Raw genomic sequence first — 57,493 nt, 5'->3', positions numbered from 1 at the left:
TGCCGCCGAATAGCAGCAACATTACCCGCAGGTGCGGCAGGTGCAACTCGCCCAGGCCTTCCATGGCGATGGTGATCAGAATCATCGCTGCGCCGAACAGTACGAAGCCCAGGCTGTCGAAACGGGTGCGCTCGGAACCGCGCAGGTCCGGGATGAATTTCCACACGGCGTAGCATCCCACCAGCCCCACCGGCAGGTTGATCAGGAAGATCCAGTGCCAGGTCAGGTACTGCACCATCCAGCCGCCCATGGTCGGACCGATCAAGGGGCCGAGCAGCCCGGGAATGGTGATGAAGCCCATGATCCGCACCAGTTCCGAACGCGGGTAGGCGCGCAGCACCACCAGCCGCCCGACCGGCAGCATCAACGCCCCGCCCAGGCCCTGGATCACCCGGGCGCCGATCAGCAGGCTCAGGCTGCTCGACAATGCGCAGAGCAACGAGCCGAGACTGAACAGCAGGATTGCACTGAAGAAGATCTTCCTGGTGCCAAAACGATCGGCGATCCAGCCCGAAGCGGGAATCAGCAAGGCGACCGTGAGCATGTAGGCAATGATCACCCCCTGCATGCGCAATGGGTCTTCGGCCAGGTCGCGGGCCATGGCCGGCAGGGCGGTGTTGAGGATCGTCCCGTCGAGGGACTGCATGAAGAAGGCAATGGCGACGACCCAGGGTATCCAGCGGGCGGTGACAGCGTCGAGAGGCGGGCGGTTGGGCATGGGACCTCTTGTCAGTGTGAGCTTTACTCCGTTCCTGTAGGAGCGAGCTTGCTCGCGATGAATGTGAAGGCGATGCATTTTTCCAGGCAGCACGCGTCATCGTTCACGACCATCGCGAGCAAGCTCGCTCCTACAGGGGCATGCGTTTTTACAGTGTCAACGTTAGTCGGCTGACCAACGCCCCCGGCAACAACGCCGAAGCCGTCGCCCGCTGGCTGTAGGTGCTCGCCGACAGCAACAACTCCCGCTCCTCGGTCAACGCTTCCAGCCGCGAACCGAGCAGGCTGAAGGCACTGTCATCAAAGCGCATGGTGTTGACCGGTGCCTGAATCTCGCCGTTCTCGACCCAGAAAGTGGCGAAGCGGGTCATGCCGGTCAGGCGCGCGGCCGGTTGATCCGAAAAGTTGAGGTACCACAGGTTGCTGATGTACAGCCCCGTACCCAACTGCTTGAGGATGTCCGCGTCAGGCAATGCCCCGGCTTTCATGTTCAGCGCACTCGGGGATTCACCGCCGCTGGCGCCGTTGGCGGTCAAACCGTATTCCGCGGCGCTGCGCGAACTGACCAGTTGTGCCCCGGCCTTGCCATTGACGATCAACCCCAGGTCACTGCGCGGATAACCTTCGTCGGAAAACGCCGGGCTCAGTGAACCGCTGACTTTTTCGTCCAGCGAGACCAGCGGGCTGAATGCGCTGTCGCCACCGTAGAGCCTTTGCAGCGGGCTGCTTTTGCTGGCAATCGACTGTGCCGAGAAACCACCCCAGCACAGCATGCCCATGATTTCTTCCAGCGCCGCCGGTGCCAGGTAAGCGCGGTACTGGCCGGGCGCCAAAGTGCGTAGCGGCCGTCCCAGAAACTCAAGTTGCTCGCGGGCTTGCTCGAAGCGTTTGGCAAAGCCCTCGCTGTTCCAGTCCTGCCCGGCATAGCTGGCCTTTACCGCCTGGCCGTTCTCGTGGAACAGGCTGAAGTCGAAATTGAAACTGTTGGCCTGATGCCAGCCGAAGGCGCCCGAAGAACTGGCAAAACCACGACTGATCGGTCCGGCAGCGTAGAAACCGACAAGATCCAGGCCTTCGGCGGCCTGGGTGATTTGCGCGACCACCTGTTCGGTGTCCGGCAGCGGTTGGGCCTGTACGTTGTTGCTCTGCCAGCCATTGTGGTTGAGCAGCAGATACGGGTCCGCAGGTAGCAGCGGCAAGGTGTCGCGCAGCTGTTGCAGACCTTCGTTCAAACGTTGCAGGTCAATCTGGGGATCGCCGGCCAGAGTGATTTGCAGATCGGCATGGCGGCCTTCGTTGATCAGTTTCAGGCCGATGCTCGCCTGCTGCACCTGACCGGCCTGACGCACCTTGGCGTGGTTGAAACGTATGAAGGCCGAGGATTCGGCGGCGTAGCTGAGGGTGAACTGTTCGGGCTCGTGAAGCGCTGCACGCAGGCTGTTGACCAGCGCTTTGAACGATGCGGACTGGCTGATTGACGGATGCATCAGGCGTCTCCTCCGAATACATCAACGTTACTGAACACGCAGGCCGGTGACGCGTGGCCGACGCGGATCACCTGGTTCGGCTCGCCCTTGCCGCAGTTCGGTGTGCCGAGGACCTTGAAGGTACTGGCATCACCGACGGCGCTGAGGCTTTTCCAGAACTGCGCGGAGATGCCCCTGTAATTGGGATTTTTTACCACGCCTTTGAGTTCGCCGTTTTCGATCAGTTGGCCCCATTCGCAGCCGAACTGGAATTTATTGCGGGCATCGTCGATCGACCAGGAACGGTTGGTCGACATCAGCACGCCGTGTTCGATACCGCCGATCAGCTGCTCGATGGACTGATCGCCCGGCTCGATGTTGAGGTTGGCCATGCGATCGATCGGCGGACGATTCCAGCCGCAGGCGCGGCTGTTGGCGACGCCGTCCATGCCGGCCCGGAATTGCGACAACGCACCGCCCAGCGGGCGCAGCAACAGGCCTTCGCGGATCAGGAACTGTTTGCTGGCGGGCGTGCCGTCGTCGTCATGGCCGTAGCTGGCGAGCTCCTCGGGAATGTCCGGGTCGAAGGTCACATTGAGCAGGCCGGAGCCGTATTGCAGTCGGCCGAAATCTTCGGCTTTGACGAAACTGGTGCCAGCGTAATTGCGCTCGTCACCCAGAATGCGGTCCAGCTCCAGCGGATGGCCGATGGATTCATGGATTTGCAGCATCATCTGGTCGGGCATCAGCAGCAGGTCGCGCTTGCCCTGCGGCGCGTTCGGCGCCAGCAGCAGTTGCAGCGCCTGATCAGCCACCTGGGCACCGGCACCGATCAGGCCACAGCGGCTGATGACGTCCGCCGCGCCTTGCTGGCCGAAGTTCTCGCGACCGAGGCTGCGGGTCTGGCTGTCGTTGCCGTCGTAGGCCGTGACATCCAGGCCAGGGTACACAAAGCGTTGGGCCTGGCGCAGTTCGGCACCGGCGCTATTGAGGTAAATCTGCTCGACGTGAGTGATGCCGAGGCTGACCTGCCAGTTCACCAGACGCTCGTCCCTGGGCACGGCGGCCGACTCGGCGCCGAGCAGTTGGTAGCAGTCGCTCAGGGACGGGAAGGGCTGGTCGAGGTTCGGCGAAAAATAATCGGCACGGTCGCTGGAAACAGCCTGTTCACGCAGGTCCAGCAAGGCGTGGGGCTTGAGTCGACGGGCCTGGAGTTCGGCGCGCTCGAGGGCGGCCTGCAGGCCTTGTTGCGACAGATCGTTGGTCGCCGCATAGGCCTCGACGCCGTTGACCCGCACGGTCAGCATCGCCCCTTCGTCACGGCTCAGGCTCGGCGGTTCGGCGATGTTCTTGCGCACCGACAGGTACTGCCCGGATTCGCGCACATAACGCAGGGAAAAGAATTCAGCACCCGTGCGCAAGGCAGCGAAGCGCTGCTTGAGCTGGGGGTAGAAATCGAACATTCGTGAACCTCCTGGTTATGGAGTGGCGATGGCGCGGTGCTGCGAGGGGAAGGGGTGAAACGATTGCGTGGCGCTAGATTAGGCCTGCGAGGGGGGAGGATCAAGTTTGGATCGGATTTGCGAGTGATTGCCGGAGGAGAGGTATTGCCTGGCCGGGCCCCTTCGCGAGTAAGCCCGCTCCCACACTGGATCTTCAGTACATCCAGATCAAATGTGGGAGCGGGCTTGCTCGCGAAGGCCGCACCGCAATTTAACGGTTGTTAAGCGATCTGGCTCACTTCCCGCACCGGCTTGCCCTTCACCGGTGCGCCACCGGCCACATAGTAAGTGGCTGTGCTGCGTGGCAATGGCTTGCGACCACGGATCTTGTCGGCGATTTTCTCGGCCATCATGATCGTGGGTGCGTTCAGGTTGCCGGTGGTGATGATCGGCATGATCGAGGCATCGACCACCCGCAGGCCTTGCATGCCATGCACGCGACCTTCGCCATCGACCACGGCCATGTCGTCGGTGCCCATCTTGCACGAGCAGGACGGGTGGAACGCGGTTTCGGCGTGTTCGCGGATGAACTTGTCCAGTTGCTCGTCGGTTTGCACCTCGATGCCCGGGCTGATCTCGCGACCACGGAAGGCGTCCAGCGCCGGCTGTTGCATGATTTCACGGGTCAGGCGGATGCCGTCGCGGAACTCCTGCCAGTCCTGCTCGGTGGCCATGTAGTTGAACAGGATGCTCGGGTGCTGGCGTGGGTCCTTGGACTTGGCCTGGATGCGCCCACGGCTTGGCGAACGCATGGAGCCCATGTGCGCCTGGAAGCCGTGCTCTTTCACACCGTTGCTGCCGTTGTAGTTAATCGCCACCGGCAGGAAGTGGTACTGAATGTTCGGCCATTCGAATTCCGGACGGGTGCGGATGAAGCCGCCGGCTTCGAACTGGTTGCTGGCGCCGATGCCGGTGCCGTTGAACAGCCACTCGGCACCGATGGCCGGCTGGTTGTGCAGGAGCAGCGACGGGTACAGCGAGACTGGCTGGGTGCAAGCGTATTGCAGGTACAGCTCAAGGTGATCCTGCAGGTTTTCACCGACGCCCGGCAGGTCGTGGACCACCGGAATGTCGAGTTTTTTCAGCAGCTCGGCCGGGCCGACGCCGGAGCGTTGCAGGATCTGCGGCGAAGCGATGGCGCCGGAGCACAGCAGCACTTCCTTGCGTGCTTTGACGTCAACGCGCTCTTCAGCGTCGCCGACCAGGTAACGCACGCCGACCGCACGCTTGCCTTCGAACAGGATCTTGTCGGTCAGGGCGTGGGTGACGATGGTCAGGGTCGAACGCTTCTTGGCCACGTCCAGGTAACCACGGGCGGTGGAGGCACGACGACCTTTCGGTGTCACGGTGCGGTCCATCGGGCCGAAGCCTTCCTGCTGGTAGCCGTTCAAGTCTTCGGTGCGCGGGTAACCGGCTTGCACGCCGGCTTCAACCATGGCGTGGAACAGCGGGTTGTTGCCGGCTTTCGGCGTGGTCACGCTGACCGGGCCTTCGCCACCGTGGTAGTCGTTCGGGCCGATGTCACGGGTTTCCGCCTTGCGGAAATAGGGCAGGCAGTCGAGGTACGACCAGTCTTCCAGGCCTGGCAGTTTCGCCCAGCCGTCGTAGTCCATGGCGTTGCCGCGGATGTAGCACATGCCGTTGATCAGCGAAGAACCGCCCAGGCCTTTGCCGCGACCGCACTCCATGCGACGCCCGTCCATGTGTGGCTCTGGATCGGTTTCGTAGGCCCAGTTGTAGCGACGGCCCTGCAGCGGGAACGCCAGGGCGGCCGGCATTTGTGTGCGGAAGTCGAAACGGTAGTCCGGGCCGCCGGCTTCGAGCAGCAGGACGGTGACGCCTGCGTCTTCGGTCAAACGGGTCGCCAGGGTGTTACCGGCCGAGCCGGCACCGATGATGATGTAGTCGAATTCTTGGGACATAGGCCCTCCGGGAGTTTCTAGCTGCAAGCTTCAAGCTGCAAGAGAGAGCAGCGAGCGGTGCTGAGATGGAGCGGCAAACCAATCTGCTTTTACTTGCAGCTTGAAGCTTGCCGCTTGTCGCTGGATCAGCTGATCAAAATACCGAAACGTACTCACCCAGTTCGACTTGCACGGACTTGATGCGCGTGAAGTTATTGAGCGAGCTGATCCCGTTCTCCCGGCCGACACCCGACTGCTTGTAGCCGCCAACCGGCATCTTCGCGTCGGACTCGCCCCAGGCGTTGATCCAGCAGATACCGGCTTCCAGTTGATGAATCACGCGGTGCGCGCGGTTCAGGTCACGGGTGACGATACCGGCGGCCAGGCCGAATTCGGTGTCGTTGGCGCGACGGATCACTTCTTCTTCGGTTTCGTAGGTGAGGATCGCCATCACCGGGCCAAAGATTTCTTCACGGACGATGGTCATGTCGTCGGTGCAGTCGGTGAACACGGTCGGGGCCACGAAGGCGCCTTTGGCGAATTCGCCGTCGGTCAGACGCTCGCCGCCGCACAGCAGGCGTGCACCTTCTTCCTTGCCCTTGGCGATGTAGCCCAGCACGCTTTCCATGTGGGCGAAGCTGACCAGAGGGCCGAAGTTGGTGTTTTCGTCTTCAGGGTTGCCGACGCGGATGCGCGCAACGCGCTCAACGATCTTGGCTTCGAAAGCGGCTTTCAGGTGGGCCGGTACGAACACGCGGGTGCCGTTGGTGCACACCTGACCGGAGCTGTAGAAGTTGGCCATCATCGCGGTGTCGGCAGCGCGATCGAGGTCGGCGTCGTCGCAGATGATCAGCGGGGACTTGCCGCCCAGTTCCATGGTCACGTCCTTGAGCGAAGAGCTCGAAGCGCTGGCCATGACTTTCTTGCCGGTGTCGGTACCGCCGGTGAACGAGACTTTCTCGATGCGCGGGTGCTCGGTCAGCCAGGTGCCGACTTCGCGGCCGCTGCCGGTCAGGACGTTGAACACGCCGTTTGGCACGCCGGCTTCGGTGTAGATCTCGGCCAGTTTCAGGGTGGTCAGCGAGGTGACTTCGCTTGGCTTGAAGATCATCGCGTTACCGGCCGCCAGGGCTGGCGCGGATTTCCACAGGGCGATCTGGATCGGGTAGTTCCACGCGCCGATACCGGCCACGACGCCCAGCGGCTCGCGACGGGTGTAGACGAACGACGTGGTGCGCAGCGGAATCTGCTCGCCTTCGATGGCCGGAACCAGGCCTGCGTAGTACTCCAGCACATCGGCGCCGGTGACGATGTCGACGTAGCGGGTTTCGGAGTACGACTTGCCGGTGTCCAGGGTTTCCAGGGCGGCCAGCTCGTCGTTGCGCTCACGCAGGATTTCCACGGCGCGACGCAGGATGCGCGAACGCTCCATGGCGGTCATGGCGGCCCAGATTTTCTGGCCCTTTTCGGCGCTGACGACGGCGCGCTCGACGTCATCGAAGGTGGCACGTTGTACTTTTGCGAGGACTTCACCGTTAGCCGGGTTGATGGCTTCGAAAGTGGCGTCGCTGCTGGCGTCAGAGTAAGCGCCATCGATGTAGAGTTTTTGCAATTCGAAACGGGCCATAAAGTCCTCGCAAGTGCATCAGTGATTGGCGCGGTCCGGTGGTTGAGCGTTCTGTGTGCTCTAACTCACCTGCTTGGCCAGTTGGAAATCCATGTATTCGTAAGCGATCTGGTGCGCCTGCCCGGTGTCGAAAGCATCTCCCGACAGCGCGCCGCGCAACCACAAACCGTCAATGAGGGCTGCCAGGCCACGGGCTGCACTGCGCGCATCGTCGAGCGGCAGTACACGGCGGAACTGGCAGCACAGGTTGGAATACAGACGGTGATCGTTGATCCGCTGCAACCTGTGCAAAGACGGGTGGTGCATGCTGGTGGCCCAGAAGGCCAGCCAGGTTTTCATTGCCGGGCCATTGACCTGGCTGGCGTCGAAGTTGCCTTCGATGATCACCTGCAGATGCGCCCGCGGGCTTGCATCTGTCAGCGCCTGACGGCGCGCGGTGACGTTCTCGCTGAGGACACTCATCAGGTACTGCGCCGTGGCAGCGATCAGGCCGTTCTTGTCCTGAAAGTAATGACTGATGATGCCATTCGAGACACCGGCCAAACGGGCGATCAGCGCAATGCTGGCGTCCCCCATTCCGACCTGATCGACCGCCAGCAATGTGGCTTCGATCAACTGCTGGCGACGGATGGGTTGCATACCGACCTTGGGCATCTTGCACATCTCCTTGGGCCTTCCGGCAGACGTCAAACGACTACCGGCTTGAGGGCCAGTCTATTTTGTTTTGATTGAACGTTCAATCAACAAAGAATAAGATCTGCGACAAATCGTCGCTGCCTACAGATTTTCCCAACATGTAGCGGCGGAAAAATGACTTCCGAAACTGCTCGAAACCTACGCGCTGTGGCGCTCCAGGGGTTTCGGGCTTTTTTCGGGGTGTCTTTATATCACCCGCCGGTCGGCTGCCCACTAACCGATTGGTCGGGTAACTCGTTTGCCTTGCGTTCTTCTCTCGCACTGCCCGGAGCATCTGTGCCATGAGTTCTGCCTCGCTAATAAAGACCCCACCGCAGAAGGTGTCGGTCAACGGTTGGGTGTTCTACACCTCTACCGCGTTGATTCTGTTGTTGACCGCCATTCTGATCATCGCCCCGCAAGAGGCCGGCAGAATGCTGGGTACGGCGCAAGCCTGGTTGTCCCGCAGCTTCGGCTGGTACTACATGGTGGTGATTGCCGCCTATCTGATTTTCGTCGTCGGCCTGGCGTTTTCGTCCTACGGCAAACTCAAGCTGGGCAGCAAGGACGACACCCCGGACTTCAGCTACGGCGCCTGGGCGGGGATGCTGTTTTCCTCGGGTATCGGCATCTCGTTGCTGTATTTCGGCGCGTCCGAACCGCTGGACCACTACTTCAACCCGCCGGAAGGCGTGGCCGGCAGTAACCTCGCGGCACGTCAGGCAGTACAACTGACGTTCCTGCATTGGGGCCTGCACGGCTGGGCGATTTACGCGCTGGTCGGCTTGGCGGTGGCGTACTTTGCCTACCGCCATAACCAGCCGCTGGCGTTGCGTTCGGCGCTGTATCCACTGGTGGGTGAGCGCTGGGTCAAGGGCGCGGCCGGTCACGCGGTGGATGGCTTCGGCATGTTCGTGACCCTGCTGGGGCTGGTGACCAACCTGGGGATCGGTTCGTTGCAAGTGTCGTCGGGCCTTGAAAACCTGTTCGGCATGGAGCACAGCAACACCAACCTGCTGATCGTGATCATCGTGATGAGCACCGTGGCGACCATCGCCGCGGTGTCGGGCGTGGAAAACGGCATCCGTCGTCTGTCCAACCTGAACATCGTGCTGTTCAGCGGCCTGCTGATTTTCGTCCTGCTGTTCGGCCCGACCCTGCACCTGCTCAACGGTTTCGTGCAGAACGTCGGCGACTACCTGAACGGTGTGGTGCTGAAGACCTTCGACCTCTATGTGTATGAAGGCGACGCCGAGAAGTCCGACCGCTGGTTGGGCCTGTGGACCCTGTTCTACTGGGCCTGGTGGATTTCCTGGGCGCCATTCGTGGGCATGTTCATCGCACGTATTTCCCGTGGTCGCACGGTGCGTGAACTGGTGGCCGGCGTACTGCTGATTCCGCTGGGCTTCACCCTGGCGTGGCTGTCGATCTTCGGTAACTCGGCCCTGGACCTGGTGATGAACCATGGGGCGGTGGAGCTTGGAAAAACGGCGCTGGAACAGCCATCCATGGCGATCTACCAGTTGCTTGAGCATTACCCGGCATCGAAGGTGGTGATCGGCGTATCGATTTTCGTTGGTTTCGTGCTGTTCCTGACCCCAGCGGATTCCGGCGCGGTGATGATGGCCAACCTGTCGTGTAAGGGCGGTACCGTCGATGAAGACGCGCCGCACTGGCTGCGGATCTTCTGGTCGGTGGTGATCACCCTGGTGACCATCGGCCTGCTGTTCGCCGGTAACTTCGAAGCCATGCAAACCATGGTGGTACTGGCTGGTCTGCCGTTCTCGGTGGTGCTGGTGTTCTTCATGTTCGGCTTGCACAAGGCCATGCGCCAGGACGTGCAGATCGAACAGGAGCAAGCGGAACTGGCGGCACGCGGTCGTCGTGGTTTCAGCGAGCGTTTGACCCAGCTGGACCTGCAGCCGAGCCAGTCGGTGGTGCAGCGCTTCATGGACAAGCAAGTGAGCCCGGCGCTGGAAGATGCGACGGCGCAAATGCGTGCTCAAGGTCTGCAGGTTCAGACGCTGCTGGGCAAGTCCAAGCGTTGCATGGGCGTGCGCGTCGAGATGGAAGAGGGCAACCCGTTTGTCTACGAAGTCAGCCTGGACGGTTACCTGGCCACGCCGACTGAATCGGCACAGTCCGATGAGGCGCGTCAGCGTTTCTATCGCGCCGAGGTTTACCTGCATAACGGTAGCCAGGACTACGACTTGATGGGATTCACTCAAGATCAGATCACCCGTGACGTGCTCGATCAGTTTGAAAGCCATCGGCAGCTGCTTGGCCGGGTTTACAGCTGAGTAGCGATAGGGCGCGGTGTTTCTGTCTGAAGCACCGCGTTGCGCCCTTCGCGAGCAAGCCCGCTCCCACATTCGACCGCATTCGGTCACCTGTGGGAGCGGGCTTGCTCGCGAAGGGGCCATCAGCGGCAAAGCTATATGACCTGATAACCCATAAACAAAAACGCCGCGATTCTCTCGCGGCGTTTTTGCATCTGTTGCCTTACCCCAGGTTCTTGCCGAGCAGTGCGTGATACAGCTCGCTGTCGCCCAGAATCCCCACCACCTTGTTGTTGTCATGCAGCACCAGCTTGTTGCCGGTCTGATAACGAATCTGCAGCGCATCGCGCATGCCGATGTTCGAGTCCACCAGGGTGGGTCGACGACCCAGGCCTTCAACGGCCTGACCCGGTATCCAGTTCTGCAAGTCCAGCGCAGACCCGTTCTGGCGAGCGCCCTTGATGGTGTTGCCTTCAGCCAGATCCAGCCACGAATCACCGCCTGGATCCAGGCACACCGAACCGTTGATGCGCTTGCAGTTGTCCAGGGTGCGCATCAGGCTGCGGCCGCACAGTACGTTCAGCGGGTTGGTGTGGGCCACGAAGGTCCGCACGTAGTCGTCCGCAGGGTTGAGGACGATTTCTTCCGGCTTGCTGTACTGGATGATCCGGCCGTCTTTCATGATCGCGATGCGGCTGCCCAATTTCAGGGCTTCGTCGAGGTCGTGGCTTACGAACACGATGGTCTTGCTCAGCTTGCGTTGCAGTTCCAGCAGTTCGTCCTGCAGACCCTGGCGGATCAGCGGGTCAAGTGCCGAGAACGGTTCGTCCATCAGCAGGATGTCGGCGTCCATCGCCAGGGCACGGGCCAGGCCCACGCGTTGCTGCATACCACCGGACAGCTCGTTGGGCTTCTTGTTGCGCCACTGGGTCAGGCCCACCAGCTCAAGCTTGTCGTCCACCAGTTTGCGTCGTTCCTTCTCGGGCCGACCCTGCATTTCCAGGCCGAAGCTGATGTTCTCGCGAACGGTCAGCCAAGGCATCAAGGCGAACTTCTGGAACACCATCGCGATGCGTTTGGTGCGCATCATTTTCAGTTCGGCCGGGCTACAGGAGGCGATGTCGATCTGCTTGCCTTCGTGCTCGACGAACAACTTGCCACGGCTGACGGTGTTCAGGCCGTTGATGCAGCGCAGCAGGCTGGACTTGCCGGAGCCGGACAAGCCCATCAGTACACAGATTTCACCTTTTTCGATGTCCAGGCTGGCTTTTTCAACACCGACGATCTGCCCGGTCTTTTTCAGGATCTCGTTGCGGGTCATGCCCTGATCCAGCAGCTTGAGCGCCTCGCGTGGATCTTTGGAGAAGATAACGTCAACGTTATCGAAGCGAATAATGCTCATGCGTCACCCCCTACCTTGGCGTCGGGTTGTTTGCAGATACGGTCGAGCATGATCGCCAGCAGTACGATCGCCAGGCCTGCTTCGAAGCCCAGGGCGATATCAGCAGTGTTCAGTGCGTTGACCACCGGTTTGCCCAAACCATCGGCGCCCACCAGTGCCGCGATCACCACCATCGAAAGAGACAGCATGATGCACTGGGTGATGCCTGCCGCGATGCTTGGCATGGCGTGGGGCAGTTCGATTCGCGAGAGCAGCTGACGCCGGGAGCAGCCAAAGGCCTTGCCGGCGTCCATCAATTCTTCCGGAACATCGCGGATACCCAGGTAGGTCAGGCGGATGGGCGCGGCAATCGCGAACACCACCGTCGAAATCAGGCCCGGGACCACACCCAGACCGAAGAGGGTCAGGGTAGGAATGAGGTACACGAAGGTCGGTACGGTCTGCATCAGATCGAGTACCGGACGCATTACAGTATAGAACATCGGCTTGTGCGCGGCGACGATGCCCAGGGGCACGCCAATGAGCACGCAGACCAGGGTGGCGAACAACACCTGGGCGAGGGTTTCCATGGTTTCCTGCCAGTACCCCAGATTGAGGATCAGCAGAAAGGAGGCAACGACAAACGCGGTCAGGCCCCATTTGCGTTGAATGAAGTGTGCCAGTAGAGCGATCAGGCCGATCAGCGCCAGCGGGTTGAACCAGGTCAGCGCAAATGTCACGCCGTGGATCATCGTTTCCAGTGTCACGGCGATTGCGTCGAAGGTGCTGGCGCCGTGTTGCGTCAACCATTCAACGAAGCCCGAGATGTACTGGCCTAGAGGTATTTTCTGATCAATCAGCATGGTAGTGAACGTCCGCATGCAAGGAAATAAACAGCCCGGACGGCGTGGGCCGTCCGGCATAAGCGATGCTCCCTAATTCAAGGCGTCAGTTTGGCTTTCACGGCCTCCAGGCCCGGTTTACCGTCAATGGTGGTTACGCCAGCGAGCCAGGTATCGAGCACCTGTGGATTCTTTTTCAGCCAGGCCTTGGCGGCCGCGTCAGGCTTCATCTTGTCGTCCAGGATGTTGCCCATCAGTTCGCTTTCCATGTCGACCGTGAACTCCAGGTTTTTCAGCAACTGACCGACGTTGCTGCATTCCTCGGCATAGCCCTTGCGGGTGTTGGTCGCCACGGTGGCGGCGCCAAAGTCGGGGCCGAAGAAATCGTCGCCGCCGGTCAGGTATTGAATCTTGAAGCGCTTGTTCATCGGGTGCGGCGCCCAGCCAAGGAAGACCACGGCGGTGTCGCGTTTCTGCGCGCGGTCGACCTGCGACAGCATGCCTGCTTCGCTGGACTCGACGACCTTGAAGCCCGCGTCCTTGAGGCCGAAGGCGTTCTTGTCGATCATCGACTGGATCAGGCGGTTGCCATCGTTGCCAGGCTCGATGCCGTAGATCTTGCCGTCGAGCTCTTTCTTGAATTTGGCGATGTCGGCGAAGTCATGCAGCCCCTTGTCGTACAGCGCTTGAGGGACGGCGAGGGTGTACTTGGCACCCTTGAGGTTGGTACGCACGGTTTCCACGGTGCCGGCATCGCGGTAGGCCTTGATGTCGTTTTCCATGGTCGGCATCCAGTTCCCCAGGAACACGTCCATGTTCTTGCCATCGGCCAGCGACTTGTAGGTCACGGGCACGGAAATCATGGTGGTCTTGGTCTTGTAGCCGAGGGCGTTGAGCACGACGCTGGTCGTCGCGGTTGTCGCGGTGATGTCGGTCCAGCCGACATCGGAGAAGTTTACGGTACTGCACTGCGCCGGTTCTGCGGCTTGCGCCAGAACCGGCAGACTAAGCATGGCGGCCAACAACAACGACGGGGAACCTTTCATGGATGGACTCCTTGGTGTTTTTTTTGGCAGTGTTCCGACTGGACCACCGCACTTATAGGTTGCGGTTGGATGGCGTTCTGGAGACAGCTCTACCACGGCGCCTTGCAATCGAGTCGATACGATCATGTACCAGTGAAAATCTGACGCCTACAGGGTGCGTCGTATCCAGTACAGGGATGGTCGCATCCAGTGTCGGTGACGTCGTTTACAGATTTTTTCAGCCCTTTTTTCCCCTCTGAACCGCAAAAAAACGGCGAAAACACGGCGTAAAAGACACGCGGCGCTGGTGGGCATGAGTGCGTCGGTTAGAGACGTCGAACAACTGGATAAAAGCTTGATGATGCGGCCATCTCGGCGGATTGCAGCTTGAGCGTAGCAGCTCCGTCACCCTGCGCTTTGGCGTGCGCAGTGGGCCCATTCAGGAGTTCGGCAGTCATGGCTATCAGTGTTTTCGACCTGTTCAAAATCGGCATCGGCCCTTCCAGTTCGCACACCGTGGGACCCATGCGGGCAGCGGCGTTGTTTGTGCAGGGCTTGCGCGAGCGGGGTCTGCTGGAACAGGTGCGGCGTGTCGAAGTCCAGCTGTTTGGCTCGTTATCGGCCACGGGCATCGGCCACGGCAGCGACAACGCGGTGATCATGGGCCTGATGGGCGAGTGGCCGGATGCGATCGATCCGTCGCAAATCGGCATCCGTATCCAGACCCTGCGCGAAACCCACACACTGTTGCTCGACGGTCGCCTGCCGGTGCCGTTCGTCTGGGCTCGGGACATGCGCCTGATCGACGAAAACCTGCCGTTCCACCCCAACGCCATGACCCTGATTGTCGAAGGCGATGACGGTGAATTGCATCGCGACACCTACTACTCGGTCGGCGGCGGTTTTGTCGTCGATGAGGCGCAAGCTTCCAGCGGTGTCGTGGATCTGGATCGCACCGTGCTTCCATATGACTTTTCCAGCGCCGCCGAGCTGTTGCAGCTGTGCAAGAAGCACAACCTGCGCGTGGCTGAATTAATGATGGCTAACGAGAAAGTCTGGCGCAGCGAAGAAGAAATCCGCAGCGGTCTGATGAAGCTCTGGCGCGCCATGCAGGACTGCGTCGAACAGGGCCTGAAACACGAAGGCATCCTGCCCGGCGGGCTGAACGTGCGCCGCCGCGCGGCGAAGCTGCATCGCAGCCTGCAGGAGCTGAACAAACCCAACGTGATTGGCTCGACCTTGAGCGCCATGGAATGGGTCAACCTGTTCGCCCTGGCGGTCAACGAAGAAAACGCCGCCGGCGGGCGCATGGTCACGGCACCGACCAACGGCGCGGCGGGGATCATTCCGGCCGTGCTGCACTACTTCATGAAGTTCAGCGAGGCTGTGACCGACGCCAATGTCGTCGACTACTTCCTCGGTGCGGCGGCGGTAGGCATCCTGTGCAAGAAGAACGCCTCGATCTCCGGTGCCGAAGTCGGTTGCCAGGGCGAAGTCGGTTCGGCCTGCGCCATGGCGGCCGCCGGGCTGGCGGAAATCCTTGGCGCCACACCAGAGCAACTGTGCAACGCGGCGGAAATTGGCCTGGAACACAACCTCGGCCTGACCTGCGACCCGGTGGGTGGACTGGTCCAGGTGCCGTGCATCGAGCGCAACGCGATTGCGGCGGTGAAGGCGATCAACGCTGCGCAGATGGCATTGCGCGGCGATGGCCAGCACTTTATTTCGCTGGATCGGGTAATCCGCACCATGCGCGATACCGGTGCCGACATGCATGACAAATATAAGGAGACATCGCGGGGTGGGTTGGCGGTGAGTGCGGTGGAGTGTTGAGGGGGTAACGTAAGAATTACTTGGATACAGGTGTAAGTCATTTGCAGCAGTAGCGGTCTCTAGAATGCTGGGCTCGATTTCCTGTCTTCGAGGGTTTCTATGCTAACGAAAACACTATCCGGTTCCGCTCCAAATCTTAGTGGTGTCCTGTTGGATCCTGGCTTTCACGCAAAAACGACGTTGGTACACAAACAATTGGTTTTGGCAGAAAACAATCCGGGTTCGCTTCATCTTGCCAGTAGCAGCAAGTTGACATGGGTAAAGCACGATTGCTCTCCAGCGGCGTTACTTCATAGCGTTGAAATGCATGCTAAACGAGGTTTGCTGAACTTGATTGCTTCGAGGGATTTTTCCACTGGGGCGCTCAGCCAAGAGGACAAGCGTGAGGTTGGGCGTGCTGTGACCTCTACGGTAATGGCTCTGAATCAAATTTTGGCCAGGAAAGACGCAGAATCTCCGTCAATTACAGTTCACGAGAATCATTTGATCGGCGATGGATTGATTCATGAGGACCGCAATCTTCCGCGTCAGAGTAACCCTGACGATTATGATCGCTACCATACTCTGGGGGTTCCTTTTGCGGAAAATGGTCGCATGCAGGCCCATTATCATCTTGAGTTCAGGGGTGGGTTAACCGCCGCAGCCGTTGCTGATGTACTTAATAGTCTCAACGATGTAGGGACGGTCATTGCCGGGAGGGAGATCATTTCAGTAGAAGATATCGAACTGATTCTTGGCAAAATGCCGGCGAGCGATGCTGCAAAGTCATCATTGCGTACGGAAATCAAAACTGTCCGCCAGTTGATTCCCAGTGAGCTCGATGCAGGTTCATCAAAAACCCAGGTTCGCGATGTGTTGTTTGGCGCATTTACCGCATTGGGTAGCGCAAATGTCGAGGTAAGCACGGGCCAGGTGTTTCGGAACGCTCATATGAACGGATTTCGCGTTGCAGAGCCCGATTGCCTGGGTAATGGCAATACCCGGCTGAGCGATGATCTTGCTTTGATTGAGTCTTTTTCAGGTGGCGTTTCGGTCTCTTCTTTGACTATCCAGCATTTGTTGGACATTCACCTTTCTTTTCGAAAAGCGATGGCTGATCTACCAGATGCGGATGCGGTTGGGGTGAAGGAGCTGCAAGCTTTTAAAGAACGGTTGGAGGCGGCCTCAGATCAGGTAGCAAGAATGTTGAGACGTTCCTGATCGTCGCAGTAGCGGTTGCGAAGTTAAATAAAACGCTTCGGTGCAAGGGGGGCGTTTGTTATCAAGACCAGTCAAAACTGCGCGCTAAGTGAACACTCGATTTAAAACGCGCCACCTTTTGGCGCGTCGCTAACAGATAATCCGTGTCACCGGCGGTCGGGTCTTATCCAGAGCTCTGACCACCCGTCACCCGTGCCTGCGGTGACACTCTTTTACAGCGGCTCGCAGCCCTGTTCCCACAAGTGCTACCGAATTGCTCACCGCTCGTGAGCCGGGGCGCTTGCCCGTCCTGATGGCCATTTAAATCCCCACGCCTTGCAAGACATATATAGACACATTCCGACGTCGTTTTTAGGAGTTATTGAACGCGCATTCAAATTTAGGCATGGCAATTGCTCTGTCATTACAAAGCCCGTCTCCCACGCGAGAACGATGGCAATAAAAAGAGCCTCCGCCTGAGGCCATCACCCGCTTTGTGTGAGGAGATACCGCGATGACGACGTTCAACTCCGGGGCCCAACCCCAGAACCGTGCGCCTCAATCCATCGGCTTTCTGCTGCTGGACAATTTCACGCTGATTTCTCTGGCCTCCGCAGTAGAACCCCTGCGCATGGCCAACCAGTTGTCCGGTCGCGAGCTATATCGCTGGACCACCCTCACCGTCGATGGCGGCCAGGTCTGGGCCAGTGACGGCCTGCAGATCACCCCCGACGCCTCCATGCACAAAGCCCCGCCAATGGACACCGTCATCGTCTGCGGCGGTATCGGCATCCAGCGCACTGTGACCCGTGAACACGTGTCATGGCTGCAAAGCCAGGCCCGCCAGTCCCGCCGCCTCGGCGCGGTGTGCACCGGCAGCTGGGCCCTGGCCTGCGCCGGCCTGCTCGACGGCTTCGATTGCAGCGTGCACTGGGAATGCCTGGCAGCCATGCAGGAAGCTTTCCCGCGGGTGGCCATGAGCACCCGCCTGTTCACCCTCGACCGTAACCGTTTCACCAGCTCCGGCGGCACCGCGCCGCTGGACATGATGCTGCACCTGATCAGCCGCGATCACGGCCGTGAACTGTCGGCGGCCATTTCGGAAATGTTTGTCTACGAGCGCATCCGCAACGAGCAGGATCACCAGCGTGTGCCGCTCAAGCACATGCTCGGCACGAATCAGCCAAAACTGCAGGAAATCGTTGCGCTGATGGAAGCCAACCTCGAAGAGCCGATCGATCTCGACGAACTGGCCGTCTATGTCGCGGTATCCCGTCGTCAGCTCGAGCGCCTGTTCCAGAAATACCTGCACTGCTCGCCGTCGCGTTACTACCTGAAGCTGCGCCTGATCCGCGCCCGGCAACTGCTCAAGCAAACGCCGATGTCGATCATCGAAGTGGCATCGGTGTGTGGCTTCGTATCCACGCCGCACTTCTCCAAGTGCTACCGCGAATACTTCGGCATTCCGCCGCGTGACGAGCGCGTAGGCTCCAACACTACCCAGCAAGTGGCGATGATGCCGTTGCCGCAAGCCTTGGTGCTGTCGCCGTTGTCCGGGCCGTTGTCGGCGTTGAGCCAGGCGCGTAATGAGTCGACGTTTGCCAGTGTAAGGCTTTAAACCGAGGCGCCTTCATTCGCGGGCAAGCCCGCTCCCACAGGTTTTGTGTCAGAGCATTAACTTTGTGCTCGACACAAAGCCCTGTGGGAGCGGGCTTGCCCGCGAAGTCTTTTTATCGGCCTGTGTGGCTCTGCTGATACTCCGCCAATGCCGGCAACAACTGCTTGTCGATCGCCTGGCGCACCGCCGGCAGGATGGTCGCGCTGCTGGTGTACATCTGCTTGACCATGGTCCGCAGCGTCATCGCCCGTACATCGTTCAAACCCCGTACCGCACACTCACAGGCCTGCTCGGCGGTGGCGCCGGTGGGCACCTCAAATCCCAACGACTTGAGCTGGCCCAACAGGTCTTCCTGGTCTATCAAATCGGCGTGCATCATGACGCAATCCTTCTTCAGGGAACGGTGTCGTGGCTCGATTCTGGTAGGGCCACGCAGTAGCGGCAAGGGCGAATTGTCGCAATGGCCGCAATGGCTATGAACAGGTCGTTTTCGACTAACTTGCCGTTCGGAGGAGTGGGCACACTGGGCTCAGCTCGCTTCACGAAGGTTTGGTCACCCTCGCACGGCAGCTCCTCAACAGTACCCTCTGCCTCGATCCTGTCACGGCTTGATCGGGGCTTTTTTTTGTCTGTGAATCAATGGGTTTTGTATCGATTAATAGACCGCTTTCGCGAGCAAGCCCGCTCCCACAGTTGACCGAGTCCCATCAGGGGAATGCGGTCGAGTGTGGGAGCGGGCTTGCTCGCGAAGAACGATGACGCGGTCTAGCGTTGCAACACCAGAATCCGCGACAACAACTCATCCCGGTCGACATAGCAGCCCTGGAAGTGCCGCGCCCCGGTGGCGGGGTCGAAGGCGTTGCGGGCGTGCAGGGTGCGGCGGTTGTCGAAGCACCACAGCTCACCGGGATTGAGCCGCTGCATCAAGCGGAATCGGGGTTCGCGCGTCATCGCGATAAAGCGCCGGTAGGCGTGATAAAGCCTGGGCATCTGCTCCACCGAAGTGTCGAACGGTCCGCGCAGAAAGTTCGCCATGCGGATTTCCGATACCTGCCCCAACGTATCCAGGGCGATGATCGGCGCGAGGCAGCGGTAGTCGCTGTGGCGGTCTTTGTTGCGAAACTCTACGGGGATTTCGCAAAGGCTTTTGAATGACTCCGGGTCTTCGCGACGCAGCGCATCGGCGATGGCAAACCCGTCGACAAAAATGCTTTCGCCGCCCTCGGCGTCATTGACCAGGCAATGCAGGAATTGCAGCCCCGGTTGCAGCTCTCGGGTCGGCAAATCACTGTGCAGCGGCAGGTTGAAAGCGGTGTAGGCGTTGCTGTCGGCGTCGGCTTTGGATTGCACGTTGAACAGCACGCCGAAATTGCTCTCGCGGATGAAGGAAATCCGTTGCGCGATCAACTTCAGAGAGCCGGGCTCGGTGGGCACGCCACGAACCTGGGTCAGGCCGACATCGCGAACCGCCAGCAGCCATTGCAGCAACGCCTGCGGGTCGTTCTTCAGTGCTTGATATTCGAACACCGGCAACTGCAAATCGCTGTGCCAGAGCCTGGCTTTGGGTTTGCGTGCCAGGCGTTCGGCGCGGGATTCATCGTCATAGGCGTGGGCGCGCAGCCAGCCGGGATCGAAGCGGCTGGCGTGGCCATCCTGCCAATCCATCGACAGGCAGCCATCGGTGTCGATGTGTACGGCGTCAGGCATCAGGTCTTGAGCCACATCGACGATTTCCAGCACTTGCTCGCGGGTCACGGTGTAGGCGCACTGCGGGCACGGGCAGTTATCCCGCAGCCATTGATGGTGGAAAGGGCTGACGCGATCGTCGGCCCACTTCACCAGAACCCGGTCCGCCAGTGTCTGCACGCCAGTCAGCGCGCTGATCAACGGATAGGTACGAAAGTCGGCCAATGCAGCGGCGGTGTTCATGACGATCTCCTTGTTATTTTTTTGGGGGTAATGCGATCACTCGGCCAATGTACCCGGGCGTTGGCAGGTCCGCCTGTTCGGCGACGATGGCTTGCAGCCGATTCAAGGACTGGTCGCTGAACGGGGCCGAACGCGGTCCGGCGAGTTCCACGTGCAGCAGCATCTGTTCATTACCGGCGAGTTCCTTGTCATCACCGACCAGATGCAGGCTGTGATAGAGGTGCAGGCGTTTGCTGTCGTGGGCAATGATCTGGGTGTGCACTTCGACTTGGGCGTCGAGTTTCACTTCGTGCAGGTAGTTGAGGTGCAGTTCGAGAGTGAACAGCGAGTTGCCGCTGGCTTCGCGACTGTCGCTGTCCAGGCCCAGGCGATCCATCAGGGCATCGGTGGCGTAGCTGAAAATCAGCAGGTAGAAGGCGTCGCGCAGGTGGCCGTTGTAGTCGACCCAGTCGGGGATGATGGTGGTTTGGTAGGTGGTGAGGGTGGGCATGGTTCAGGTTCCGATAATAGTGGTGACCGGGCTACCGCTTTCGCGAGCAAGCCCGCTCCCACAGGGGGGGACGCATTCCAATGTGGGAGCGGGCTTGCTCGCGAAGGGGCCAGGCCTGCTGGGCCATTAACTGACGGTCTACTCGCTGAAGGCCATCCCATGTTTCTCTTTGGTGGTCTTCACCGCCTCCAGCACTGCCAGCAGGCAGTCATCACGATAGCGCTCCAGCGCTGAAATGCTGTGTTTACCCAGTTGATCGCTGGTACCGTCGACCACGTCGTCGATCAGCTTGTCGGTCAGTTCCGGTGCCGGCAGGTAAGTCCACGGCAACTGCAACGCCGGGCCGAACTGCGCCATGAAGTGACGCATGCCGGCATCACCACCGGCCAGGGTGTAGGTCAGGAAGGTGCCCATGAACGACCAGCGCAGGCCTGCGCCGAAGCGGATCGCATCGTCGATTTCACCGGTAGTCGCCACGCCGTCGTTGACCAGGTGCAGCGCCTCACGCCACAGCGCTTCGAGCAGGCGGTCGGCGATGAAGCCCGGCACTTCCTTGCGCACGTGCAACGGGCGCATCCCCAGGGATTCATAGACTTTCATCGCCGCTTGCACGGCTTCGGGCGCGGTGTTTTTACCGCCGACCACTTCGACCAGTGGTAGCAGGTAAACCGGGTTGAACGGGTGACCGACCACGCAGCGCTCCGGGTGTGTGGCACTCTCGTAGAACTCGCTCGGCAGCAGGCCGGAGGTGCTGGAGCCGATCAACGCATTGGGCTTGGCTGCCGCGCTGATTTTGCTGTGCAGGTCCAGTTTCAGCTCAAGGCGTTCCGGGGCACTTTCCTGGATGAAGTCAGCGTCGCGAACGCATTCTTCGATGGTTGCGACAAAGCGCAGGCGATCCTGCGATGCACCCGGCGCCAGGCCTTGTTTCTCCAGTGCGCCCCAGGCGTTGGCGACGCGTTTGCGCAGGGCTGCTTCAGCGCCTGGTGCCGGGTCCCAGGCCACTACATCCAGGCCATGGGCGAGGGCGCGGGACACCCAGCCGCTGCCGATGACACCGCTGCCCAGGGCGGCGAAGGTTTTGATTTCGGTGATGAAGCTCATGGTCAATTCCTGAATTTGGCTCGGAAAAAAACTGTGGGAGCGAGCTTGCTCGCGATGGCGGTATTCCTGCCGCAGATGATGCTTCGGATGTACCGATGTCATCGCGAGCAAGCTCGCTCCCACAGGGGGAAAGTTGTTTTGAATTAACCGCGCTGGGTCAGGCCCATTTTCTTGCGGCCTTCAGCGGGGGTGAGCACGCGGGCACCAAGGCGGCTGAGGATTTCCGTGGCGCGTTCGACCAGTTGGCCGTTGGTCGCCAGCACGCCCTTGTCCAGCCACAGGTTGTCTTCCAGCCCGACCCGCACGTTGCCGCCGAGCAACACCGCTTGCGCCGCCATCGGCATCTGCATGCGACCGATACCGAAGCCGGCCCAGACCGCGTCGGCCGGCAGGTTGTCGACCATGGCTTTCATGGTGGTGGTGTCCGCCGGAGCGCCCCACGGGATGCCCAGGCACAGCTGGAACAACGGGTTGTCGAGCAGGCCTTCCTTGATCATCTGCTTGGCGAACCACAGGTGGCCGGTGTCGAAGATTTCCAGCTCGGCCTTCACGCCCAGCTCTTGAATGCGTTTGGCACCAGCGCGCAGCTGGGCCGGGGTGGAGACGTAAATGGTGTCGCCGTCGCCGAAGTTCAGGGTGCCGCAATCGAGGGTGCAGATTTCCGGCAGCAGTTCTTCGACGTGGGCCAGACGGGTCAGCGGGCCGACCAGATCGGTGTTCGGACCGAATTCCATCGGATTCTCGCCGGCACCGATTTCCAGGTCGCCGCCCATGCCGGCAGTGAGGTTGACGATGATATCCACGTCCGCCTCGCGGATACGCTCCATCACCTCGCGATACAGCGCCACATCACGGCTAAACTTGCCGGTTTGCGGGTCGCGCACATGGCAGTGAACCACGGTGGCGCCGGCCTTGGCGGCTTCCACGGCGGCAGCCGCGATCTGTTTTGGGGTGACCGGCACGTGGGGGCTCTTGCTGGTCGTGTCGCCAGCACCGGTGAGTGCGCAGGTGATGATGACGTCGTGGTTCATTTGGCGGTTCCTTACAGGCGAGTTTTTTGGTTTTGGCCAGGCATGCTGGTCCCGTTCGCAGCCCCTTGGGGCTGCGAGACGGTGGTGGGTTCGGGTTTATTTACTGGTTAGTTGCAGGTTTTCAGCGGCCGGTTTGCCATCGAAGGTGGTGACGCCTTCAAGCCAGCGTTTTTTGTCCTGCGGGTGATCCTTGAGCCATTGTTTGGCCGACTCGAAAGCGTCCTTGTGATCCAGCAGTGGCTGCATCATCCGGCTCTCGTCTTCGGCGGTGAACGTCAGGTTGCTCAGCAGGCGACCGATGTTCGGGCATTGCTGGGCGTAAGTCGGTGCGGTGACGGTCCACACGGTGGCCTTGCCTTCGTTCGGGCCGAGGGCGTCTTCGCTGCCGGTGAGGTAGGTCATTTTCACGTTGACGTTCATCGGGTGCGGCGCCCAGCCGAAGAACACCACGGCTTCGTTGCGACGCACGGCGCGATCCACCGCGGCGAGCATGCCGGCTTCGCTGGACTCGACCAGCTGGAACTTGCCGAGGCCGAACTGGTTCTTGGAGATCATCGCCTTGATCTGGGTGTTGGCGCCCGAGCCCGGCTCGATGCCGTAGATCTTGCCGCCCAGTTCTTTTTCGAATTTGGCGATGTCAGCGAAGGTTTTCAGGCCCTTGTCCGCGAGGTAGGTCGGCACGGCGAGGGTCGCGCGGGCGTCTTGCAGGCTTGGCGCATCAAGCACCTTGACCTGCTTGGCCTCGACGAACGGGGTGATGGTCTGGGTCATCAGCGGGTTCCAGTAGCCGAGGAACAGGTCCAGACGCTGGTCGCGGATCCCGGCGAAGATGATTTGCTGGGAGGCGCTGGTTTGTTTGGTGCTGTAGCCGAGGCCATCGAGCAATACCTGGGTCATGGCACTGGTGGCGATCACGTCGGTCCAGTTCACTACACCCATGCGCACGTTCTGGCATGCGGCGGGTTCGGCGGCCATGACACTGGCGCTCAGTAACGCGGTACCACTGAGTGCAAGAACACAGCTGCTGATCAGTCGTTTCATTCTCAGGTTCCTCGGCAGTTCGTTATTGTGAGTTCCGGTGTCTGATGCGCCGGTGATGCCAAGTTACGCAGCAAAGCACCGATGAAAGCGCACTGCGGCGACCAGCTCTTGCACTGCAGCGACCTGTGCTCTTGAAAGCCGCTTGCAACTGGCGTATCAACATCCCTACGCTGCCCGCCCTCTCGTTACCTGGCCTCTTGTTACCTGCTAAGCGAGTGCGTCCCATGTCCCAGGATTTCTACTTCTTGTTGATGCCGGGTTTCTCGGCCATCGGATTTATCTCGGCCATCGAGCCGTTGCGGGTCGCCAATCGCTTTCGCGGCGAGCTTTATCGCTGGCATGTGCTGAGCGCGGACGGCGGGGCAGTGCTGGCCAGTAACGGTATGTCGGTCAACGCCGATGCGGCGCTGGAGCCGCTGAAGAAAGGCGCGACCTTGTTGGTGGTCGCCGGCTTCGAACCGCTGAAATTCGCCACCCCGGCGCTGGAGCACTGGTTGCGTCGGCTGGACAACGAAGGCGTGACCCTGGGCGCGATCGACACTGGCAGTTTCATCCTCGCCGAGGCCGGCCTGCTCGACGGCCATCGCCTGACGCTGCACTGGGAAGCCATCGACGCCTTCAAGGAGTCCTATCCGCAGCTCAGCGTCACTCAGGAACTGTTCGAGATCGACCGTCGGCGCATCACTTCCGCTGGCGGCACCGCGTCCATTGATCTGATGCTGGATCTGATCGCCCAGGCCCACGGTCCCGATCTGGCGATACAGGTCAGCGAGCAATTCGTACTCGGCCGCATCCGCCCGCGCAAAGACCACCAACGCATGGAGGTCGCCACGCGCTACGGCATCAGTAACAAGAAGCTGGTGCAGGTGATCGGCGAGATGGAACAGCACAGCGAACCGCCGCTGAGTACGCTGGAACTGGCGGAATCGATCAAGGTGACGCGGCGGCAGTTGGAGCGGTTGTTTCGGTTGCACCTGAACGACACGCCGAGCAATTTCTATCTGCGGTTACGGTTGGAAAAAGCGCGGCAGTTGCTGCGGCAGACCGACATGAGCGTGCTGGAGGTGAGCATTGCCTGCGGGTTTGAGTCGCCGTCGTATTTCACCCGCAGTTATCGGGCGAAATATGAGCGTTGTCCGCGGGAGGATCGGCGCACCGCGCAGGCATAAACACCCGAGAAACCTGTGGGAGCGGGCTTTTCCGCGATAAGGCTGGCACTTTCAATATGGATGTTGACAGGCACACCGCTTTCGCGGGCAAGCCCGCTCCCACAGTGTTCGGTTTTGGCAGGTCGAAAGCCTTACTTCTTCAACAACGCCGAACACGCCGCCTTGTAAGCCTCATGCTGATATTTGTTCAGCGTATCCGATAGTTCGACATTGAATTTCTTGCACTGCGCCGTGATTGTCTGCGGAGACAGCAGCGTCACCTCGCAATTCTCCAGTAACTGGAAAACCCCTTCGATCTTGAACGTGGTCGGCCCACCGGCGAATTCGCCTTTCTTGCTGCGCTTTTTGATCGCGATGCGGTCGATGGAGTTCTCCCGGACAAACGAAGCGACCTGGGCTGCGAACACTTTGACATTGGCGGCTTCATCGTCATCGTCCAGGGCAATTTTCTTGGTGGCGAGCGGGACATGGCTCAGCGCCTGACCGTCCAGCGTGGCCACGGCAATGATCGCTTCACTGCCTTTGATTTCGATGCCGCAGACTTTCATGTTCAATCCCATTGGTGATAGAGGTGAGCAGCTTACAGTTCAAGCTGACTGGCGCACGAATCACTCCTGCCCAATCGACTCCAAAAACTCCGACCGTTCATCACTCATCCGCGCAATGCAATCGTTCTGGGCAATGGTGAGCGCCTTGCTGCCACCGGTGGCCGGGAAGGCTTCGACGGCGCAGTCGGCATCCCGGGTCTTCAGCCATTGCTGTTGGGCGGCCTTGAGCTTGGCGGTGATGTCGGCCAGTTGCGACGGGTTTTTGCCGTATTGCGACTGCATGCGGTCGGCCAAGCCCTGGAGGTTTTCCTTGAGCAGGTCTTCGGCGCTGGTTTTGCTGAAGGCCGAGCACTCGAGGGTCTGGACGTCGTTTTCGACTTTATCGCACGGGTTGTCGTCGGACTCCTGCGCTGCGTGTACGCCAGTCGCAATCAATGCCAAAGCCAGAAGGATGGATTTCATTCAGGTCGCCGCTCTATTCCAGTGATGCAGCGAATTCTGGCCCAAGCCGAGGGCCTTGAACAGGTCGCTGATTGTGCCGGGAGACGACCCTTTGTCGCGGATTGACGCTTTCGGCAAACCCCCTGTCGTTTTTGCACCCGGTCGCCGAGGCACCGAGGCATATGCTGGCCCCAAAGCGCCGGCAGACGATTCGGCGCATGAATCGCTAATAAGGGGACAGCCTGATGAGCCCAGCCGAATTGCACGCCGACAGCATCGTTATCGACGGGCTGATTATTGCCAAGTGGAACCGTGAACTGTTCGAAGACATGCGCAAGGGCGGTTTGACCGCAGCCAACTGCACCGTGTCGGTGTGGGAGGGCTTTCAGGCTACCGTCAACAACATTGCCGCGAGCCAGAAGCTGATCCGCGAGAACAGCGACCTGGTGATGCCGGTGCGTACCACCGCCGACATCCGCAAGGCCAAGGAGCAGGGCAAGACCGGCATCCTCTTCGGCTTCCAGAACGCCCATGCCTATGAAGACCAGATCGGCTATGTCGAGGTGTTCAAGCAGCTCGGCGTCGGTATCGTGCAGATGTGCTACAACACCCAGAACCTGGTGGGCACCGGTTGCTACGAGCGTGATGGCGGCCTGTCGGGCTTCGGTCGCGAAATCGTCGCCGAGATGAACCGCGTTGGCGTGATGTGCGACCTGTCCCACGTCGGCTCCAAGACGTCCGAAGAAGTCATCCTCGAGTCGAAAAAGCCGGTCTGCTACTCCCACTGCCTGCCGTCGGGGCTCAAGGAGCACCCGCGCAACAAGTCCGATGAAGAACTCAAGTTCATTGCCGACCACGGCGGCTTTGTCGGCGTCACCATGTTCGCGCCATTCCTCGCCAAGGGTATCGACTCGACCATCGACGACTACGCCGAAGCCATCGAGTACGTGATGAACATCGTCGGCGAAGACGCCATCGGCATCGGTACCGACTTCACCCAGGGCCATGGCCAGGACTTCTTCGAATACCTGACCCACGACAAGGGCTACGCCCGCCGCCTGACCAGCTTCGGCAAGATCATCAACCCGCTGGGCATCCGCACCGTGGGCGAGTTCCCGAACCTGACCGAAACCCTGCTCAAGCGCGGCCACTCCGAGCGAGTGGTACGCAAGATCATGGGCGAAAACTGGGTGAACGTCCTCAAGGACGTTTGGGGCGAGTAAGCCACTGCACCTCTGAATCCTTTCCCCCGGCCGCCCGCGCCGGGGGCAACACCAAAATTTTTCTGGAGTTAAGTTTCCATGGCCAAGATCGCCCCGCAATTGCCAATCGAAGTCGACAGCGAGACCGGTGTCTGGACGTCCGACGCCCTGCCGATGCTGTACGTGCCACGGCATTTCTTCGTCAACAACCACATGGGCATCGAGGAAGTGCTGGGCGCTGAAGCCTATGCCGAAATCCTCTACAAGGCCGGCTACAAGTCCGCCTGGCACTGGTGTGAAAAAGAAGCCGAATGCCATGGCCTGGAAGGCGTCGCGGTGTTCGAGCACTACATGAAGCGCCTGTCGCAGCGTGGCTGGGGCCTGTTCAAGATCCAGGACATCGACCTCGACAAAGGCACCGCCAGCGTCAAGCTCGAACACTCGGCGTTCGTCTATGTGTACGGCAAGGTCGGGCGCAAGGTCGACTACATGTTCACTGGCTGGTTTGCCGGCGCGATGGACCAGATCCTCGCCGCTCGCGGCAGCAAGATCCGCACCGTGGCCGAGCAAGTCTACGGTGGCTCCGAAGAGGGCCACGAAGACGGCTTGTTCATCGTCAAGCCGTTGTAAGTCGAGGAACCCGCCATGGCTTTCGAAGCAATGTTCCAGCCGATCCAGATCGGCAAACTGACCATCCGTAACCGTGTGCTCAGCACCGCGCACGCCGAGGTTTATGCCACCGACGGCGGCATGACCACCGATCGGTACGTCAAGTACTACGAAGAGAAAGCCAAGGGCGGGATCGGCCTGGCGATTTGTGGCGGTTCGTCCGTCGTGGCCATCGACAGCCCGCAGGAATGGTGGAGTTCGGTGAACCTGTCCACCGACCGCATCATTCCGCACTTCCAGAATCTGGCCGATGCCATGCATAAGCACGGCGCCAAGATCATGATCCAGATTACCCACATGGGTCGTCGCTCGCGTTGGGACGGCTTCAACTGGCCGACGCTGATGTCGCCGTCGGGTGTGCGCGAGCCAGTGCACCGTGCCACTTGCAAAACCATCGAGCCGGAAGAGATCTGGCGGGTGATCGGTAACTACGCTCAAGCGGCTCGCCGTGCCAAGGCCGGTGGCCTGGACGGTGTTGAACTGTCGGCGGTGCACCAGCACATGATCGACCAGTTCTGGAGCCCGCGGGTCAACAAGCGTACCGACGAATGGGGCGGCACCTTCGAAGGCCGGATGAAGTTCGGTCTGGAAGTCTTGAAAGCCGTACGCGCCGAGGTCGGTGATGATTTCTGCGTGGGCATGCGCATCTGTGGTGATGAGTTCCACCCGGATGGCCTGTCCCACGAAGACATGAAGCAGATCGCCAAGTATTACGATGACACCGGCATGCTCGACTTCATCGGCGTCGTGGGTTCGGGTTGCGACACCCACAACACCCTGGCCAACGTGATTCCGAACATGAGTTATCCGCCGGAGCCGTTCCTGCATCTGGCTGCCGGCATCAAGGAAGTGGTCAAGGTCCCCGTGCTGCACGCGCAGAACATCAAGGACCCGAACCAGGCCACGCGTATCCTGGAAGGCGGTTACGTCGACATGGTCGGCATGACTCGCGCGCACATCGCCGACCCGCACCTGATCGCCAAGATCAAGATGGGCCAGATCGACCAGATCAAGCAGTGCGTCGGTGCCAACTACTGCATCGACCGTCAGTATCAGGGCCTGGATGTGCTGTGCATTCAGAACGCTGCTACTTCTCGTGAATACATGGGCCTGCCGCACATCATCGAAAAAACCACTGGCGTGAAACGCAAGGTGGTGGTGGTCGGCGCCGGTCCTGCCGGGATGGAGGCCGCCCGCGTGGCCGCCGAGCGTGGCCACGACGTGACCCTGTTCGAGAAAAAGGAATTCATCGGCGGGCAGATCACCACCGCATCGAAAGCCCCGCAACGGGACCAGATCGCCGGTATCACCCGCTGGTATCAACTGGAACTGGCGCGGTTGAAAGTCGACCTGCGCCTGGGTACCGCGGCTGACGCGCCAACCATCATGGACCTGCGTCCGGACGTGGTGGTGCTGGCTGTCGGCGGCCATCCGTTCATCGAGCAGAACGAACACTGGGGCGCGGCTGAAGGCCTGGTGGTCAGCAGTTGGGACATCCTCGACGGCAAGGTTGCACCGGGCAAGAACGTGCTGGTCTACGACACCATTTGCGAATTCACCGGCATGTCGACCGCTGACTTCATCGCGGACAAGGGCAGCCAGGTCGAGATCGTTACCGACGACATCAAGCCGGGCGTCGCCATCGGGGGTACATCGTTCCCGACTTACTACCGCAGCATGTACCCGAAAGAAGTGATCATGACCGGCGACATGATGCTGGAGAAGGTCTACCGCGAAGGCGACAAGCTGGTGGCGGTACTGGAAAACGAATACACCGGCGCCAAAGAGGAGCGGGTGGTCGACCAGGTGGTCGTGGAAAACGGCGTGCGTCCGGACGAAGAAATCTACTACGCGCTGAAGGAAGGCTCGCGCAACAAAGGCCAGATCGACGTCGAAGCCTTGTTCGCGATCAAGCCGCAGCCTTGCCTGGAACAGAGCGGCGACGGCTACCTGCTGTTCCGCATCGGCGACTGTGTGGCCCAGCGTAACGTGCACGCGGCGATCTATGACGCGCTGCGGTTGTGCAAGGATTTCTAAGAGCTTGTGAACAACCCCTGTAGGAGCGAGCTCGCTCGCGATGGATTTGAAGGCGCCGCGTTTCTCCAGACCGCACGCGTCATCGTTAACGCCCATCGCGAGCAAGCTCGCTCCTACAGAGGATCGAGCAAGGCATCCAGGTAGTTAAGCCCGAGGTCTTTGGGAGCTCCACCATGTTGAACACCCTTCTTCCAATCCTGTTGTTCGCAGCCCTGGGCCTTGGTGTCCTGGGCGCGTTGCGGCGGGTGGCCATGTGGCGCCGGGGCCGGGCTTCGAAAGTCGACCTGATCGGTGGACTGTTCGCCATGCCCAAGCGCTACATGGTCGACTTGCACCATGTGGTGGCGCGGGACAAATACATTGCCAACACCCACGTCGCCACAGCCGGCGGTGCGGTGGCGTCCATCGTGCTGGCGATACTGGTGCATGGTTTCGGCCTGCATAACCGCTTCCTCGGCTATGCGCTGCTGCTGATGTCGGCGGTGATGTTCGTTGGCGCGATCTTCGTTTACCTGCGTCGGCGCAACCCGCCGTCGCGTCTGTCGAAAGGCCCGTGGATGCGCCTGCCGAAAAGCCTGCTGGCATTCTCGGCCTCGTTCTTCCTGTTGACCCTGCCGGTGGCGGGCATCCTCCCGGAAAACTTCGGCGGCTGGCTGTTGGCAGCGATTCTCGGGGTTGGCGTGTTGTGGGGTGTGTCGGAGCTGTTCTTCGGCATGACCTGGGGCGGGCCGATGAAGCACGCCTTTGCCGGCGCCCTGCACCTGGCCTGGCACCGCCGCGCCGAGCGTTTTGGTGGTGGCCGTTCCACCGGTTTGAAGCCGCTGGATCTTGGCGACCTGAGTGCGCCACTGGGCGTGGAAAAACCCAAGGATTTCACCTGGAACCAATTGCTCGGTTTCGACGCCTGCGTGCAGTGCGGTAAATGCGAAGCGGCGTGCCCGGCCTTCGCCGCTGGCCAGCCACTGAACCCGAAAAAACTGATTCAGGACATGGTCGTCGGCCTGGCCGGTGGCACCGATGCCAAATTTGCTGGCAGCCCGTATCCCGGCAAAGCGATTGGCGAGCACGCTGGCAATCCGCATCAACCGATCGTCAACGGTCTGGTGGACGCCGAGACCCTGTGGTCGTGCACGACTTGCCGCGCCTGCGTCGAGGAGTGCCCGATGATGATCGAGCACGTCGATGCCATCGTCGACATGCGCCGTCACCTGACCCTGGAAAAAGGCGCGACCCCGAACAAGGGCGCCGAAGTCCTGGAAAACCTGATCGCCACCGACAACCCGGGCGGCTTTGCGCCGGGCGGGCGGATGAACTGGGCGGCAGACTTGAACCTCAACCTGCTCAGCGAAAAGAAATCCACCGACGTGCTGTTCTGGGTCGGCGACGGCGCCTTCGACATGCGCAACCAGCGCACCCTGCGCGCCTTCGTCAAAGTGCTCAAGGCGGCGAAAATCGACTTCGCCGTGCTCGGCCTGGAAGAACGCGACAGCGGTGACGTGGCCCGGCGCCTGGGCGACGAAGCGACCTTCCAGCTGTTGGCCAAACGCAACATCCAGACCCTGGCCAAATACAGCTTCAACCGCATCGTCACCTGCGATCCGCACAGTTTCCACGTGCTGAAAAACGAGTACGGCGCCTTCGATGGCAACTACCTGGTGCAGCACCACAGCACCTACATGGCGGAAATCATCCAGGCCGGCGCGCTGAACCTCGGTCAGCACAAAGGCGACAGCGTGACTTACCACGACCCGTGCTACCTCGGCCGCTACAACGGCGAATACGAGGCGCCGCGTGAGGTACTGCGCGCGCTCGGGATCGAAGTGAAAGAGATGCAACGTTCCGGTTTCCGCTCCCGCTGCTGCGGCGGTGGCGGCGGTGCGCCGATCACCGACATTCCGGGCAAGCAACGCATTCCTGACATGCGCATGGAAGACATCCGCGAAACCGGCGCCGAACTGGTGGCCGTGGGTTGTCCGCAGTGCACCGCGATGCTTGAAGGCGTGGTCGAACCCCGGCCGCTGATCAAGGACATCGCCGAACTGGTGGCCGACGCGTTGCTCGACGACGCCGCGCCCGCCAAGACACCCGTCAAGCGCGAACCTGCGGAGGCCCACTGATGAGCGATATTATCCGCCGCGACCCGCGGGCCGAATGGATCGCCCGCAACCGTCTGCATCCATTGCACGCGGCCATGCAACCGGCGCAGCACAGCTGGATGGGGCCTAACGGTGTCATCCGCAAGAATCCCCATGGCATTGGCTTTATCGGCCCCAACGGCATCAAGCGCATCGACCGCAGCGGCGCCCAGCAGGGCGGGACGACTAAACGTTCAGCCGCGGTTGAAGTGCAATTGCCATTGCATCAGGTGGCCGCACCGGCGTTTTACATCAGCGTGGTGCCGGATATGGTCGGTGGCCGCTTGAGCAGTCACGACCGCGATCTGCTGGGCCTGGCCCATCAACTGGCCGGCAAGGACGGCGCGGTGCTGGCCGTGGTCTTCGGTGAGCATAAGGAAAGCGCTTTTGCCACGGCGGGCGTCGACCGCCTGCTGGTGCTGGAAGGCGAAGCATTCAGCGGTTATGCACCGGAACAACGGGTCCAGGGCCTGCGGGCTGTGGATAACCAATTCAGCCCACGACACTGGTTGTTGCCGGACAGTCGCACCGGTGGCGGGGAACTGGGTCGGCGCTTTGCCGCCGCCCTGGGCGAACGCCCGGCGACGCGGGTCTGGCAGGTCAAGGATCAGGAGTGCATCGGCCGCGCCGGTGCCGGTCTGCAAGACCTTGCCCGTCCGTTGGCGCGCTTGATTCTGGCGGCTGCCGAGTGCGCCGAACCGGTCAGCGAAACCCGTCATGAAGCATTACCGGTGGAGTTATCCACAACCGTGGCGCGCAGCCTGTCGCGGATCGAAGATCTGGGCGCGGTGGCGGTGGACCCGGCGGCGATTCCGATGGCCGAGGCAGAGTTCATTTTCTCCGGCGGCAACGGGGTCAAGGACTGGGGACTTTTCCACAGGACCGCCGAAGCCCTCGGTGCGACCGAAGGCGCATCCCGGGTGGCGGTGGACGACGGCTTCATGGCCCGCGATCGTCAGGTCGGGGCGTCCGGTACCTGGGTGACTGCACGGGTCTATGTGGCCGTGGGGATTTCCGGGGCGATCCAGCACCTGCAGGGCATCGGTGCCTGCGACAAGGTGGTGGCGATCAACCTCGATCCTGGCTGCGACATGATCAAGCGTGCCGACCTCTCGGTGATCGGCGAGAGTGCGGAGATTCTTCAAGCCTTGATCGAAGCGGTAGAGGCTTACCGCAACGACGCCAAGCGCGATGCGGCTTAAGGGAAGGAAAGGGTTATGAGCACGAAAATCATCAGCCTGGTGTCCATCGGCGCCCACCCGACGTCCGGTCGGCCGCGTCGCGCGGAACAGGATGCGCGGGCGGTGGAACTGGGCCTGCAACTGGCTGGGGATAACTTGCAGGTGCTGCATGCCGGCGACATCGCCGAGCCTGCGCTGCGCGCTTACCTGGGCATGGGCCTGGAACAGTTGCATGTGCTTGAACAACCCGAGGGTGCCGATGCGCTGCCAGCATTGACCGAGTATCTGCGCGATGCCGGTGCTCAGGTGGTGTTGACCGGCAGCCAGGCGGAAACCGGCGAAGGCTCGGGCATGTTGCCCTTCCTGCTGGCCGAAAGCCTGGGTTGGCCGCTGGTGGTGGGGCTGGCACAGGTCGAGTCCATCGATGGCGGTTCGGCGCTGGTGCTGCAAGCCTTGCCCCGCGGTCAACGTCGTCGGCTGAAGGTGCGCCTGCCGTTTCTGGCAACGGTGGACAACGCCGCGCCCAAGCCTCGCCAGAGCGCGTATGGCCCGGCCCGACGTGGCGTGCTGCAAGCGCAGGACGTTGAAGTCATCGATGATGAGCTGCTCGCGGTCGCCAGCCTGCAACCGGCCAAGCCACGGCCCAAGCGCCTGAAAGTGATCAAGGCCAAGAGCGGCGCCGACCGCATGAAAGCCGCGACGGCCAAGGCCAGTGGTGGGGGCGGGCAGGTGCTCAAGGGCGTGACGGCACAAGCCGGCGCCGAGGCGATTCTCAAGCTTCTGATTGAAGAGGGTGTGGTCCGCTGACAAATAGTCACCCCGGATCAAATGTGGGAGCGGGCTTGCTCGCGAAGGGGACGTGTCAGTCGACATGAATATCGCCTGGCCCGCCGCTTTCGCGAGCAAGCCCGTTCCCACAGAAAAGCTTCATCTCACTCACATTTATGGGGGAACAATGGCCGTTGAATTTCGTTCGGCAGTGCGCGCGGATGCGCGTGAGATTGCGCGGTTGTTCCAGATTTCATCCGAGGGCGCTTCAGATTACATCTGGAGTCAGCTCGCAGAGCCCGGCCAGGATCTGTTGGACGTCGGTGCCATTCGCTATGCCCGGGACGACGTCGATTTCTCCTACCAGAACTGCCTGATTGCCGAGGCCGATGGCCAGGTCATTGGCATGATGCACAGTTACGCGATGCGCCACGATCCACTGGCGGTCCCGACGACCGACCCGGTGCTGGCGCCTTATGCCGACATGGAAGTGCCCGATACCCTGTATATCTCCAGCCTGGCCCTGCATGAAGGCTGGCGTAACCGGGGGCTGGGCAAGCAGTTTCTTGCCCATGCCCAGGAACGTGCCGACCGGCTCGGGCTCAACGGCCTGAGCCTGATCGACTATGCCGCCAACACTGGCGCCTGGCGTTTTTACGAGCGACACGGCTTCGGGATCGTCAAGACCTGCCAGGTCACCCCTCATCCCATGATCCGCGTCACAGGTGACGCCTATCTTATGCACAGACCCTGAGCCGGTTCCGGGGTTGTTCGAGTCGCGACAGTTATCCACAGCGCCACGCATCATTTATCTGGCTCCACGCTGACAAGGGCGGTGAGCTACAGTTTTCTATGCGCTGATCAAGGGGGCGGCACGCTTTCGGGAGTTTTCAGACATTCAGCGCTGACTCATAGAACCCGGTTTTATGACTGGCTTGAATATGAAGACTTTCGCTCTTTTGGCGTTCTTCGCTACAGCCATGTGGGTACCCACAGGCTTGATGTCTGCCGTCCAGATAAAAGCCCCCGCGGCCGATCAGGACTTTTATCAGTGGGTCGAGACCGAGCAGGGGCGCAACGCGTCCCTGGCACAGTGGCGGCAGCAGTGCGACAAGGAGCTGGATGCCGACAAGCACCTCGACTGTTCGGTGACGGTCCTGGCCAGAATGCTCGAAGCCAAGGTCGCCAACCAACTCCCCGAATACTATCTGGCGATCAAGGGCAGGCATGCCCGGGCGATAGAGGCCAGCGCCGAGCTGAAACCGCTGTTCTCCATGTTCGGCGACAAATCACTGGCTATCCTGGCGACGACTGGCAATTTCTCGGTCAGCGATTCGGTGCGGCATGAGGTGCTGCCGCTGCACCCGTATGCCAACGACTTTTACATCGCGCAAGAAGTGCTGCCATTTATCGATGTCGGCGCGGCCAACGGTGTCTCGGCGCGTTTTGTACTGGACACGGGGGCACCGCAAACCCGGGTCAACATCGACACTGCGAAACAGATGGGCATCAGGTTGTTGCCCGATGCTCAGTATCGCTACAGCACGTTTTATGGCGAAAAAGACCTGGCTGCGAGGCTGGGCATTCTCAGGTCACTCAAAGTCGGCACCCGAGAGTTCAGGAATGTCCTGGTGTTTGTCAGCGACCGGGAGAATTTGCTGGGGCTGGACCTGATCAGCAAACTGGGGCGCTTGAAGATCACCAGAAACGCTCTGGAACTCAATCCTGCGCCTGTCAGGCGCTGTGATGCGTTCATTGCCTTTAACCGCGTGGATCTCAACCAGCGGCTGGTGGTTGCCGCTCAGCTGGATCGCCGCACGACGCTGGCCATCATCGATACGGGAAATGTCGACTACCTGACGGCCGCGTTACCTGGCAGGCAGGCCAATGCCGTGCAGGCACTGACGCCAGGAAGCTCGAACGGTTACACCGGCGACAACAAGCACTTTCAGCGCTTTGACGGCATATTGGTCATGCAAGGCAACATCATGGCGGTCAGCTACAAATACTACCCGGGCTTCACCATCCCGCCGTCGCTGCTGGGCGGGCAATACGTGCCGTCGATATTGCTCGGTTGGCGTGCCTTCAAAGACTTTGAATTGAACCTGGACCTGGGCTCAGGTCGCTCATGCTTCAATAAAGTCTGAACACGTTGGTGTTTACCCACAATCCCTGTTGGTGGTTCTGTGGATAACATGTTCGCCCCTCGCTACGGCCCATGTAAATCAAGCCCTGCAAGGCGTCGTTCAAAAAACAACCAGTCTTGCTCGTGTTTTTTTCCAGCTTTTTCAAGGGGATAAGTGCTGCTGTTAACGCAGACTTGCCCCCAATCTCTGTTGGCGCTTCTGTGGATAAGATGTTTGCTGTCGGCTGCAGGCCTTGTAAACAGAGGTGTGCAGGTGTCTGAACAAAAAATGATCAAAAGGCGGTTTTGCATTGTCAGCTTTCACGCAAACGCTGGATTTCTCAAGGTTTCAGCGGTTTTCCACAGAGCTTTCCAAGTTAACCCCAAAGTCTGTTGGCGCTTCTGTGGATAAGGTGTTCGCCATCCTCTGAACGCCATGCAGGCCGTGGCTTTCAGGCTTCAGGTCAAAAAACGACCAGTCCACTCGTGGAAGCAGGCTTCTGGATAAGTCACGGTTTTTCTTTGGTTTTCGTGAAGAAAATTTCCAGCATTTCCACAGTTGTCCCCAATAGCTGTGGGTGGAGGTGTGGATAACTTGTTCGCGGAAGGCTGGGAGGTGCGGCGGGCATAGGTCTGAACGAGATAGGTCATATTTCGTACAGTTCTATGAATGGCGGGCAAGCCCCCCTGTAGGAGCGAGCCTGCTCGCGATGGACGTCAACGATAACGTTGGCAACCTGACACCCGGCGGCGTTCTCAGGCTCATCGCGAGCAAGCTCGCTCCTACAGGGAGTGGATTCAGCCTTGGACCGGAACGCCTTTGAGGTAAGGCGCAGGCTCGGCCCCCAGGTTGCTCAGCAGACGCTCGCTGTACCAGTCCACGAAGTTCACCACGCCGAACTCATAGGTCTTGGAGTACGGGCCAGGCTGGTATGCGGTGGAGTTGATGCCGCGCTGGTTCTCTTCGGCCAGGCGACGGTCCTGGTCGTTGGTGGCGTCCCAGACCTGGCGCATGCGCTCCACGTCGTAGTCCACGCCTTCGACGGCGTCCTTGTGCACGATCCACTTGGTGGTGACCATGGTTTCCTGGGCGCTGATCGGCCACACGGTGAACACGATGATGTGGTCGCCCATGCAGTGGTTCCAGGAGTGCGGCAGGTGCAGGATGCGCATCGAGCCCAGGTCCGGGTTCTTGATGCGGCCCATTAGCTTGGCACAGCCCTGTTTGCCGTCCATGGTCATCGACACGGTGCCCTTGAGCAGCGGCATGCGCACGATGCGGTTACGCAGGCCGAAGCTGGCGTGGGCGTACGGGATCTTCTCGGCTTCCCAGGCGGCGGCGGAGGCAGCGACGTGGTCCTTGAACGCCTGGTCGGCGCGCGGGTCGGTGACGTCGTCCCATTCCAGCAGGGTTTTCAGCAGTTCCGGGTGCGATGCGTTGCAGTGGTAGCACTCGCGGTTGTTCTCTAGCACAAGCTTCCAGTTGGCCTTTTCCATCAAGGTGGTTTGCACCGCCACCTTGGTGTTTTCCATGTCGTACGGTTCCATGTAGTGGTTGAGCGTCGACAGGAAGTCATCGATGGCTGGCGGGTTCTCCGCCAGGCTGATGAAGATGTAGCCGCCGGCAGTCTTCACGTTCACCGGTTTGAGGCCGTACTGATTCATGTCGAAGTCGGCGCCCATTTCGGTGCCGGCGAACAGCAGGCGACCGTCGAGTTCGTAGGTCCACTGGTGGTAGTGGCAAACCAGCTTGGCGACCTTGCCCTTGTCGCTGGTGCACAGGCGCGAGCCACGGTGGCGGCAGACGTTATGGAACGCGTGCACCACGCCTTCGGCGCCACGGATGACGATGATCGGGTTCTTGCCGATCTGCAGGGTCAGGTAGTTGCCCTTGGTGGGGATCTCGCAGGTCATGCCGGCGATCAGCCACTCTTTCTGAAAGATTTCCTGCATGTCGATATCAAACAGGCGGTCGTCGGAGTAAAACGGCTGCGGCAGCGAGAACGTGCGCTCACGCTCTTGCAGCATCTGTGCGGTGGCCTTGCGTGCGGGTTCCAGCGGATCGCCCAGGCTCAGTGTAGTAGTGACGTCCATCGTTTAATCCTCAAGGCCATTCTGTGTGGCCGGCGAAAGTGGCTAATCAGGGTTGCTACGCAAGGTGTAATGGTTGTGTCTTGGTATGGGGCGAGTGTGGGGCCGGCGCTGGCCAGAACCTTATCCATGGGCGACATGGTGCAATCTGTTCCCGACGCGCAAGCCCCGGTCGTTGGGGGCTGGTCGCGATAAGCATGTCAATGTCGCAGATAGGTAAATGGGTGATCCGCGCTATACGCAGAATCGCCAACATGAAGGCCGACAGTCGGCCGTGGAGATCAGCATGTCCAACAGCTTCCTGAATCCGGTAACCACCCAGACCTGGGCCAATGGTCGACACATTGTCCGTTGCGTCAAAGTCATCCAGGAAACCTGGGATGTGCGCACCTTTTGCTTCATGGCCGACCAGCCGATCCTGTTCTTCTTCAAGCCGGGGCAATTCGTCACCCTGGAGCTGGAAATCGAAGGCCAGCCGATCATGCGTTCGTACACCATTTCCAGCTCTCCGTCGGTGCCGTACAGCTTTTCGGTGACCATCAAGCGTGTGCCGGGCGGCAAGGTCTCGAACTGGCTGCACGACACCCTGCACGAAGGCCAGGAGCTGGCGGTGCACGGCCCGGTCGGGCTGTTCAATGCCATGGACTTCACCGCGCCGAAGGTACTCTACCTCAGCGGCGGCGTTGGTATCACGCCGGTCATGTCCATGGCGCGCTGGTTCTACGACACCAACGGCAATGTCGACATGGTGTTTATCCACAGCGCCCGTTCGCCGAAAGACATCATTTACCACCGCGAGCTGGAGCACATGGCGTCGCGGATCGAAAACTTCAGCCTGCACCTGATCTGCGAGAAGCACGGCATGGGTGAGCCCTGGGCCGGTTATCGCGGATACCTGAACCACAGAATGCTTGAATTGATGGCGCCTGACTTCCTTGAACGCGAAGTATTCTGCTGCGGCCCGACACCCTATATGAATGCGGTCAAGCGCTTGCTCGAAGGCGCAGGTTTCGACATGTCGCGTTACCACGAAGAATCCTTCGGTGCGACTCCGCCAGAGGCGCGCGCCGATGCGGTAGAACATGCGGAACAAGCGGCCGAGGCACCGGAAGTCGACGCCGCGGACCTGCATCAAGTGGAGTTCACCGCCTCCGGCAAGAGCATCCGCGTGGCCCCGGGCGAGACCGTGCATGCGGCGGCGGCCAAGGTCGGCCTGATGATTCCGAAAGCGTGCGGCATGGGCATCTGCGGCACCTGCAAGGTGTTGAAGCTGGGTGGCGAAGTGGAGATGGAGCACAACGGCGGGATCACCGAGGAAGACGAAGCCGAAGGGTTCATCCTGTCGTGCTGCAGCGTGCCGAAGGGCGACGTGCGCATCGAATTCTAAGCGTTACGCAATACCCTTGTAGGAGCGAGCTTGCTCGCGATGGACGTCAACGATGACGCTGGCAACCTGGCACCCCGCGGCGTTCTCAGGTTCATCGCGAGCAGGCTCGCTCCTACAGGGGAGGGTTTTAGTCAATAAACAGATCTGTCATCAGCTTTTCGGTGCTATCGGGCGCGAACCGATAGTGCTCGAACTCGGTCGCGCCGTTCTCCCGCAAGATTTCCTCATCGATCAACAACCGCCCGGTCAGGCTGCGGTTTGTGCTGCTCAGAATCACATGCGCGGCATCCGCCATGATCGCAGGCGTTCGCGCATGCTTGAACGATTCCTTCGACCCCAACTGAAACTCGATGGCCGCGGTGGCAATCATCGTCTGTGGCCACAGCGAGTTGACGCTGATGCCGTAATTCCTGAATTCCTCACTCATGCCCAGGGTCAGCATGCTCATGCCGTACTTGGTGACGGTATAGGGGCTGTATTGCGCGAACCACTTGGTGGCCAGGTTCAGCGGCGGAGACAGGTTGAGGATGTGGCCACCGGATTTCTTCAAATACGACAGCGCAGCCTGACTGCAAAGCAGTACGGCACGGGTGTTGATCTGGTGCATCAGGTCGAAGCGTTTCAGTTCAAGGTGCTGAACCCCGGTCAGCTTGATCGCCCCGGCGTTGTTGATCAGTGCGTCGATACCGCCGAAATGTTCGTTGGCCCGGGCCAGCGCCTCACGTACGGCATCCTCTTCGCGTACATCCACCTGCAAAGCCAGTGCCTTGCCGCCTGCCGCTTCCACTTCCTGCGCCACGCTGAAAATCGTGCCCGGCAGCTTGGGGTGGGGTTCGGCACTTTTGGCGGCGATCACAATGTTGGCGCCATCGCGGGCGGCCCGCAGTGCGATCTCACGGCCGATCCCGCGGCTGGCGCCGGTAATGAACAGGGTTTTGCCTTGCAATGACATGCACATGCTCCTGATTGTTGTTATGTGAGCGGAGGCTCGACACACAATGTAGACCAAGTCTTTCAGGAGCTACCGTGAGAAAGATGAAATGAAACAATCCTGTATGACAAAGAAGTATCTGCCTTCGCCATACAGAATTGGGTGTGAATCAGTCCCCATCTATTAACGATGTGGACTGTCGGAGTAATGAATTATTACTTAGCTTCAAACAGCTTTATTTCGAATGAGTTGTCCATTTGCTGCACGAACTCCTTACGCGCGAGTTCAAACGCTCTCCCGTGCTGTTTAATGATGTCGCCGACCTGCGCAATTTTTTGAACTTCGTCCCAGCTCACGTTAGTGACAGTAGCTGTCGGGTCGTTTGTCAGGACTTGGTTCAGGGCTTGATTGCTCATTTGAATTACTCTGCGCTAGAACATGGATTGCGTCGAAAATTCGACACGCGATTGTTCCCGAAAGACTGCGCGAACTCCTTTTCAGGTGCTCACACGTTACTTCGGCGATGCAGAGACGGTGAACTGTCAGAAATGCCAGTTCGGATGAACGGCGCGGCCGAGATGTACCGCGCCGTTGACAGCGACCTCAGGCGCTCATCACTTCGCGGATGTCCCGAGCCAGTTCCCGCACACGCTCTTCCTCGGTATCCCACGAGCACATGAAGCGTGCGCCGCCGTTGCCGATGAAGGTGTAGAAGCGCCAGCCCCTGGCGGCCAGGGCGGCGATGGCCGGCTCCGATAGTTGCAGGAACACGCCGTTGGCCTGTACCGGGAACATCAGTTCCACGCCAGGAATGTCGCTGACCAGTTCGGCCAGCAGTTGTGCACAGTGATTGGCGTGGTTGGCGTATTTGAGCCAGGCGTCGTTTTCCAGGATGCCGACCCAGGGTGCCGACAGGAAGCGCATCTTTGAAGCAAGCTGCCCGGCCTGTTTGCAGCGGTAATCGAAGTCTTCGGCCAGTTTGTGGTTGAAGAACAGGATCGCCTCGCCCACCGCCATGCCGTTCTTGGTGCCGCCGAAGCACAACACGTCGACGCCGGCCTTCCAGGTCAGGTCGGCCGGGGTGCAGCCGAGGAACGCGCAGGCGTTGGAGAAGCGTGCGCCGTCCATGTGCAGGTTCAGGCCCAGTTCCTTGCAGGTGGCGCTGATGGCGCGGATTTCGTCCGGGGTATAAACGCTGCCGACTTCGGTGGCCTGGGTCAGGGTCACCACACGTGGTTTCGGGTAGTGGATGTCCTGGCGCTTGAGCGCGACCTCGCGGATCGAGTCCGGGGTCAGCTTGCCGTTTTCAGTGCGGGCGATCAGCAGCTTGGAGCCGTTGGAGAAAAATTCCGGGGCGCCGCATTCGTCGGTTTCGACGTGAGCGGTTTCCGAGCAGATCACGCTATGGTAACTCTGGCACAGCGAGGACAGCGCGAGCGAGTTGGCGGCGGTGCCGTTGAAGGCGAAAAACACTTCACAGTCGGTTTCAAACAGTTTGCGGAAATCGTCGGAGGCGCGGGCGGTCCATTCGTCGTCGCCGTAGGCGCGCTGGTGGCCGTGGTTGGCCTGTTCCATGGCCGCCCAGGCTTCAGGGCAGATACCGGAATAGTTGTCGCTGGCGAATTGTTGGCTCTTGTCGGTCATGGCCTGCTTCCGTGGTCGAGATGCCTATGGTGAAGCGTCCCGTGGTCAATGAGGGTGCGCACTGTACCCAAGATCGTCAGGTGCAGCGCACAGGATGTCGCTGTTTGGAACATACACAGTCGAAGGGCAATTATGCACATGACGATGCACAAGGCCATGCACTTAAAGCAGCGAGATGGGGCACTGGATCTGCTCAAGTGGCTGGCGCTTTTGAGCATGCTGCTCGATCACCTGAGATATGTCGGCTATTCCGCCGATTGGCTGTATGTGCCGGGGCGCCTGGCGTTTCCGTGGTTCTGCCTGGCGATGGCGGCCAATCTGGCGCGCGAGCGGACTACGACGACCGGTGGCCAGTGGCGCTATCTGGGTTGGTTGTTGCTGTTTAGCGCGGTGAGTGAAGTTCCCTACCGGATGTTCATTCCCCATCCCGACACCTTGAACGTGCTGCCCACCCTTGCCCTGGGCTTGCTGGTGGTTCGTGGCTGGCAGCAGCCGGTGCTTGCATCGCGACTGCTGGCAGCTGGCGCCGTCCTGCTGGCGGCGTTTTTCTCCCAGCGACTGATGTTCGGTTTTTTTGGCGTCCTGTTGCCGTTTGTCTTGCTGTTGGTACTGCGCCGACCCTGGTATTTCGGGCTGTTGGCGGGGCTGGTCTGTCTGGCGGCCAATCAATGGCAGGTGCTGTATCACGCCGCACGACTGGGCAACCACGCGGCCATTCCGGCAATCGCCGCTTGTCTGATTGCGCCATGGCTCGGGCTGTTCTTGTTGCGACATGCCAAGGGCGTAAATCCACCACCGATGCGGCGCTGGGCCTATGCGCTGTATCCCGTGCATTTCCTTGTTTTACTGGCGCTACGTCAAGCTCTTGCCTAATCCCTGTGGGAGCGGGCTTGCTCGCGAAGCAGGCACTTCGGTGTCTCAGGCAGACCGCGTCATCGTTCTTCGCGAGCAAGCCCGCTCCCACAGGGGTTGCGTTGATCCATTTCCCGCCATGTCGTAAACGCACCTTTGCGTGGCGCCCGTAGGCATTTGACGACTCCAAGCCAGTCATACCATCGCTACCAAAGGGCACTGCCGAAAAGCCAGTGCCTCACCGAGACGAATGGCGCACCGCCGCCGCTGGGAGAGACGCGATGTTCAGCAAGCAAGACCAGATCCAGGGTTACGACGATGCACTGCTGGCGGCGATGAATGCCGAGGAGCAACGTCAGGAAGATCACATCGAGCTGATCGCGTCGGAGAACTACACCAGCAAGCGCGTGATGCAGGCCCAGGGCAGCGGCCTGACCAACAAGTACGCCGAAGGTTACCCGGGCAAGCGCTACTACGGTGGCTGCGAGCACGTAGACAAGGTCGAGGCCCTGGCCATCGAGCGCGCCAAGCAACTGTTCGGCGCCGATTACGCCAACGTCCAGCCGCACTCCGGTTCCTCGGCTAACAGCGCCGTGTACCTGGCCCTGCTGCAAGCCGGCGACACCATTCTCGGCATGAGCCTGGCCCACGGCGGTCACCTGACCCACGGCGCCAAAGTGTCGTCCTCGGGCAAGCTGTACAACGCCGTGCAGTACGGCATCGACACCAAGACCGGTCTGATCGACTACGACGAAGTCGAGCGCCTGGCCGTCGAGTGCAAGCCGAAGATGATCGTTGCCGGTTTCTCGGCCTACTCCAAGACCCTCGACTTCCCGCGCTTCCGCCAGATCGCTGACAAGGTCGGTGCGCTGCTGTTCGTCGACATGGCCCACGTTGCCGGTCTGGTTGCTGCCGGTCTGTACCCGAATCCGCTGCCTTATGCCGACGTGGTCACCACCACCACCCACAAGACCCTGCGCGGTCCGCGTGGCGGCCTGATCCTGGCCAAGTCCAACGAAGAAATCGAGAAGAAGCTCAACGCGGCAGTTTTCCCGGGTGCCCAGGGCGGCCCGCTGATGCACGTGATCGCCGGTAAGGCGGTGTGCTTCAAGGAAGCGCTGGAGCCTGGCTTCAAGGCTTACCAGCAACAAGTGATCGACAACGCCCAGGCCATGGCCGGCGTGTTTATCAAACGCGGCTACGATGTAGTGTCCGGCGGTACCGACAACCACCTGTTCCTGGTCAGCCTGATCCGTCAGGGCCTGACCGGCAAGGACGCGGATGCCGCCCTCGGTCGCGCCCATATCACTGTGAACAAGAATGCTGTGCCGAACGATCCACAGTCGCCGTTCGTGACCTCCGGCCTGCGTATCGGCACCCCGGCGGTGACCACGCGCGGCTTCAAGGTGGCCCAGTGCGTCACGCTGGCTGGCTGGATCTGCGACATCCTCGACAACCTCGGCGATGCCGATGTCGAGGCCAATGTCGCCGAGCAAGTGGCAGCCTTGTGCGCGGACTTCCCGGTTTATCGCTGAGTGCGGTTTTGGAGTAAATGACTATGCAACGCTACTCGGGCTTCGGCCTCTTCAAACACTCTCTCAGCCACCATGAAAACTGGCAGCGCATGTGGCGCACGCCGACCCCGAAAAAGGTCTACGACGTGGTCATCGTCGGCGGTGGCGGGCATGGCCTGGCCACGGCTTACTACCTGGCCAAGGAGCACGGCATCACCAACGTGGCCGTGGTCGAGAAAGGCTGGCTGGGCGGCGGTAACACCGCGCGCAACACCACCATCGTGCGCTCCAACTACCTGTGGGACGAGTCGGCCCACCTGTACGAACACGCGATGAAGCTGTGGGAAGGCCTGTCCCAGGACCTGAACTACAACGTGATGTTCTCCCAGCGCGGTGTCTACAACCTGTGCCACACCCTGCAGGACATCCGCGATTCCGAGCGTCGGGTCAGCGCCAACCGCCTCAATGGCGTGGACGGCGAGCTGCTCGATGCCAAGCAAGTGGCTGACGAGATCCCGTACCTCGACTGCTCGAAAAACACTCGCTATCCGGTGATGGGCGCAACCGTCCAGCGTCGTGGTGGCGTGGCCCGTCACGACGCCGTGGCCTGGGGCTTTGCCCGGGCCGCTGACGCCCTTGGCGTGGACCTGATCCAGCAGACCGAAGTGATCGGTTTCCGCAAGGAAAACGGCGTGTGCATCGGCGTGGAAACCAACAAAGGCTTCATCGGCGCCAAGCGTGTCGGTGTGGTGACTGCCGGCAACTCCGGGCACATGGCCAAGCTCGCCGGTTTCCGCCTGCCGATCGAATCCCACCCGCTGCAAGCGCTGGTGTCCGAACCGATCAAGCCAATTATCGACAGCGTGATCATGTCCAACGCCGTGCACGGCTACATCAGCCAGTCCGACAAGGGCGACCTGGTGATCGGCGCCGGTATCGACGGCTACAACGGCTACGGCCAGCGTGGTTCGTACCCGGTGATCGAGCACACCATCCAGGCCATCGTCGAGATGTTCCCGGTGCTGTCGCGCGTACGCATGAACCGTCAGTGGGGCGGCATCGTCGACACCACCCCGGATGCCTGCCCGATCATTTCGAAAACCCCGGTACCGAACATGTTCTTCAACTGCGGTTGGGGCACCGGTGGCTTCAAGGCCACACCTGGCTCGGGCAACGTGTTTGCCGCAAGCCTGGCCAAGGGCGAAATGCACCCGTTGGCCGCACCGTTCTCCATCGACCGTTTCCACAACGGTGCGCTGATTGACGAACACGGCGCTGCTGCCGTCGCCCACTAACAGGAGAAATTTCCTATGTTGCATATCTTCTGTCCTCACTGCGGCGAACTGCGCTCCGAAGAGGAATTCCATGCATCCGGCCAGGCGCACATCCCGCGTCCTCTGGACCCGAACAGCTGCACCGACGAGGAGTGGGGCGACTACATGTTCTTCCGCGATAACCCACGCGGTCTGCACCACGAGCTGTGGGATCACGTCGCCGGTTGCCGTCAGTACTTCAACGTCACCCGCGACACCGTGACCTACGAGATTCTTGAAACCTACAAGATCGGCACCAAGCCACAATTCACCGACAAGACCGATAGCCCGAAAGCGGCCAGCACGGCTCTGGGAGAGAAGGTATGAGCCAGATCAATCGCCTGTCCAATGGCGGACGGATCGACCGCAACAAAGTCTTGAGCTTCACCTTCAACGGCCAGAACTACAAAGGCTTCGAAGGCGATTCCCTGGCCGCTGCACTGCTGGCCAACGGCGTCGACATCATCGGTCGCAGCTTCAAGTATTCCCGTCCACGCGGCATCTTCGCCGCCGGTGCCGAAGAACCGAACGCGGTGCTGCAGATCGGCGCCACCGAAGCCACGCAGATCCCGAACGTGCGCGCCACGCAACAGGCGCTGTATCAAGGCCTGGTCGCCACCAGCACCAATGGCTGGCCGAGCGTGAACAACGACATGATGGGGATTCTCGGCAAGGTCGGCGGCAAGCTGATGCCGCCGGGTTTCTACTACAAAACCTTCATGTACCCGCAATCGTTCTGGATGACTTACGAGAAGTACATCCGCAAGGCTGCCGGCCTGGGCCGCTCGCCGACCGAGAACGATCCGGACACCTACGACTACATGAACCAGCACTGTGACGTGCTGATCGTCGGCGCTGGCCCTGCCGGCCTGGCGGCTGCACTGGCGGCTGCGCGCAGCGGTGCCCGTGTGATTCTGGCTGACGAACAGGAAGAGTTCGGCGGCAGCCTACTCGACTCCCGCGAAAGCCTCGACGGCAAGCCGGCGACCGAGTGGGTCGCCAGTGTCATCGACGAACTGAAGAACACCCCGGACGTGCTGCTGTTGCCGCGCGCCACCGTCAATGGCTATCACGACCACAACTTCCTGACCATTCACGAGCGCCTGACCGATCACCTTGGCGACCGCGCACCGATTGGCCAGGTGCGTCAGCGTATTCACCGGGTTCGTGCCAAGCGTGTGGTGCTGGCGACCGGCGCTCACGAGCGTCCACTGGTCTACGGCAACAACGACGTGCCGGGCAACATGCTTGCTGGCGCCATCTCGACCTACGTGCGTCGTTACGGTGTGGCACCGGGCAAGAAACTGGTGCTGTCGACCAACAACGACCACGCCTACCGCGTTGCCCTGGATTGGCTCGACGCCAGCCTGCAAGTGGTGGCCATCGCCGATGCCCGCAGCAACCCGCGTGGTGCGCTGGTGGAAGAGGCGCGTGCCAAAGGCATCCGCATCCTCACCGGCAGCGCCGTGATCGAGGCCCGTGGCAGCAAGCGCGTGACCGCTGCCCGTGTGGCCGCCATCGATGTCAAGGCCCACGCCGTGACCAGTCCTGGCGAATGGCTTGAATGCGACGTAGTGGCCAGTTCCGGTGGTTACAGCCCGGTGGTTCACCTGGCTTCGCACTTGGGTGGCAAGCCGATCTGGCGCGAAGACATCCTTGGTTTCGTACCGGGTGAAGCGCCGCAGAAACGCGTATGCGTCGGTGGCATCAACGGTGTCTACGGCCTTGGCGATTCTCTGGCTGACGGTTTTGAAGGTGGCGCCCGTGCCGCTGCCGAAGCCGGGTTCCAGACGATTGAAGGTGTGTTGCCAAAAGCCTTGAGCCGTCTCGAAGAGCCGACCCTGGCGCTGTTCCAGGTCCCCCATGAAAAGAACACCGCACGTGCGCCGAAGCAATTCGTCGACCTGCAAAACGACGTCACCGCCGCCGCCATCGAACTGGCGACCCGCGAAGGCTTCGAGTCGGTCGAGCACGTCAAGCGCTACACCGCACTGGGCTTCGGCACCGATCAGGGCAAGCTCGGCAACGTCAACGGCCTGGCCATCGCCGCCCGTTCGCTGAACGTGACCATTCCGCAGATGGGCACCACCATGTTCCGTCCGAACTACACGCCGGTGACTTTCGGCGCCGTGGCCGGTCGTCACTGTGGGCACATCTTCGAGCCGGTGCGTTACACCGCGCTGCATCAATGGCACCTGAAAAACGGCGCCGAGTTCGAAGACGTCGGCCAGTGGAAACGTCCTTGGTACTTCCCGAAATCCGGTGAAGACCTCCACGCCGCGGTCAAGCGCGAATGCAAAGCCGTGCGCGACAGCGTCGGTCTGCTGGATGCTTCGACCCTGGGCAAGATCGATATCCAGGGCCCGGATGCACGCGAGTTCCTCAACCGCGTCTACACCAACGCTTGGACCAAGCTTGATGTGGGCAAGGCGCGCTACGGCCTGATGTGCAAAGAAGACGGCATGGTGTTCGACGACGGCGTGACGGCCTGCCTGGCCGACAACCATTTCGTCATGACCACCACCACCGGCGGCGCGGCACGCGTGCTGCAGTGGCTGGAGCTGTACCACCAGACCGAATGGCCGGACATGAAGGTGTACTTCACTTCCGTGACCGACCACTGGGCGACCATGACCCTGTCCGGGCCGAACAGCCGCAAGCTGCTCAGCGAAGTCACCGACATCGACTTGAGCAGCGAAGCCTTCCCGTTCATGACCTGGAAAGAAGGCCTGGTCGGCGGTGTGCCGGCGCGGGTGTTCCGGATTTCGTTTACCGGTGAACTGTCGTACGAAGTCAACGTGCAAGCCGACTATGCGATGGGTGTGCTGGAAAAAATCGTCGACGCCGGCAAGAAGTACAACCTGACTCCGTACGGCACCGAAACCATGCACGTGCTGCGGGCCGAGAAGGGCTTCATCATCGTCGGTCAGGACACTGACAGCTCGATGACCCCGGACGACCTGAACATGGGTTGGTGTGTCGGTCGCACCAAACCGTTCTCGTGGATCGGCTGGCGTGGCATGAACCGCGAAGACTGCGTGCGTGATCAGCGCAAACAGCTGGTTGGCCTGAAGCCGATCGATCCGAACAAATGGCTGCCGGAAGGTGCGCAACTGGTGTTCAACACCAAGCAAGCCATCCCGATGACCATGGTGGGTCACGTGACTTCCAGCTACCTGCACAACTCCCTGGGCTATTCGTTTGCCATGGGCGTGGTCAAGGGCGGGTTGCAGCGGATGGGCGAGCGCGTGTTCGCACCGCTGGCCGATGGCAGCGTGATCGAGGCGGAAATCGTTTCTTCGGTGTTCTTCGATCCGAAGGGTGAACGCCAGAACGTTTAAATGGCCTCGGGTCCTGTGGGCGCGCCGTGAAACCGCGTCGTCTGCATCGCGAGCAAGCTCGCTCCCACAGGATTGAAGTCGCCAGAAAAATTTGTGCCAGGCATCAGTCCAATGTGGGAGCGAGCTTGCTCGCGATGGCGATAGAGCAGCCACCACAAGGGCCGGAACCAACAGAATTCAGAACAGGTGCTTTATGACCGCAGCCAATGTTTACCAACAACGCCCAACCACCGGGGCCAAGGCCGAGTCGTCGTTGCATCATGCCGACCTCGCCAGCCTGGTGGGCAAGGGTCGCAAGAACGCCGGCGTGACCGTGCGTGAGAAAAAACTCCTCGGCCACCTGACCATTCGTGGCGACGGCCACGATGCCGCGTTCGCCGCCGGTGTGCACAAGGCTCTTGGCATTGAGTTGCCGGGTGCATTGAGCGTCATCGTCAAAGGCGAGACCAGCCTGCAGTGGATGGGGCCGGATGAATGGCTGCTGATCGTGCCGACCGGTGAAGAGTTTGCCGCCGAACAGAAACTGCGCGAAGCACTGGGCGATTTGCACATTGCAATCGTCAACGTCAGCGGCGGCCAGCAACTCCTCGAACTGAGCGGCCCGAACGTGCGCCAGGTGCTGATGAAGTCCACCAGCTATGACGTGCACCCGAACAACTTCCCGGTGGGCAAAGCGGTCGGCACGGTGTTCGCCAAGTCGCAACTGATGATCCGTCACACCGCCGAAGACACTTGGGAACTGCTGATTCGTCGCAGCTTCTCGGATTACTGGTGGCTGTGGTTGCAGGATGCATCTGCCGAGTATGGCCTCAGCGTTCAGGCTTGATCACCCCTGTCACTGTAGGAGCGAGCCTGCTCGCGATGGACTTCAAGGCAACGCGTTGAATCAGAAAGTACGCGTCATCATTGGCCTCCATCGCGAGCAGGGCTCGCTCCTACAGTAGGCATCCACCGATCTCACAGGAGTCACCGCACCATGAGCCGCGCCCCAGACACATGGATTCTGACCGCCGACTGCCCCAGTGTCCTCGGCACCGTGGATGCGGTGACCCGCTTTCTGTTCGAGCAGGGCTGCTACGTCACCGAACACCATTCCTTTGATGACCGGCTCTCGGGCCGTTTCTTCATTCGAGTGGAATTCCGTCAACCCGACGGCTTTGATGAGCAATCATTCCGCGCGGGGCTCGCCGAGCGTGGCGAAGCCTTCGGCATGATCTTCGAACTGACCGCGCCGAACTATCGGCCGAAAGTGGTGATCATGGTCTCCAAGGCCGATCACTGCCTCAACGATTTGCTCTATCGCCAGCGCATCGGCCAACTGTCGATGGACGTGGCCGCGGTGGTCTCCAACCACCCGGACCTCAAGCCACTGGCTGACTGGCACCAGATTCCGTACTACCACTTCCCGCTGGACCCGAACGACAAGCCGTCGCAAGAGCGTCAGGTGTGGCAGGTGATCGAAGAGTCCGGTGCCGAGCTGGTGATCCTTGCGCGCTACATGCAAGTGCTGTCGCCAGAGTTGTGCCGCAAGCTCGATGGCAAGGCGATCAACATCCACCACTCCCTGTTGCCCGGGTTCAAGGGCGCCAAGCCCTATCACCAGGCCTATAACAAGGGGGTGAAACTGGTGGGCGCCACGGCGCATTACATCAACAACGACCTTGATGAAGGCCCGATCATTGCCCAGGGCGTCGAGGCAGTGGACCACAGCCATTACCCGGAAGACTTGATCGCCAAGGGGCGAGATATCGAAGGACTGACGCTGGCGCGGGCGGTGGGTTATCACATTGAGCGCCGCGTGTTCCTTAACGCCAATCGCACCGTCGTTCTTTAGATCGCTTTCGCGAGCAAGCCCGCTCCCACAGGGATTTGTGTGAGTACACAGATCTTAATCACACCAGAGATCAAATGTGGGAGCGGGCTTGCTCGCGAAGAGGCCCTGACAGACAACGCCAAAAAAAACAAAGGCAATAACCCGGGCAATCAACGCGCCGCCGATCCATGGCGACGCGACCGCTACATAAAAACAACAGCGAGGTGAAAGCATGTCTGGCAATCGTGGTGTGGTGTATCTCGGCGCTGGCAAGGTCGAAGTGCAGAAGATTGACTATCCGAAAATGCAGGACCCGCGCGGTCGCAAGATCGAGCACGGGGTCATTCTCAAAGTGGTTTCCACCAACATCTGTGGTTCCGACCAGCACATGGTGCGCGGGCGTACCACGGCGCAAACCGGCCTTGTGTTGGGCCATGAAATCACCGGCGAAGTGATCGAGAAGGGCAGTGACGTCGAGAACCTGAAAATCGGCGACCTGGTGTCCGTACCGTTCAACGTGGCTTGCGGGCGCTGCCGTTCCTGCAAGGAAATGCACACCGGTGTGTGCCTAAGCGTCAACCCGGCTCGCCCAGGCGGTGCTTACGGTTATGTCGACATGGGTGACTGGACCGGCGGCCAGGCGGAATACGCCATGGTGCCGTATGCCGATTTCAACCTGCTGAAACTGCCGGACCGCGATCGGGCGATGGAAAAAATCCGCGACCTGACCTGCCTTTCCGACATCCTGCCGACTGGCTATCACGGTGCCGTGACTGCCGGCGTAGGCCCAGGCAGCACCGTGTATATCGCGGGTGCCGGTCCGGTCGGTCTGGCGGCGGCGGCTTCGGCTCGCCTGTTGGGCGCGGCGGTGGTGATCGTCGGTGACGTCAACACCGTTCGCCTGGCGCACGCCAAGGCCCAGGGCTTCGAGATCGCCGACCTGTCCCTGGACACGCCGCTGCACGAACAGATCGCTGCACTGCTGGGCGAGCCGGAAGTTGACTGCGCCATCGACGCTGTCGGCTTCGAAGCCCGTGGCCATGGCCATGCCGGCGTGAAACACGAAGCGCCGGCCACCGTCCTCAACTCGTTGATGGGCGTGGTGCGTGTGGCCGGCAAGATCGGCATTCCCGGCCTCTATGTGACCGAAGACCCGGGTGCTGTCGACGCTGCCGCGAAAATGGGCAGCCTGAGCATCCGCTTCGGGTTGGGCTGGGCCAAGTCCCACAGCTTCCACACCGGCCAGACCCCGGTCATGAAGTACAATCGCGCGCTCATGCAAGCGATCATGTGGGACCGTATCAACATCGCCGAAGTGGTGGGCGTTCAGGTGATCAGCCTGGATCAGGCTCCGCAGGGTTATGGCGAGTTTGATGCCGGCGTGCCGAAGAAGTTTGTGATCGATCCGCACAAGATGTTCAGCGCTGCTTAAGCGTTCGGGCAATACCAGAACGGCGACCTTCGGGTCGCCGTTTTGTTTGGGCTGTTACTCAGAACTGGTGATTCACGCCAGGATCAAAAGATCGCAGCCTTCGGCAGCGCCTACAGAGTCGCGACAAGCTCGCAGGGCCGGGAACAATCCTTGAGAGCGTCAGTCCAATGCACAGTTTTTTGCCGCCCATTGCCGGGCGGTGTTCATCGAGGATGTCTGAATGAAGATTTCACGCGGTTTTGCACTGGCATCACTCCTGACCCTGGCTGCCAGCCCGGCCTTTGCACAGTTCAACCTGAGTGATGCTGCCAGTGTCATTGCCGGCATGAAGGGCGATGACGCGACCGCGACCGCGACCGCGACCGCCGCACCGACGCCGCAGACAGCCGATTTGCTGAGCACCCTCAGTGAATTGGACATCACCCCACAGCAAGCCATTGGCGGCGCCGGGGCGATGCTGGGCCTGGCGAAGAACCAGTTGAGTTCGACCGACTACTCGGAACTGGCCAAAAGCGTGCCGGGTATCGACATGCTCTCGGGCGGCGGTGAGTTGGGTGCGCTGGCCGGCCTGCTCGGCTCCGGCGGCAAAGCTGCAGGGCTGGATAATGCCCTGGGCAACGTCAAGGACAGCAACGACCTGAACAACGCCTTCAGCGCCCTGGGCATGGACAGCGGCATGATCGGCCTGTTTACCCCGGTGCTCTTGCAGTACCTCGGTCAGCAGGGCGTCGGCGGTACGCTGCTGAGCAGCCTGGGCAACATCTGGGGCGCCGGGGCCGGCACCGGTAGCTGAATCAGTAGCGCTCGGCGCGCAAGGCGTCGATGCGCCGGTCCTTCTCGATCCAGAGCTGGTTGACCCAGTTCTGGATCTTCTCGCGAAACACCGGATCGTTTTCGTAATCGCCCTGCCACAGCGCCGGGTCGAGTTCGCGGGTCTTGATGTCGATGATGACCCTTGGCACATTGCCGCTGATCAGGTCCCAGAACCCCGGAATCTTCTGCTGCGGGTAAACCACTGTCACATCGAGAATGGCATCCAGCTGTTCGCCCATTGCCGCCAGCACGAATGCCACGCCGCCAGCCTTGGGCTTGAGCAGGTGAGTGAAGGGTGACTGCTGTTGAGCGCTTTTCGCTGCGGTGAAGCGCGTACCTTCCAGATAGTTGACCACCGTCACCGGCTGGCGCTTGAACAGCTCGCAGGCCTTTTGGGTGATCTCCAGGTCCTTGCCCGCCAGCTCCGGGTGTTTGGCCAGGAACGCCTTGCTGTAGCGCTTCATGAACGGGTAATCCAGCGCCCACCACGCCAGACCCAGGAAGGGCACCCAGATCAGCTCTTTCTTGAGGAAGAATTTGAAGAACGGCGTGCGCCGGTTCAGCGTCTGGATCAGCGCCGGGATGTCGACCCAGGATTGATGGTTGCTGATTACCAGATACGAGGTATCGCGGCGCAGATCTTCACCGCCACGGATGTCCCATTGAGTGGGGATGCAGACGCGGAAAATCAGCTTGTCGATTTCCGACCAGGTTTCGGCGATCCACATCACGGTCCAGGACGCGTAGTCGCGAAAACGGCCGGGCAGGATCAGCTTGAGCAGGGCAAACACCAGCAATGGCCCGATCAGGACCAGGGTGTTGAGCAGAAGCAGCAGGGTCACGAAACAGCCGGTGAGCAGGCGGCGCATAAGTCACTCGTCGAAGCGGTTGGGCGCGCCATGATAAGCAGCTTCGGGGGACAGGCCAAATCGGGGGTGACGAATGTTTCACCTCCGGGGCGGTAACCTTGGGGGAACGATCAAGCGAACAACGGTCTAAAATCCGGCAGTTCACTCTTATGGAAGCCCAGTACGTGAAATCCCTCCTTGCAGTGCTCTCCCTCATCGCTTTGCCGGTCATGGCCGCCGAGCCGACCCTGTACGGGCGTTACGAATACATCGCCCTGCCGGAAATCGGCGGGCAAGTCCTCAAGGCGAAAATGGACACCGGCGCCCTGACCGCATCCCTGTCGGCCAAGGACATCGAAACCTTCAAGCGTGACGGCGAAGACTGGGTGCGTTTCCGCCTCGGCACCAAGGATGCGGGCAACCAGGTCTACGAACACAAGGTCGCGCGCATCAGCAAGATCAAGACCCGCTCTGAAGAGGACGAGGAGGACAGCGAAGTTGTCGCGCCGAGCAAGCGTCCGGTGGTCGATCTGGAGCTGTGCCTGGGCAACGTCAAGCGCACCGTGGAGGTCAACCTGACGGACCGCAGCAGCTTCAACTACCCGTTGCTGATCGGCGCCAAGGCGTTGCGCGAGTTCGGTGCGGCGGTGAACCCGGCACGGCGGTTCACGGCGGACAAGCCCGATTGCTGATTGACGGGGTGTGAGGCTTGGGGCACCGTTCGCCCACATCCCTGCCGGGCTCGGACGCCATGCCTCATATCCTGATTGTCGAAGACGAAGCGGCCATTGCCGACACCCTGATTTTCGCCCTGCAAGGCGAGGGCTTCACCACCACATGGTTGAGCCTTGGCGCGGCGGCGCTGGAGCATCAGCGTCAGACTCCGGCGGATCTGATCATTCTCGATATCGGCCTGCCGGACATCAGCGGCTTCGAAACCTGCAAGCAACTGCGGCGCTTCAGCGAAGTGCCGGTGATGTTCCTCAGTGCCCGGGATGGCGAGATCGATCGCGTCGTGGGCCTGGAAATCGGCGCCGACGATTACGTGGTCAAGCCGTTCAGCCCGCGGGAGGTGGCGGCGCGGGTCCGGGCGATTCTCAAGCGCATGGCGCCCCGCACGGTGAGCGAACCATCGACGACGCTGTTTCGTATCGATAGCGACCGTGTGCAAATCAGTTATCGCGGTCAACTGCTGACCCTTACCCGCCATGAATTCCGCCTGTTGCAATGCCTGCTGGAACAGCCCGAGCGCGTCTTCAGCCGCGAACAGTTGCTCGATGCCCTGGGCGTGGCCGCCGACGCCGGTTACGAGCGCAGCATCGACAGCCATATCAAGAGCGTGCGCGCCAAGTTGCGACGGGTGAAGGCTGACGCCGAACCGATCCAGACCCACCGCGGCCTTGGCTACAGCTACAGCCCGGGGCACAGCTGATGCCGCTGGGAATCCGGTTCTTCCTGGTCTACGCACTGTTCATCGGCCTGACGGGCTACTTTGTGCTCAACACGGTCATGCAAGAGATCCGCCCGGGCGTTCGCCAGTCCACCGAAGAAACCCTGGTCGATACCGCCAACCTGATGGCCGAGATCCTGCGCGACGATTTCAAGGCCGGCACTCTCAATCAGAACCGCTGGCCGCAACTGCTCAAGGCTTATGGTGAGCGCCAGCCGGCGGCGAAAATCTGGGGCTTGCCGAAGAATCAGGTCAACCATCGCATCTACGTCACCGACGCCAAGGGCATCGTCGTGCTGGATTCCAGCGGGGTGGCGATGGGGCAGGATTACTCGCGCTGGAACGACGTCTACCTGACCCTGCGCGGCGAGTACGGTGCTCGCTCCACCCGCAGTGACCCGAAGGATCAGGGGTCTTCGGTGATGCACGTCGGCGCGCCGATTCGCGACAACGGCCAGATCATAGGCGTAGTCACAGTGGCCAAGCCAAACAGCTCGTTGCAGCCTTATGTGGATCGCACGGAACGCCGGTTGCTGGCGTATGGCGTCGGGCTGATCGGCCTCGGTTTGCTGTTCGGCGCGTTGTTGTCCTGGTGGTTGAGCCGCGCCCTGCGCAGATTGACGGCGTACGCTCAAGGCGTCAGTGCAGGCCGGCGGGTTGAAGTGCCGCACTATCGCGGTGGTGAGCTGGAACAATTGGCCACGGCGGTGGAGCAGATGCGCACGCAGCTTGAAGGCAAGGCCTACGTCGAGCGTTACGTGCACACACTGACCCACGAGTTGAAGAGTCCGCTGGCAGCCATTCGTGGCGCGGCGGAACTGTTGCAGGGCGAAATGCCGCCGATCCAGCGACAGCGTTTCGTCGGCAACATCGACAGCGAAAGTGCGCGCATGCAGCAGTTGATCGAGCGGCTGTTGAACCTGGCCCAGGTCGAGCAGCGCCAAGGGCTGGAGGAGCGGGTAGCGGTGCCGCTGGCGAAGTTGGTCGATGAATTGCAGAGCGCTCAGGCGGCGCGCATCGAAGGCAAGCAGTTATGTGTGGAGCAAACCATTGCAGCGGATCTGACCGTGACCGGTGAGCCATTCCTGTTGCGTCAGGCGCTGGGAAATCTGCTGGAGAACGCTCTGGATTTCACCCCGGCTCGTGGCTTGCTGCGATTCAGTGCCACAAAGATCGGTGAGCAAATCGAATTCAAGCTTTTTAACCAGGCCGAGGCGATTCCAGACTATGCGTTGCCGCGCTTGAGCGAGCGCTTCTACTCACTGCCGCGTCCGGACAGTGGGCGAAAAAGCACAGGGTTGGGGCTTAACTTCGTTGAAGAGGTGGTCAAGTTGCATGGTGGGGAGATGAGTGTCGGTAATGTCGACTGTGGTGTAGAGGTCACGTTGCGCCTGCCTTAGGACCGAGTCGCGGCCATCGCGAGCAGGCTCGCTCCCACATGGGATCTCCCGCGAACACAAAATATATGCGAACCGAAGATCAAATGTGGGAGCGAGCTTGCTCGCGATGGGGTCGGTCAAGTCTCCACATAATCCCCACATTTCTCCCATAAAACCCCCACACAGCCACGCCAGACTTTCCCCATCCAAAACAGGGAGAGTCCCATGAACCGTAGCCTGACCCTAAAACTCGGGGCGATTGCCCTGTTGATTCTGTTGTTGCTGATCCCGCTGCTGATGATCAACGGCGTGATCCGCGACCGTCAGCAACTGCGCGACGGCGTGCTCGACGACATTGCCCGCAGTTCCAGTTTCAGCCAGCAGGTGAGCGGTCCGTTGCTGGTGGTGCCGTATCGCAAAGTGGTGCGCACCTGGAAGACTCGTGAAAAAACCAACGAGCGTTATCAAGACATCAGCGAAGAGCGCGGTCGTCTGTACTTCCTGCCGGAACGCTTCGAGCTCGACGGCCAGGTGCAGACCGAGTTGCGCTCCCGGGGGATTTACCAGGCGCGGCTGTTTCATGCCGACAATCGCATCAGTGGGCTTTTTTCGCTGCCGGCGCGGCTCGGAATCAAGGAAGACTTTGCCGATTACCGGTTCGACCCGCCGTTTCTCGCCGTTGGCATCAGCGACATCCGTGGTATCGAAAATGCCTTGAAACTCGAGTTCGACGGCCAGAGCCTGGACTTCATTCCCGGTAGCCAGGTCGG

General features: G+C 60.6%; 49 protein-coding genes (2 of these 49 only partly in view). 27 read left to right on the top strand and 22 right to left on the bottom strand.

Annotated features, from left to right (window positions below; genetic code table 11):
* From mdtD to betI, 6 genes are all read right to left on the bottom strand, one after another.
* A protein-coding gene (gene mdtD / locus BSF40_RS03910; RefSeq protein ID WP_015097157.1) for a multidrug transporter subunit MdtD crosses the window boundary here: on the bottom strand, positions 1-718 show its 5' portion. The gene continues 710 nt to the left of window position 1, outside the view; only the first 718 of its 1,428 coding nucleotides appear in the window; its start codon is at positions 716-718; its stop codon lies off the left edge, out of view.
* A 148-nt stretch (positions 719-866) separates the two neighbouring features.
* Complete coding sequence (locus BSF40_RS03905; protein WP_095964155.1) at positions 867-2,204, bottom strand: TldD/PmbA family protein; 1,338 nt, start codon at positions 2,202-2,204, stop codon at positions 867-869.
* A complete protein-coding gene (locus tag BSF40_RS03900; protein WP_095964154.1) occupies positions 2,204-3,646 on the bottom strand; it encodes a TldD/PmbA family protein in 1,443 nt (480 codons plus the stop codon). The genes BSF40_RS03905 and BSF40_RS03900 overlap by 1 nt, the downstream gene beginning before the upstream one ends.
* Before the next feature lie 260 nt (positions 3,647-3,906).
* On the bottom strand, positions 3,907-5,607 hold the full coding sequence (gene betA / locus BSF40_RS03895; RefSeq protein WP_095964153.1) for a choline dehydrogenase: 1,701 nt from the start codon (positions 5,605-5,607) through the stop codon (positions 3,907-3,909).
* 133 nt (positions 5,608-5,740) lie between these two features.
* Entirely contained in the window at positions 5,741-7,213 is a 1,473-nt protein-coding gene (betB, locus tag BSF40_RS03890) for a betaine-aldehyde dehydrogenase (RefSeq protein ID WP_095964152.1), read from the bottom strand.
* A gap of 60 nt (positions 7,214-7,273) precedes the next feature.
* Positions 7,274-7,867, bottom strand: a complete 594-nt coding sequence (gene betI, locus BSF40_RS03885) for a transcriptional regulator BetI (protein ID WP_007975486.1) — start codon at positions 7,865-7,867, stop codon at positions 7,274-7,276.
* Between the two features lie 380 nt (positions 7,868-8,247).
* Between betI and BSF40_RS03880 the strand changes: the two genes are divergently transcribed.
* Positions 8,248-10,188 carry a BCCT family transporter gene (locus BSF40_RS03880; RefSeq protein WP_256589422.1) on the top strand — a complete coding sequence of 647 codons (1,941 nt, stop codon included), beginning with the start codon at positions 8,248-8,250 and terminating at the stop codon, positions 10,186-10,188.
* 202 nt (positions 10,189-10,390) lie between these two features.
* On the opposite strand, the gene choV is transcribed toward BSF40_RS03880, so the two are convergent.
* The 3 genes from choV to BSF40_RS03865 form a co-directional block, all read right to left on the bottom strand.
* Positions 10,391-11,569, bottom strand: coding sequence for a choline ABC transporter ATP-binding protein (gene choV / locus BSF40_RS03875; RefSeq protein ID WP_015097151.1), 1,179 nt, complete (start codon positions 11,567-11,569; stop codon positions 10,391-10,393).
* The gene (gene choW, locus BSF40_RS03870; RefSeq protein ID WP_095964150.1) at positions 11,566-12,411 is read right to left on the bottom strand and encodes a choline ABC transporter permease subunit; all 846 of its coding nucleotides are present in this window, start codon (positions 12,409-12,411) and stop codon (positions 11,566-11,568) included. The genes choV and choW overlap by 4 nt, the downstream gene beginning before the upstream one ends.
* A 77-nt stretch (positions 12,412-12,488) precedes the next feature.
* Positions 12,489-13,436: a choline ABC transporter substrate-binding protein gene (locus tag BSF40_RS03865; RefSeq protein WP_015097149.1), complete on the bottom strand. Its 948-nt coding sequence runs from the start codon at positions 13,434-13,436 to the stop codon at positions 12,489-12,491.
* A 435-nt stretch (positions 13,437-13,871) separates the two neighbouring features.
* On the opposite strand from BSF40_RS03865, the gene BSF40_RS03860 reads away from it, so the two are divergent.
* From BSF40_RS03860 to BSF40_RS03850, 3 genes are all read left to right on the top strand, one after another.
* Positions 13,872-15,248, top strand: a complete 1,377-nt coding sequence (locus BSF40_RS03860) for an L-serine ammonia-lyase (RefSeq protein ID WP_095964149.1) — start codon at positions 13,872-13,874, stop codon at positions 15,246-15,248.
* Positions 15,249-15,347: 99 nt separating this feature from the next.
* Entirely contained in the window at positions 15,348-16,448 is a 1,101-nt protein-coding gene (locus tag BSF40_RS31495) for a hypothetical protein (protein WP_141249700.1), read from the top strand.
* A 493-nt stretch (positions 16,449-16,941) separates the two neighbouring features.
* The gene (locus BSF40_RS03850) at positions 16,942-18,045 is read left to right on the top strand and encodes a GlxA family transcriptional regulator (protein WP_007975492.1); all 1,104 of its coding nucleotides are present in this window, start codon (positions 16,942-16,944) and stop codon (positions 18,043-18,045) included.
* A gap of 112 nt (positions 18,046-18,157) precedes the next feature.
* Here the strand turns inward: BSF40_RS03850 and BSF40_RS03845 are convergent, their stop codons facing one another.
* The 6 genes from BSF40_RS03845 to BSF40_RS03820 form a co-directional block, all read right to left on the bottom strand.
* On the bottom strand, positions 18,158-18,424 hold the full coding sequence (locus tag BSF40_RS03845) for a hypothetical protein (protein WP_007995656.1): 267 nt from the start codon (positions 18,422-18,424) through the stop codon (positions 18,158-18,160).
* A 386-nt stretch (positions 18,425-18,810) separates the two neighbouring features.
* A complete protein-coding gene (locus BSF40_RS03840; protein ID WP_095964147.1) occupies positions 18,811-19,974 on the bottom strand; it encodes a gamma-butyrobetaine dioxygenase in 1,164 nt (387 codons plus the stop codon).
* A 13-nt stretch (positions 19,975-19,987) separates the two neighbouring features.
* Positions 19,988-20,464: a thioesterase family protein gene (locus tag BSF40_RS03835; protein ID WP_095964146.1), complete on the bottom strand. Its 477-nt coding sequence runs from the start codon at positions 20,462-20,464 to the stop codon at positions 19,988-19,990.
* A gap of 138 nt (positions 20,465-20,602) precedes the next feature.
* Positions 20,603-21,568, bottom strand: a complete 966-nt coding sequence (locus tag BSF40_RS03830) for an L-carnitine dehydrogenase (protein ID WP_095964145.1) — start codon at positions 21,566-21,568, stop codon at positions 20,603-20,605.
* A gap of 143 nt (positions 21,569-21,711) precedes the next feature.
* Entirely contained in the window at positions 21,712-22,599 is an 888-nt protein-coding gene (locus BSF40_RS03825; RefSeq protein ID WP_007975497.1) for a 3-keto-5-aminohexanoate cleavage protein, read from the bottom strand.
* Between the two features lie 96 nt (positions 22,600-22,695).
* Positions 22,696-23,640, bottom strand: a complete 945-nt coding sequence (locus BSF40_RS03820) for a choline ABC transporter substrate-binding protein (RefSeq protein WP_095964144.1) — start codon at positions 23,638-23,640, stop codon at positions 22,696-22,698.
* A gap of 224 nt (positions 23,641-23,864) precedes the next feature.
* On the opposite strand from BSF40_RS03820, the gene BSF40_RS03815 reads away from it, so the two are divergent.
* Complete coding sequence (locus BSF40_RS03815) at positions 23,865-24,809, top strand: GlxA family transcriptional regulator (RefSeq protein WP_095964143.1); 945 nt, start codon at positions 23,865-23,867, stop codon at positions 24,807-24,809.
* 131 nt (positions 24,810-24,940) lie between these two features.
* On the opposite strand, the gene BSF40_RS03810 is transcribed toward BSF40_RS03815, so the two are convergent.
* Complete coding sequence (locus tag BSF40_RS03810) at positions 24,941-25,357, bottom strand: DUF3010 family protein (RefSeq protein WP_095964437.1); 417 nt, start codon at positions 25,355-25,357, stop codon at positions 24,941-24,943.
* Positions 25,358-25,417: 60 nt separating this feature from the next.
* Positions 25,418-25,819: a lysozyme inhibitor LprI family protein gene (locus BSF40_RS03805; RefSeq protein WP_095964142.1), complete on the bottom strand. Its 402-nt coding sequence runs from the start codon at positions 25,817-25,819 to the stop codon at positions 25,418-25,420.
* A 224-nt stretch (positions 25,820-26,043) separates the two neighbouring features.
* Here BSF40_RS03805 and BSF40_RS03795 point away from each other — a divergent pair, with 224 nt between their 5' ends.
* The 8 genes from BSF40_RS03795 to BSF40_RS03760 all read left to right on the top strand — a co-directional run bounded on the left by BSF40_RS03795 (position 26,044) and on the right by BSF40_RS03760 (position 35,937).
* Positions 26,044-27,021, top strand: a complete 978-nt coding sequence (locus tag BSF40_RS03795; protein WP_015097138.1) for a dipeptidase — start codon at positions 26,044-26,046, stop codon at positions 27,019-27,021.
* Between the two features lie 78 nt (positions 27,022-27,099).
* The gene (locus BSF40_RS03790; protein ID WP_007975505.1) at positions 27,100-27,630 is read left to right on the top strand and encodes a DUF5943 domain-containing protein; all 531 of its coding nucleotides are present in this window, start codon (positions 27,100-27,102) and stop codon (positions 27,628-27,630) included.
* Between the two features lie 15 nt (positions 27,631-27,645).
* Positions 27,646-29,706, top strand: a complete 2,061-nt coding sequence (gene dgcA / locus BSF40_RS03785; RefSeq protein WP_007975506.1) for a dimethylglycine demethylation protein DgcA — start codon at positions 27,646-27,648, stop codon at positions 29,704-29,706.
* Between the two features lie 173 nt (positions 29,707-29,879).
* Positions 29,880-31,823, top strand: a complete 1,944-nt coding sequence (dgcB, locus tag BSF40_RS03780; protein ID WP_095964140.1) for a dimethylglycine demethylation protein DgcB — start codon at positions 29,880-29,882, stop codon at positions 31,821-31,823.
* Positions 31,823-33,043, top strand: coding sequence for an electron transfer flavoprotein subunit alpha/FixB family protein (locus tag BSF40_RS03775; protein WP_095964139.1), 1,221 nt, complete (start codon positions 31,823-31,825; stop codon positions 33,041-33,043). Before dgcB ends, BSF40_RS03775 begins: the two co-directional genes overlap by 1 nt.
* 15 nt (positions 33,044-33,058) lie before the next feature.
* Positions 33,059-33,829, top strand: coding sequence for an electron transfer flavoprotein subunit beta (locus BSF40_RS03770; protein ID WP_015097135.1), 771 nt, complete (start codon positions 33,059-33,061; stop codon positions 33,827-33,829).
* A 148-nt stretch (positions 33,830-33,977) separates the two neighbouring features.
* Positions 33,978-34,544: a GNAT family N-acetyltransferase gene (locus BSF40_RS03765; RefSeq protein WP_095964138.1), complete on the top strand. Its 567-nt coding sequence runs from the start codon at positions 33,978-33,980 to the stop codon at positions 34,542-34,544.
* A gap of 172 nt (positions 34,545-34,716) precedes the next feature.
* Entirely contained in the window at positions 34,717-35,937 is a 1,221-nt protein-coding gene (locus BSF40_RS03760) for a retropepsin-like aspartic protease (protein ID WP_371918058.1), read from the top strand.
* 776 nt (positions 35,938-36,713) lie between these two features.
* Here BSF40_RS03760 and gbcA read toward each other — a convergent pair.
* Entirely contained in the window at positions 36,714-38,009 is a 1,296-nt protein-coding gene (gene gbcA / locus BSF40_RS03755) for a glycine-betaine demethylase subunit GbcA (protein WP_095964137.1), read from the bottom strand.
* Between the two features lie 283 nt (positions 38,010-38,292).
* Here gbcA and gbcB point away from each other — a divergent pair, with 283 nt between their 5' ends.
* Positions 38,293-39,393 (top strand): glycine-betaine demethylase subunit GbcB, encoded by a 1,101-nt coding sequence (gbcB, locus tag BSF40_RS03745; protein WP_095964136.1) that lies wholly within the window; start codon positions 38,293-38,295, stop codon positions 39,391-39,393.
* A 127-nt stretch (positions 39,394-39,520) separates the two neighbouring features.
* Here gbcB and BSF40_RS03740 read toward each other — a convergent pair whose 3' ends face one another.
* The 3 genes from BSF40_RS03740 to BSF40_RS03730 all read right to left on the bottom strand — a co-directional run bounded on the left by BSF40_RS03740 (position 39,521) and on the right by BSF40_RS03730 (position 41,968).
* Positions 39,521-40,345 carry an NAD(P)-dependent oxidoreductase gene (locus BSF40_RS03740; protein WP_095964135.1) on the bottom strand — a complete coding sequence of 275 codons (825 nt, stop codon included), beginning with the start codon at positions 40,343-40,345 and terminating at the stop codon, positions 39,521-39,523.
* 194 nt (positions 40,346-40,539) lie between these two features.
* A complete protein-coding gene (locus BSF40_RS03735; protein WP_095964134.1) occupies positions 40,540-40,740 on the bottom strand; it encodes a hypothetical protein in 201 nt (66 codons plus the stop codon).
* Between the two features lie 187 nt (positions 40,741-40,927).
* Entirely contained in the window at positions 40,928-41,968 is a 1,041-nt protein-coding gene (locus tag BSF40_RS03730) for a low specificity L-threonine aldolase (RefSeq protein ID WP_095964133.1), read from the bottom strand.
* 144 nt (positions 41,969-42,112) lie between these two features.
* On the opposite strand from BSF40_RS03730, the gene BSF40_RS03725 reads away from it, so the two are divergent.
* From BSF40_RS03725 to BSF40_RS03685, 9 genes are all read left to right on the top strand, one after another.
* Entirely contained in the window at positions 42,113-42,841 is a 729-nt protein-coding gene (locus BSF40_RS03725) for a TraX family protein (protein ID WP_256585682.1), read from the top strand.
* A 260-nt stretch (positions 42,842-43,101) separates the two neighbouring features.
* Positions 43,102-44,355 (top strand): serine hydroxymethyltransferase, encoded by a 1,254-nt coding sequence (glyA, locus tag BSF40_RS03720; RefSeq protein ID WP_015097125.1) that lies wholly within the window; start codon positions 43,102-43,104, stop codon positions 44,353-44,355.
* Positions 44,356-44,378: 23 nt separating this feature from the next.
* Positions 44,379-45,629, top strand: coding sequence for a sarcosine oxidase subunit beta (locus tag BSF40_RS03715; RefSeq protein WP_007980419.1), 1,251 nt, complete (start codon positions 44,379-44,381; stop codon positions 45,627-45,629).
* A 15-nt stretch (positions 45,630-45,644) separates the two neighbouring features.
* Positions 45,645-45,974: a sarcosine oxidase subunit delta gene (locus BSF40_RS03710; protein WP_007980417.1), complete on the top strand. Its 330-nt coding sequence runs from the start codon at positions 45,645-45,647 to the stop codon at positions 45,972-45,974.
* Positions 45,971-48,988 (top strand): sarcosine oxidase subunit alpha, encoded by a 3,018-nt coding sequence (locus BSF40_RS03705; protein WP_007980415.1) that lies wholly within the window; start codon positions 45,971-45,973, stop codon positions 48,986-48,988. Before BSF40_RS03710 ends, BSF40_RS03705 begins: the two co-directional genes overlap by 4 nt.
* A gap of 193 nt (positions 48,989-49,181) precedes the next feature.
* On the top strand, positions 49,182-49,814 hold the full coding sequence (locus tag BSF40_RS03700; protein WP_095964132.1) for a sarcosine oxidase subunit gamma: 633 nt from the start codon (positions 49,182-49,184) through the stop codon (positions 49,812-49,814).
* Between the two features lie 150 nt (positions 49,815-49,964).
* Complete coding sequence (gene purU / locus BSF40_RS03695; protein ID WP_007981374.1) at positions 49,965-50,822, top strand: formyltetrahydrofolate deformylase; 858 nt, start codon at positions 49,965-49,967, stop codon at positions 50,820-50,822.
* Positions 50,823-51,033: 211 nt separating this feature from the next.
* Complete coding sequence (gene fdhA / locus BSF40_RS03690) at positions 51,034-52,233, top strand: formaldehyde dehydrogenase, glutathione-independent (protein WP_095964131.1); 1,200 nt, start codon at positions 51,034-51,036, stop codon at positions 52,231-52,233.
* A gap of 220 nt (positions 52,234-52,453) precedes the next feature.
* A complete protein-coding gene (locus BSF40_RS03685; protein WP_095964130.1) occupies positions 52,454-53,026 on the top strand; it encodes a DUF2780 domain-containing protein in 573 nt (190 codons plus the stop codon).
* A 1-nt stretch (position 53,027) separates the two neighbouring features.
* On the opposite strand, the gene BSF40_RS03680 is transcribed toward BSF40_RS03685, so the two are convergent.
* Positions 53,028-53,915 carry an acyltransferase gene (locus BSF40_RS03680; protein WP_095964129.1) on the bottom strand — a complete coding sequence of 296 codons (888 nt, stop codon included), beginning with the start codon at positions 53,913-53,915 and terminating at the stop codon, positions 53,028-53,030.
* Between the two features lie 164 nt (positions 53,916-54,079).
* On the opposite strand from BSF40_RS03680, the gene BSF40_RS03675 reads away from it, so the two are divergent.
* The 4 genes from BSF40_RS03675 to creD all read left to right on the top strand — a co-directional run.
* Positions 54,080-54,586 (top strand): ATP-dependent zinc protease, encoded by a 507-nt coding sequence (locus BSF40_RS03675; RefSeq protein ID WP_095964434.1) that lies wholly within the window; start codon positions 54,080-54,082, stop codon positions 54,584-54,586.
* A gap of 59 nt (positions 54,587-54,645) precedes the next feature.
* The gene (gene creB, locus BSF40_RS03670) at positions 54,646-55,326 is read left to right on the top strand and encodes a two-component system response regulator CreB (RefSeq protein ID WP_095964128.1); all 681 of its coding nucleotides are present in this window, start codon (positions 54,646-54,648) and stop codon (positions 55,324-55,326) included.
* Positions 55,326-56,744 (top strand): two-component system sensor histidine kinase CreC, encoded by a 1,419-nt coding sequence (gene creC, locus BSF40_RS03665; protein ID WP_095964127.1) that lies wholly within the window; start codon positions 55,326-55,328, stop codon positions 56,742-56,744. Before creB ends, creC begins: the two co-directional genes overlap by 1 nt.
* Positions 56,745-56,948: 204 nt before the next feature.
* Positions 56,949-57,493, top strand: the 5' portion of a protein-coding gene (gene creD / locus BSF40_RS03660; protein ID WP_095964126.1) for a cell envelope integrity protein CreD. 826 nt of this gene lie beyond the right edge of the window; 545 of the gene's 1,371 nt are visible here — the first part of the coding sequence; it begins with the start codon at positions 56,949-56,951; the stop codon falls past the right edge of the window.

It is taken from the genome of Pseudomonas sp. ACN5 (genome assembly GCF_002303975.1).
Classification (GTDB): domain Bacteria; phylum Pseudomonadota; class Gammaproteobacteria; order Pseudomonadales; family Pseudomonadaceae; genus Aquipseudomonas; species Aquipseudomonas laurylsulfatiphila.
The sequence above is the reverse complement of the archived record's forward strand: the minus strand, read 5'-3'. Positions and strand labels throughout refer to the sequence as shown.

What these genes read in the sequence shown, in the direction of transcription:
- betB (WP_095964152.1), bottom strand. Translation starts at nt 7,213, where the DNA reads ATGGCCCGTTTCGAATTGCAAAAACTCTACATCGATGGCGCTTACTCT.
- BSF40_RS03740 (WP_095964135.1), bottom strand. Translation starts at nt 40,345, where the DNA reads ATGTCATTGCAAGGCAAAACCCTGTTCATTACCGGCGCCAGCCGCGGG.
- BSF40_RS03715 (WP_007980419.1), top strand. Translation starts at nt 44,379, where the DNA reads ATGCAACGCTACTCGGGCTTCGGCCTCTTCAAACACTCTCTCAGCCAC.
- glyA (WP_015097125.1), top strand. Translation starts at nt 43,102, where the DNA reads ATGTTCAGCAAGCAAGACCAGATCCAGGGTTACGACGATGCACTGCTG.
- BSF40_RS03850 (WP_007975492.1), top strand. Translation starts at nt 16,942, where the DNA reads ATGACGACGTTCAACTCCGGGGCCCAACCCCAGAACCGTGCGCCTCAA.
- BSF40_RS03760 (WP_371918058.1), top strand. Translation starts at nt 34,717, where the DNA reads ATGACTGGCTTGAATATGAAGACTTTCGCTCTTTTGGCGTTCTTCGCT.
- betI (WP_007975486.1), bottom strand. Translation starts at nt 7,867, where the DNA reads ATGCCCAAGGTCGGTATGCAACCCATCCGTCGCCAGCAGTTGATCGAA.
- BSF40_RS03700 (WP_095964132.1), top strand. Translation starts at nt 49,182, where the DNA reads ATGACCGCAGCCAATGTTTACCAACAACGCCCAACCACCGGGGCCAAG.
- BSF40_RS03730 (WP_095964133.1), bottom strand. Translation starts at nt 41,968, where the DNA reads ATGACCGACAAGAGCCAACAATTCGCCAGCGACAACTATTCCGGTATC.
- BSF40_RS03860 (WP_095964149.1), top strand. Translation starts at nt 13,872, where the DNA reads ATGGCTATCAGTGTTTTCGACCTGTTCAAAATCGGCATCGGCCCTTCC.
- BSF40_RS03845 (WP_007995656.1), bottom strand. Translation starts at nt 18,424, where the DNA reads ATGATGCACGCCGATTTGATAGACCAGGAAGACCTGTTGGGCCAGCTC.
- creB (WP_095964128.1), top strand. Translation starts at nt 54,646, where the DNA reads ATGCCTCATATCCTGATTGTCGAAGACGAAGCGGCCATTGCCGACACC.
- choW (WP_095964150.1), bottom strand. Translation starts at nt 12,411, where the DNA reads ATGCTGATTGATCAGAAAATACCTCTAGGCCAGTACATCTCGGGCTTC.
- gbcA (WP_095964137.1), bottom strand. Translation starts at nt 38,009, where the DNA reads ATGGACGTCACTACTACACTGAGCCTGGGCGATCCGCTGGAACCCGCA.
- BSF40_RS03830 (WP_095964145.1), bottom strand. Translation starts at nt 21,568, where the DNA reads ATGAGCTTCATCACCGAAATCAAAACCTTCGCCGCCCTGGGCAGCGGT.
- gbcB (WP_095964136.1), top strand. Translation starts at nt 38,293, where the DNA reads ATGTCCAACAGCTTCCTGAATCCGGTAACCACCCAGACCTGGGCCAAT.
- creC (WP_095964127.1), top strand. Translation starts at nt 55,326, where the DNA reads ATGCCGCTGGGAATCCGGTTCTTCCTGGTCTACGCACTGTTCATCGGC.
- BSF40_RS03710 (WP_007980417.1), top strand. Translation starts at nt 45,645, where the DNA reads ATGTTGCATATCTTCTGTCCTCACTGCGGCGAACTGCGCTCCGAAGAG.
- BSF40_RS03815 (WP_095964143.1), top strand. Translation starts at nt 23,865, where the DNA reads ATGTCCCAGGATTTCTACTTCTTGTTGATGCCGGGTTTCTCGGCCATC.
- purU (WP_007981374.1), top strand. Translation starts at nt 49,965, where the DNA reads ATGAGCCGCGCCCCAGACACATGGATTCTGACCGCCGACTGCCCCAGT.
- BSF40_RS03810 (WP_095964437.1), bottom strand. Translation starts at nt 25,357, where the DNA reads ATGAAAGTCTGCGGCATCGAAATCAAAGGCAGTGAAGCGATCATTGCC.
- BSF40_RS03795 (WP_015097138.1), top strand. Translation starts at nt 26,044, where the DNA reads ATGAGCCCAGCCGAATTGCACGCCGACAGCATCGTTATCGACGGGCTG.
- BSF40_RS03840 (WP_095964147.1), bottom strand. Translation starts at nt 19,974, where the DNA reads ATGAACACCGCCGCTGCATTGGCCGACTTTCGTACCTATCCGTTGATC.
- BSF40_RS31495 (WP_141249700.1), top strand. Translation starts at nt 15,348, where the DNA reads ATGCTAACGAAAACACTATCCGGTTCCGCTCCAAATCTTAGTGGTGTC.
- betA (WP_095964153.1), bottom strand. Translation starts at nt 5,607, where the DNA reads ATGTCCCAAGAATTCGACTACATCATCATCGGTGCCGGCTCGGCCGGT.
- BSF40_RS03805 (WP_095964142.1), bottom strand. Translation starts at nt 25,819, where the DNA reads ATGAAATCCATCCTTCTGGCTTTGGCATTGATTGCGACTGGCGTACAC.
- BSF40_RS03900 (WP_095964154.1), bottom strand. Translation starts at nt 3,646, where the DNA reads ATGTTCGATTTCTACCCCCAGCTCAAGCAGCGCTTCGCTGCCTTGCGC.
- BSF40_RS03735 (WP_095964134.1), bottom strand. Translation starts at nt 40,740, where the DNA reads ATGAGCAATCAAGCCCTGAACCAAGTCCTGACAAACGACCCGACAGCT.
- choV (WP_015097151.1), bottom strand. Translation starts at nt 11,569, where the DNA reads ATGAGCATTATTCGCTTCGATAACGTTGACGTTATCTTCTCCAAAGAT.
- BSF40_RS03835 (WP_095964146.1), bottom strand. Translation starts at nt 20,464, where the DNA reads ATGCCCACCCTCACCACCTACCAAACCACCATCATCCCCGACTGGGTC.
- BSF40_RS03680 (WP_095964129.1), bottom strand. Translation starts at nt 53,915, where the DNA reads ATGCGCCGCCTGCTCACCGGCTGTTTCGTGACCCTGCTGCTTCTGCTC.
- BSF40_RS03825 (WP_007975497.1), bottom strand. Translation starts at nt 22,599, where the DNA reads ATGAACCACGACGTCATCATCACCTGCGCACTCACCGGTGCTGGCGAC.
- fdhA (WP_095964131.1), top strand. Translation starts at nt 51,034, where the DNA reads ATGTCTGGCAATCGTGGTGTGGTGTATCTCGGCGCTGGCAAGGTCGAA.
- BSF40_RS03865 (WP_015097149.1), bottom strand. Translation starts at nt 13,436, where the DNA reads ATGAAAGGTTCCCCGTCGTTGTTGTTGGCCGCCATGCTTAGTCTGCCG.
- BSF40_RS03705 (WP_007980415.1), top strand. Translation starts at nt 45,971, where the DNA reads ATGAGCCAGATCAATCGCCTGTCCAATGGCGGACGGATCGACCGCAAC.
- BSF40_RS03765 (WP_095964138.1), top strand. Translation starts at nt 33,978, where the DNA reads ATGGCCGTTGAATTTCGTTCGGCAGTGCGCGCGGATGCGCGTGAGATT.
- BSF40_RS03905 (WP_095964155.1), bottom strand. Translation starts at nt 2,204, where the DNA reads ATGCATCCGTCAATCAGCCAGTCCGCATCGTTCAAAGCGCTGGTCAAC.
- BSF40_RS03775 (WP_095964139.1), top strand. Translation starts at nt 31,823, where the DNA reads ATGAGCGATATTATCCGCCGCGACCCGCGGGCCGAATGGATCGCCCGC.
- BSF40_RS03790 (WP_007975505.1), top strand. Translation starts at nt 27,100, where the DNA reads ATGGCCAAGATCGCCCCGCAATTGCCAATCGAAGTCGACAGCGAGACC.
- dgcB (WP_095964140.1), top strand. Translation starts at nt 29,880, where the DNA reads ATGTTGAACACCCTTCTTCCAATCCTGTTGTTCGCAGCCCTGGGCCTT.
- BSF40_RS03725 (WP_256585682.1), top strand. Translation starts at nt 42,113, where the DNA reads ATGCACAAGGCCATGCACTTAAAGCAGCGAGATGGGGCACTGGATCTG.
- dgcA (WP_007975506.1), top strand. Translation starts at nt 27,646, where the DNA reads ATGGCTTTCGAAGCAATGTTCCAGCCGATCCAGATCGGCAAACTGACC.
- BSF40_RS03820 (WP_095964144.1), bottom strand. Translation starts at nt 23,640, where the DNA reads ATGAAACGACTGATCAGCAGCTGTGTTCTTGCACTCAGTGGTACCGCG.
- BSF40_RS03685 (WP_095964130.1), top strand. Translation starts at nt 52,454, where the DNA reads ATGAAGATTTCACGCGGTTTTGCACTGGCATCACTCCTGACCCTGGCT.
- BSF40_RS03770 (WP_015097135.1), top strand. Translation starts at nt 33,059, where the DNA reads ATGAGCACGAAAATCATCAGCCTGGTGTCCATCGGCGCCCACCCGACG.